The following is a 57,671-nucleotide window of genomic DNA, read 5'->3' as shown; positions in this document are numbered from 1 at the left end:
TCCTAATGTCTCTGCAGCTTTCTTAAATCCACCAACATCGACAATCGTTTTAAACGTAATAAGCTGACGTAGTTCCATACTTCTCTTCCTTTATATCAATTTTATTGAACTAAATGTTCAAATATATCTATTTTACTGAATTATGTAATTAGTATATGCTATTTATAGCATCATTACAAAGGAGAGGAAAAATGATGAAAATCATGACACTTTTAGGTAGTTCAAGGAAAGACGGCAATACAGCTTACCTTACAGATAAAGCTTTAGACGGCATCGAACATAAGCGTGTGTTCTTACTAGATAAACAGCTAAATCCGATCAAACGACATGATAAAGATGGATTTGAAACAGTAGATGATGATTATGAAGCGCTCTTTTTTGAATTCTTGAAGTATGATACGTACTTCTTTGTTACGCCAGTATATTGGTTTGGAATGTCTGGTCAAATGAAAATATTCTTCGATCGCTGGAGTCAATACATGAAGGATAAGCGAATTGATTTTTGGGAAGCATTCCGTGGAAAAAAAGCCTATGTTATTGTCACAGGTGAAAAACCAGACCCCAAAACGGCGGCATTACCTCTTATTCAGCAATTCAATTATATTTTTCAATATATGGATATGGAATTTGTCGACTATGTCATTGGTAAAGGAAATAAGCCAAATGACATTCTATCAGATGGTTACGCTCTTGAAAAAATGAAGATGTGGAACAGTGAAATGAAAACACAATTGAAGCTCACCACTAATATCAATTGATTCCACAAACAGCAGGCTCTCTGCTTGGCCACCTCTATTGCTAAAGAAAAAATATGACAAACATCCATTTGTAAACAATTGCACATTTTTCGTCACAGATGAATAGCATATGGGTGAACATAAGGAGGTCGATGGGATGAACCATTCGCATTATCATATGGAAAGTAACCACGCTGACTATCAGCCAATGCATGAGAACAACTGGAACGTAAACCAACAGGTAGATATGAAGGATTTTTGTAAACAACAGTTATATCAATATATTCAGATTGAAGTAAATGACGGAAGTACCTATATAGGTATTTTACACAGTTTCGATGATAATCAATTATATTTATTAATTCCTACTCCTGATCAAGATACAAATCGAAATGACGCTAATGACCAGCGATTATTTCCCTTCTTCGGGCCATTCGGTCTATTCGGTTTTCCATTCTATGGAATAAGGAGGTTTGGTCCATACCGCCCATATTGGTGGTGGTAGAGATGCTACGACAAACGTATTTTAGGTAAAGCACAAGCCGAACAATTATTTGACTTGTGCTTTACCAGTCTCATGTTAGTAGAGGAACAACACGTAGACTCCTAGGTGAAAAAGCCTTGGTAAGATATCACGTTGTTATACTGCTAATCAGTTGTCGCCAAAAGGAAGTATTTACCGGAACACTAATGATTCCCCACCATCATTTCCCATAGACTAACTTACTTTCTTGTTATTTTTTGTCTGTACAGGCGTGCGTCTCCGTTAAGCATGAACTTTTTTTAAATAGAACAAACGGTAAATGAAACTTCAATCCGTGGGTGGGTTATCCCCATGGATTGGTAGGTGAACCAATCGGACATTTACTGGCAGTTTTAACCATACTTATCCTTATCATTTCACTTTATTTCTGAAAGTGGGATTCTTACTGCCAGTTATATGCGGGATAAAGTGAAACTTCAATCCGTGGGTGGTTTTCCCCACGGATTGGTAGGTGAACCAATCGGACATTTACTGGCAGTTTTAACCATACTTATCCTTATGATTTCACTTTATTTCTGAAAGTGCGTTCTTACTGCCAGTTATATGCGGGATAAAGTAAAACTTCAATCCGTGGGTGGGTTATCCCCACGGATTGGTAGGTGAACCAATCGGACATTTACTGGCAGTTTAAACCATACTTATCCTTATGGTTTCACTTTATTTCTGAAAGTGCGTTCTTACTGCCAGTTATATGCGGGATAAATTTGTTATTATGCTATTATTCAACCGTGTATAAACATATAATAAGGTAATTAACTATCTGGGAGGTATGTCCATGTCTGGTATAGCCAAAACACCTAAACCACCATATTACGCAGCTATTTTCACATCAAAACGAACGGAGAATGATAACGGTTATAATAAAATGGCTGAAAAAATGGTAGAATTAGCCGCTAAGCAAGAAGGTTTTCTAGGAGTTGAGAGCGTTCGCGAGAAAGGACTTGGTATTATACGATTTCCTATTGGAATTCACTAGAGGCAATTCATCATTGGAAGCAACATGCTGTTCACCAAGCTGCTCAAAGGAAAGGCAGGGATGAATGGTATCGTACATATGCTGTACGCATCTGCAAAGTAGAAAGCGAAAGCGTTTTTAACATATAATGAGTTTTATTAGGCTGAGATATAAGTGCTTTTATGCAAAGAAAAAACGAGCTACTAAAAGGATGGTCCGTGCAATCAAGCTACTCCAAAACTTCTTTTCCCGTGGGGTGGCTGGTGAGCCTCCTCATACTTTGCACTCTAGGGCTCACCGATACCTTCCCTCCACAGGATAAGAAAAAGCTTCAGCAGTGATACATCGCACATAGAAAAAGTGCTCTTCTTTTTCAAGGAATCGACATATATGTCTGGAGATAGCGTAGTTTATACTCGTCTTTAGAATGGCCGTTTTAGTTATCTCTCAACACTTTAGTATTATTTCCTTCATTTTATTTATTGGTGGCAAAGCAATTACCCTTATCGTCAAAAAGATTACTATATCTGGAATAACACTACAAGTGTATACCCTAAAACAGCTAAAATAACCGAACCAATGATTCCCGCAGCAAATGATTTCATACCTAATTTGCGGAAGGTTTTTATATCGACATTTAAACCGAGACCTGCCATTGCCATAGCAATAAGTAAGTAAGCGATATTAACAATTACTCCTGCAACCTCCTCGGATACAATCCCAAGGGTATTAAATCCGCTCATTGCAATAAATCCTATAATAAACCAAGGAATGATAGACATGGATAGCCTGCTTTCTGTTTGCCCACTACCTCGCTGAAAGAGATAACCAATGATAATAGCTACTGGCACTAGTAATGCCACCCGTGTTAATTTGACAATAACGGCTAAATCTACGGCATCATTCCCTCCAGCCGCAGCTGCTGCCACCACATGAGCTACTTCATGCAGTGTTGCCCCAGTGAATACACCGTAACCAGCTGGTGATAAATGTAAAGCTGTATATAGAACCGTATAAATTAATGTAAAAATCGTTCCTAATACAGCAACAGTGGCAGCACCTACTGCTGTTTCATCATCCTTCGCTTTTACTTGTGGCGCGATAGCTACAACAGCAGCCGCACCGCAAATAGCTGTTCCACATGCCGTTAAGATTCCAAGTCGTTTGCCTACAACAAACCATTTTGTTAACCCATAAACAATAATTAAAGTTACTACCAGACATATAGCAGCAATTAGAAATACGCCAATTCCCGCGTTATAAATATCGGCTAAGTTTAACCGCATTCCTAATAAGATAATGCCAAAGCGCAATAATTTCTTATTCGAGAATGTCACCCCAGCCTGTAAATTTTCCCGAACACCGATAGTCGCTTTCCATACCATTCCGATAATAATTGCGATAACTAACTGCCCCATAATTGATAAGAATGGTAGCTGAGCAACATACTTTGCAATAATAGCGATAAGTAATGTAATACCTACCCCTTTCACAAAGGCATACTTATCTGCCTGATGGTTACCAATTGCTTTCCCCATTACCGACACTTCCTTTAAGTGGTTTCTACTTAAACTTTACCGAAAGTATTATTATTAGTAAAATACATATATATAATCATAACTATTAGTAATATTAATAATAAGGGGAGAAGTTTAACTTGTACTATGATGCATTGCGCACCTATGTCGCGTTAGTAGAGGAAAGGAATTTTACGAAGACAGCTGAGAAATTACATATATCACAACCTAGTGTCAGCCTGCATATAAAAAATTTAGAGAAAGAGTTCGGTACAGAATTAATCATACGTTCACCTAAATCCATGCAAATTTCGCCCACTGGAGAGGTGCTATACCACCGTGCTAAACAAATTCTAACAATCTACGAACAGACAAAGCAGGATATCATGGAACATCACCAGACTATTAAAGGCAATTTAAAAATTGGCGCCAGCTTCACCATTGGAGAATATATCATTCCCGATTTACTCGTTGAGCTTCAAGATAAATACCCTGAGCTTACTCTCGAAGTAGTCATTGGCAACACAGAAGAAATTGTCCAGCGAGTACGACTATTCCAGGTTGATATCGGTTTAATTGAAGGGCAGACGAATGATAAAGAGCTTTCTGTTTATCCATTTATGCAGGATGAATTATATGTTCTAGCTGCGACCAACCATCCACTAGCAAAGAAAGCTACCATTACGATGAAGGAACTGCATAATCAAGCCTGGGTGACCCGAGAAGAAGGCTCTGGTACAAGGGAATACCTTAATCATGTCATTCGTTCAAATGGGGTAAAAGCGAAATCGATACTTACAATAAGTAGTAATCAAGGGGTTAAAGAAAGTGTTATCAAAGGAATGGGGCTATCGCTGCTTTCGCATAGCGTAATAGAGCGAGATGTTCAACAGAACCAACTTGCTATTCTCCGACTAAACAACACAACCTTCAATCGAACATTCTCCTACGTTTATTCACCAATCATGAAAAGTAAAAAAAACGTGGAAGCATTTATCGAAGCATTAAAACAAAAATGGCCGTATACGTGAACCTTCCATCAGTGAGGTAATTTCGATCATCCCTCACTGATGGTGCATGTTCTACTATCATTACTACCCACTTTGCATAAGCTTCGATTAATCAACCATACAAATCCAGGTAGCAGCCTTTGCTGAAAAGCGATGCTACTCAGCATTTATTTTATTCTCCAATCGATAAATACCTTTTCGATCTCTAAGCATACAGCCATTTCGTTTAAAGATTGCTATCATGTTCGTATTAGCTTCATCTGTACTACCAACATAATACGTAGCATGGAATAGTTTTAACAATGATAGAGTATGAAGATGTAGTTTAGCACCATAGCCTTTTCCCCTCCATTCTGGTACAACACCAAAGTAAAACATCCTCCCTTCATCAGCTGTACCCATCTCAATGTGAGGAATAGCTATACCAAGTTTTTCATTATTAGACGTAAAATAAAAACAGTGATCACGCCAATGAGCTCCCAATTCATGGTGTAAGGATTGCATGATCTGTTCAATCGTCTGCTGTTTGTTTTTATTCGCCGAGCCTGACCGACAAGCTTGATAAAGGCTAGCAAAAACTTGATCACTCATATTACTCTCTGATAGCGAATAAGCTTGTATCTCACCATCTAAAATCGGAATGTCCTCCAACGTTCTTGTATACTCGACAATTGTGGAGATTTTCGTAAAGCCAAGCTGCTTTAATTCTTGCTCGTGCACTTCATCCATCAGTACGGAAATATAACCAATGTTTCCCTCCTGCCATTCTCCTAATAGCTTTTGAAACATTTCCATATAAGCTTCTGTGGATATACCTTCCTGTTTGACTTGATCAACAAGCCAATATTCTTTTTCATTTTTAATTGTATTATACAAATTCATCTGCTTATCTCCCCAATATAATTTTTCACGATCATTGTAATAATGACGTAAATCAATATGCACTACTAGACTAGTTTCATTTACTAAAATTATCTATTAAACTACCACTATTATTCTAGTCCTTATACCTAAAAACAGCCATTTTTTAGGTAATAATTCCTGTTTTTACAATAATTAGAAGGATATTACGAATATTTCACGAAATCAGAAAATAACAACCAAAAAGGGAGAGGATATACATGAAAAGAATTTCTTCTATTGCACTTATTCTTATCTTAACACTTTTGGCAATACCCACTACAGGATTAGCTGAACAGCATCAACACCATGATCAGTCAGCAGCAACATCTACTTATATTGAAACACTACCAAAAGCGAAAGAATTTGCACCAGAACAAGGGCCAGCCAAAATTGAACAATCGACTAAAGTGAACGTATTAGATGAAAACGGTAATGTGAAAAAGGTCAAAACAACGAAGAAAACTACCTCTACAAACAAGTATAAAGAGAGGGGAGAGTTACAACCACAGGCAACAAAGACAGTAACTGTACTTGCAGTAGCCGATGAGGAGTACCGAGCAGCCTATAGCGATTGGCAAGATCGTGTCCAACAAATTATAGAGAATACAGATGATGCATTTATTCGTGATCATGGAATTGACTTTGAAGTACAAGCGGTAGCAAGCTGGACATCACAAGGTGGAAGTAGCGAACAAATTTTGGCGGATTTACAAAGAGACTGGTCTAACGAACCTTATGATTTTGTAACTGGATTTACTAAAGATGCAAACTTTGATGCGGGAGGAATTGCATACGTATATAATTCAGCTCCAGGAACAGCATATAGTGTTAACTTAGATCAAGGAATAACGAACACTTCAAAAGCTGCACAGCATGAGTTTTCCCACAACTATGGACTAGGCCATGACCCGCAGGGCAGTGGAATACGCTGTATTATGAACTATGATTACGCATATTCCGTCGACTATTGGCACCCAGAGCACCATGCACAAATTCAAAATAACAAACAATGGTATGGTCAATAATAACCAAGTTCAAAGAGGGCCGTCCTAGAAGACAGCCCTCTTCTTACTAAATGCTTCCCCTACCTCAATAATGGAGCAGCCTCTTCATGAGCTGAACCCACTTACTTTGTCTTATTTTCTAACGGATTTTAAATCTTTAGTTCCATAATCAAACACTTCAACAAGATCTCCACTAGCTACAACTCTACTTTCTGGTTTACTCGGAATATCGCAAGTGATCAGTGTAATTTCATCTTTTCCATTATCATCGATAATAAAGTAATCTTTTTCATCGACCTTTCTTACACGGTTAATGACATATTTATATACTTTATCTAGATCGGTTACATATATTACATCATGAATAGACAAACGAGCTACATCATGAAATAACAAGCCCTTTTCCTTCATTCGATGCCCTGCCAGTGCATAATTACCTTTTCCCAGATCATCATATTTCTTCATTTCGCCTGCTCCCATTAGAAGATTGTTATTATTAACTGTACTAAAAATGGGAAGTTCTAACTCGGTAGAAGGAATGAACAAATATGCAACTGGGTTCCCTGTATAATTAATATTCTTTAAAACATCATATTCAGACGGTAAGTCAATAATTTCTTCTTCCTTTTGCTTCTTCTCCCTATTATCCTTCAACGTTTCACTATCAGATTTTTTAATTTCTGCAACTACTTTATTAATTTTCTTATTCATTACGTATTCTTTTAGATATGGAGACACAAAAAAAGTTATACCAATTAAAGTAAATAAAATGATTATGAAAACTGTTACCTTTTTCATTTGCTCGATCTACTCCTTAAAAGCAGGCGGAGACAAACGTATCTTAATCTAACAAAGAGCAAACAACTATAAAGTGCAACTTCAACCAGTAGTGGTTTAGTTTATCCCCCACCGATTGTTCGGTCCACAAGGGTATGACCTAAAGGAATTGGAACCAATCGGTCATTTACTGGCAGTCCCCCCCATTTCACTATATTGCTTGAAGTGGGGGGATTACTGACAGTTATATGTGGGATAAATGATGGTTCGTGTAACGAAGCTACTTCGCTTTCCGTTGGGGGGCGGGTTAGCATTCTCGTGCTGACACTATGAGGTCTCGTCGTTGCCTATACTCGTGCAAGACAAGGAAGGCTTCGGCAACGATACATCACATGCAGAAAAAGCGTTCTTCAATTTCAAAGTGTCTACGTACATTCCCCAAATAGCATCATGCATTATTTGCTTTACATTAGACTGTTTTAGTTACTCCCCAACCCTCTTCTTATACAGCTGGAATATCCTAATTTGATTCATTGTTTTCTTTTTTACGTACCAACCTTGCGAGTATAACTGCTGCCGCTAGGAAAAGACTACCTAACATATAATTTATCGTGTTCGTTTTATCTCCTGTTTTTGGTAATTTTTTCGGAGCTTCTTTTGATTGCTGTTCGTTAGTACTTGCTTTCTTAGCATTGTTCTTCATGGTAACGTTTACAGTTTTGCCGTTTTCTTCTATGGCAAACTCGTAAACGGTTTGGTCAATTTCATAACCCTCTGGTGCTTCTACTTCTTGATATGTGTACTTCCCAAAAGGCAAGCCTTCCACCATTGCTAATCCTTGTTTATTCGTTGTTACCGTAGAAATATGATTCCCCTCTACATCTTTAATTTCAAACGTTGCTCCTTCTAGTGGTTCATTAGTCTTTTCATCTACTTTGTTTAGCTCAAAGTTCCCACGGATGATGTCATTTGTTATTTCAGCTGTAACTTCCCCGTTTTCTAAGACCGCAATCTCGTATATATTTTCATCAAGCACATAACCAGCTGGCGCTTCTATCTCTTGGTATGTGTATTTCCCGAAAGTTAAACCTTCTGTTATTGCCAATCCTTGTTTATTCGTTGTCATGGTAGAGACAATATTACCTTTTTCATCCTTTATTTCAAAGGTTGCTCCTTCAAGTGATTCACCTGTCCCGACATCCGTTTTATGAATAACAAGGTCTCCCTTTACAATGTCATAATTGATAGAAACACTTACATTAGCTTCCTTTGTATCCGTTTCCATCCATGTTATTCGTTGTAGCTTTTCTCCATCTACACCCTGTCCACGCTTGTCACTATCTTGGTAGCGTGGTTCATATTTATAGACATTTTCAATATCTGTAGTAGCTTTAAAAGCTAGTTCAATTTTCCCTTTTTCCTCAATATCCTTTGCGTTCAAACGAATCTTAAACGCATTCCCATCTAATATATAATCATCCGTTACAGTATTACCTTCAAGATCAACAAAATATGCGTTGTAAAGGTTTTTCTTTGTAAAAACCACTTTAGCATTTTGATTATTGACTTTTAGCTGTAAAACATCTGATTCGAAATATGTTCCATTCTGTACAAGTTTGTTTGCTTGCCCTTCAAGTTTAATATGTAAATCTTCTTCTGCTGGAACATCAAGTAAATTGTTCTCAATATAATCCACGTGTTTCTCAATAATTTTATATAATTCCTCAGAAATCTCATGATCTATCTCACCACGAGTGTGTTTAATTAAAGAATCGATCGTAATATTTTTACTATTCATATCATGAGAGACAATGTACAGCGCTACTTGAGAAACATAATAACGTTGATCTTCTGTCAGCTTTTTCCCGTTGATTGTATATTCATTCGTAATATCTTGGTCGTTGCCATATGCATAGACCATAGCAGTGTATTCTTCTTTAGTTAAACGTTCAGATGTCTTCTTATACTCGTTTCCTCCATCCTTTTCTAACAATGGAGAATCTAAATCCCAATTCAGGCAATAAACAATAACACCATTTTCATCAACTTTGAAGCGCGTACCCAGAATCGCACCACCAAGTGGATTATTTTCTGTTATTCGATCAACATAGCCAATAGATGGTGGTCTGCCATCATCATATGTAATATTACCTCTGTCTAAACTAAAAAACGTTTTGTATCTCGGAGAATCATTTGCACTAGCAGTATCGATTAAAAAAATAGTGGTATAAAGCAAGCTTAAAATTAATGTGAGAATTACTGTAATTGTAATAAATTTGCTTGATTTTAATACATTCAATTTTTACAATCCCCCTGAGGTGTATTTTTAGCTGCAATCTAAGATAATTACTTAAAATTACCACCTCACTTACCGAAATAAAATTAAACATACTCATTGAAAGTCTGGATTGTCTCATCTATATTTATAGATAAATATAAACAATCAAACCCAACACGACATATAATGTCGTTTATTGCTTACATTTTACCTGACGTTATATGTCGCGTCAATGCGAAAAAGGAGAACACATCTATGAATATTGGAAGTAAATTGAAGAACATCCGAGAAGAAAACAATTTGAAACAAACGGATCTAGCTAAAGTATTAAACGTTAGCACCAGACAAGTTCAACGTTATGAAGCAAACCATAGCATACCTAGTATCCAAAAATTACAATTACTTTCAGAATATTTCAGCGTCAGCATTGACTACTTTACAAAGCAATAACATAAAGTGAAACTTCAATCAGAGGGGATTTTGTTTATCCCCAACTGATTGCTCATACCACAAGGGTATAACCTAATGGCCTTTGAACCCATTGGACATTTACTGAGGAATAGTATTTGGTTTTTATGTTTATTTGTTTTTGTTAGGAAAGATAGCATTTTCTCTATTATGTCGTCTTTTACAATTTTAATAATGGTTTTTTTTGGCTGCCCTAATTTTAGAATTAGAAATAAATAGGTTACCAGTATTGATAACCCATTTATATTAGTATATATCGCAAGCATATATTTTTTGTTTCCCATTTCTTCTAAACAACATCCAGAACTTAAAAACTATTATTCTATGGTTAATTACATCTTCTCCGTAGATAACCATAATCTACGAATCCTTATGCATAAAACCTTCTTCCATAATCCTTCTATTCTATAGGATAATAACGATACATTACTCCAATCACAATCTTCCTTAAACTCGAAAAGTCTGTACGAAGCATACTTCATTATCAATCACTTGCTTCTTTTCTTCAAAGTTGATATTTAGCTTCTGATAAGCCTTTCTCCAAAATGAAACAGCAGGTTTATTCTTAGCTAATTCAGCTACAACGTATTTCCCTCTTTTCTGCTTAAACAGCTCCTTTAATAGCAAAATTGCAATCCCTTGACCTCTAAACTTCCTTAACATAAAAATATCATTAATACTATAATCATAATCTTTTTTTAAAAAAGGCCTTTCTAATAGGAGTAAGAACCCAACAATTTTTTCGCTGTCTTTAAGGAAATATGGTGTTAAGCCATCCGTCTCCCAGATCAAATCAAAAGAATCATATGCAAATGAACCATCTGCCGATATATCTAAATCATTTGTAAAGCTAGAAAGATCATGTAAATAGAGAGAATATAAATTATAAAGAATTTGCTTTTCTTCTTGAGATATTAGGGATAATGACACCAATGTTTTTGCTCCTCTCTTAAGTAATTGTGTTTCTTAGTATTTTCTCACAAAATCATGTTTTTCCTTCTTAAATGTATATTCATACAACCACTCCTCGCTTGAAATTCCGAGAGCCTGTTTTTCATTTTATTAAAGCAATCTCTTTATCTCCTACATATACTGATGAAACGAATGATCATAAATTATAAAGGAGAATTAGACTAGTGGATTATACACACTCTCGATTTTTTCGTATTACTGATCCTTCCTCTCGCGAATTTATCTTTCCACTGCCAAATACTTGGGAAACTAGATTTTATGAATATGAATGGGTAAAACAGTTTGCTCATGAAAAAGATACGGTACTAGATGCAGCATGTGGGATTGCCCATCCATTAAAATTCTATTTAGCAAACGTATGTCGATCCGTCTATGCATGCGATATAGACCAGCGCATTTTATCAAAAGAAGCCATCCTGCATGATGCAGTGTCAACTTATCCGCGGAACGTGGAACAACAGGAGATAGATGCTTTTCTTCAGAATATAGACATCCAATGCTGTTCATTGACCCAGCTTCCCTATGAGGATAAGCTTTTTGATAAGGTCTTCTGCATCTCCGTATTAGAGCACCTAAGCCAAGAAGATAGTATTAAATCCTTTTTAGAACTTAAACGCGTATTAAAGGACGACGGTCAAATGATCTTTACCTTCGATTATCCGACGATCTCCATCGAGACACTTACTAAAATTATCGATATCACCGGGCTAACATTTTATGATTACTATACTTTATCTAAACCTGACGATGCGATTGTTTCTAGAATTTGGCAGGAATTAAATTGCTTTAGAGCCGTATTAAAGAAAGTGTAGCTGTTTTAAATTAGGTTCTCATCATGAACACATGCCATTATTGATTGTTCGTAAATAATGATCTGCTGCCAACTCGATAAAATTGATTCGCGGGCAGATCAAAGGCTTATGCACTAATAAAATATCACCCTATTTTCTCCCTTCTTGCGGATGATTATGTTTAAATTGCTTAGGGGTCATCCCAGTATGTTTTTTAAAAACCTTAATAAAATAGCTTTGGTCTGTAAAATTTAGCCAATTGGCTATGTCAGAAATGGCGTAATTAGTTAATATAATTAGTTTTTTCGCTTCGTCGATTCGCTGCTTCTGGATATACGCACGAATCGACATCCCTACTTCCTTTTTAAATATTGACGATAGGTAATTTGAACTTAAATGACAAAGCCTAGACAAATTCACTAGCGAGATATCATTATAAAGATTGTTATAAATATAGTGCAGACAAGCTGTTATTGGTGCAGAATATTTTTGTTTATGTAATTGGTGTACGCGTTTCGTAAAATCGTATATAACTTCTTTTACTAAGTTCAATATTTCTTGCAAGCTTCTTAATTCTTCAAGCTGTTGGATATAGAAGTCACTTAAGGTAAAAGCTGTTTCCTCATTTAGTCCTCCCTTTATGGCAGCCCTGCAAATAAGTGCGATTGCTGTTATCATTAAATTTTTCTCACTTTGTAATCGGCTTCGCTTAGACAAAATACCCAACGCCGCTTCTCCGACAATCGAGTAATCGGTGATGTCAGCTAGCTTGTCAATCCGACCATTAGTTATATGTTTCAATAATACGCGCTCGTAGTAAAGGTTAGAAGGAAAAATAAAATCCCTTCTACCTTTCGAAAGCTCAAGATCTGCATTTTCTATTTGCATATCTTTTGGTTCCAATATGCTATTTCGTTGTTTAACCAATGTTTTTTCTAATCGCTTTTGATAAATCATATAATAAACTTCTTTGCTAATCGCTAATAATTGCTCCCTCGGTATAACAGCAACAGTTCTGTAATAATCAATCAGGTTTCTTTTATTTTCGTACCCTTTAAAAAGATCCATTATCTGTGTTATTTGTTTTTCGGACATTTCTGTTTCTATGGTAGGACCAACAATAATTTTCCCCAAAGAAACATTCTCCTGATGAACCTTGATCATAAAAAAATGTAAGAAGGAATTGGAAAAAAACAGAGGGAAATCCGCTAGGTTACCTGAACCGCAGAAAATACTTAATTGTTCTTTTATTGGACGATAAAATGGATTTTTTTGTAGTTCTGCTTTCGCAAATTCGTATTCAAGATCCCCGTTTGCATTGACATAATACACTGGTATTCGGTGGGCTTCCGAGATAAGCTGACACGTATATTTCACATGTTCTTTTAAAGATTTCATAATTACTTCCTCATTTCATATGTAAGCGCTTATATTTTTAGTCTTTATAAGAGAAAAATACTATTTTTCTTACGTAAATACAATCTTTGATGATATACATCGTCTAAAATAATAGTTGAAGATCTATTAAAGGGGGAAATAAGGATGGAATTAGCACACAAAGTTGCTGTAATTACTGGTGCTGGCAGTGGTATTGGTAGAGCAAGTAGTCTAAAGCTAGCTAATCACGGTGCAAAGGTTGTACTAGTTGACTTTAACCAAGAAACAGGGAATGAAACCTTAAAACGTGTACAAGAACAAGGTGGAGAAGGTATTTTCGTCCAAGCAGATGTTTCCAAAAACGAAGATGTACAGAATTATGTTAATCAGGCTATGGAAGTATACGGACGTATTGATATATTTTTTAATAATGCAGGGATTATCCAAAAGTTTGCTCCTTTTACAAAGGTAGAAGAAGCAGAGTATGATCGCATTATGTCGGTTAATGTAAAAGGTGTATTTCTCGGATTACAATATGTATTAAAGGTAATGGAAAAACAGGGAAGTGGCTCGATCATTAATACTGCTTCTACAGCTGGAGTTCGTCCAGAGCACAGTGTGGCTGTTTATTCTGCTAGCAAGCATGCCGTCATTGGTCTAACGAAAGGCGCTGCATTAGAATATGCTAATAAAGGAATTCGAATCAATGGTATTTGCCCAGGTGGTGTACAAACAGCGCTAACAGCTAGTGTTGCAGATCAGTTCGAAAAAGATGGTTACGTTCCTAAGGAAATATCAAATATGAGAATGGGGCGTTATGCTGAACCAAATGAGCTTGCCGAAATGGTTACCTTCTTAGCATCTGATAAAGCAAGCTATATGACTGGCTCCATTGTTGTTGTCGATGGTGGATTAACATTATAAGCCTATCTTTAAGGCCTACGACTCTCTCCTTTACGCAAACAGCTTGTACACTAAATCGCTAAAGGAGAGTGTTTTTTTATGGTAAATAGACACTAAAAATTTCTTAAATAAACAACTTGCAGCAACTATAACTATTTAAACAGATTCATGTAGTCTACTTCTATATGTTTTTTGTTTAAGTATAACTCCAGTAAAGAACAACCCTACCAGTAGCAATATGAACTTAATACTAATTAATGGAATAATAAAAATAATGCTATAGGAAAGAGATAGCCACAAGAACAAAATGCTTACTATTTTCACTTTTAATGGTATACCTTTACCTGAACGATAATTTTGGATATAAGGTCCAAAAAGCCTGTTCGCCAATAGCCAATGATACAATTTCAGTGAACCTTTAGCGTAGCATGCTGCAGATAGTAAAAGGAATGGGGTTGTTGGAAGAATTGGAACAACAATGCCTAACACCCCTAATCCGAGTGAAAAAGTTCCACATATAGTAAGCAATAATTTTGTCATGTTTACACCAACTTATAATTATTCGTAGATATGAACTAGTTATCCTAGTAACTTAACATTCAACATCCATCAGAGGGGGAGTCTCTACCAATGGCTAGTTAAACTAATCGAGCTCTTATGGGCAATTAATCCCTCCACATTCAGGTAGTTAACGATGCGATTTCTTTTAAACTGTTAAGTCAGCTTAAAAGATGAAGGGAATAAAATCCTTTTCTGAAAGTAACCTACCATAAAATTCTTAAGGAGGCTCACGTCCGCTTAACTCATGCCTCATTTTTTACTTTTACACTCATTATTCTTGTTTTATTCGGACCATTAGTAACATGAAAAAGGAGATGATAACTATCGAGATCACCCATAGCCATGCCAATTCGATATTCCCTGAATCAAGCGCTATATAAATTGCCATAGGAATGGTCTGTGTTACTCCTGGAATATTACCAGCAAACATTAACGTCGCGCCAAATTCGCCTAAGGCACGCGCAAAGCTTAATATACTCCCTGATACCAGAGAGCGGAAAGCCAACGGAATGGAAATCAGAAAGAAAATCTTCCATTCATTTGCTCCGTCTACCCTTGCTGCTTCCTCAATACTAAGATCGATCCCTTGAAAGCCCGTTTTGGCAGACTGATACACAAGTGGGAAGGCAACAACTGCAGAAGCTATAACAGCAGCCCACCATGTAAATATAAGGGGTTGCTTAAACAGCCATTCAGTAGCCTGTCCAACTATGCTATTCTTTCCAAATAGGATGATTAGCAAAAATCCGACGACCGTGGGAGGTAGAACCATTGGAAGCATAATGATGGTTTCTAATAATGCTTTTCCTTTAAACGTCTTTCTGGCCAAAAATCGTCCTACTATTGTTCCGATTAAAATAACTACAACACCAGATATGGCCGTCACCTTTATAGACAACCATATTGGACTCAAAAATTTTTGCATAACTACCTCATTTTGTAGTAAATCCATATTCCTCAAATACCTTCAATGCCTTGTTGGTTTGTAAATAATTATAAAAATCTTTTGCTGCTTTGTTATCTTTTGAAGTCTTGATGATTCCAATTGGATAAGTAATAGGGGAATGTGTCTCTGAATTGGCTTTTGAGACAATATTCACTTTATTAGAAACGATAGCATCTGTGTTATATACCATTCCAGCATCAACATTACCCGTTTCAACATAAGACAATACTTGCCGAACGTCTTTTGCATAAACTATTTTTGATTCTATATCTTTCCATATATTCATCTCTTTTAAAGATTCCTTGGCATAATTCCCAGCTGGCACGGATTCAGGTATACCAATGGAAATTTTACCTACTTCTTTCTTTACAAGATCTTGAAAGCTTGTAATAGTAGACCTTTTAATTTTGGGAACAACCAATACAAGTTCATTCCCAAGAAGATCTACGCCATCTTCTTTTGCAATTTTTCCTTCATCGATTAATCGATCAAATTTATCTACTGCTGCTGAGAAAAAAATATCCACCGGTGCTCCTTGAGAGATCTGACGTTGCAGAGAACCAGACCCTCCAAAATTAATTTTTAAATCTACCTCTGGATGCGCTTCTTGATAGGTAAGTTGAATAACTTCCATTCCATCCCTCAAACTTGCTGCTGCTGAGACAGTTAACTCAACATTTCCCTTCTTATCTGAAGATGGACCTGTACTCTGTTTATTGGAACACGCCGTAATAATCATAAGAATAAGAATAAGCGTAATGCCTAACGTAATCCTTTTCATGCTTCCACCTCTATTCTATAGATAATAATCTATAATCTTTCATACTACTTAGCAATGACTTTCATCACATTATTTAAAAATCACTCATAATAAAGTGAAACTTCAATCAGTAGGGGGCTTAAGACTTTGATCATTTTTACCTGTTGCTTCTATAATCACATCAATATATAGTGACTTCAATCACAAACAAACGCTATATATTGTGTTAGGATGATAGAAGATTAACAAGATACATAAGTCTAAAGGAGAGGTTTATGCATGTTCCAAAATACGATTGATATTATCGACAAATTTACATTGCAACAAGAAAACAAGCAAACAGATTATCTTAGGCACGAAAACAGTAATTATGTTTATTCCTTACCACTTTTAAGGCATAATTTAACCAATCATGCGGAGGAAGAATTTCTTTTTAATCATATTCTCCCATTAAAAATAAAAGAGTTATATGATGAGGGAATTGTCTATGTACACGATAAACAGCTTGCACCATATTGTGTATCCATTAGCTGTAAGGATATTGCTACAAAAGGTATACCATCGCTGGCTAAAAATATGATCTCATCCAAACCAACTAAGCGGATGTCAACTTTATTACGACATTTTAGTAATGTTGTTACACTAGTATCACAGCAAGTCTCAGGTGCAGTTATGTTAGCACAACTATCAACCATTGCAGCTTCTTATTTGTTTGATGAGGAGCGCCGTAGTATTACGTATAAAGATGAAGAACTCGTAGGGCTATTTCAAAGTCTTATCTGGGAACTAAATATGCCACTTAGATCTGGGGCACAAAGTAGCTTTTCTAATATTACATTAGAGTTTGGGAAACCTTCTGAAGAAATAAAAGAACAATATATCATTATCGGTGGTGAAGGACGAAATATCCAGTATAAGGATATACCAGCAACTTACTTTGATCGTATCAACCAAGCAATTATTAATGTAATGAAAAATGGAACAGGTAGTGATGGAATTCCTTTTACTTTCCCATTATTGACAGTCCAAATTGATGATCATTTTGATTACCAAAACCCATTATTTATCGAACTACTGGATAAAATGTATCATTGGGGTGGTGTATATTTTGAGAACTTTAAAACAAAGCCATTTAAGGATCCATATTACAAAGCATTAAATCCACTCATTCAAGCAAAGGATCCAGAAGTGAGTAGGAGTCTCTGTTGTAGGCTGCAAATCAACTTAGAGACACTATCGAAAGCCGGTGGTGGTGTTTTCGGATCATCAACAGGCTCCACAGGTGCTGTACAGGTGCTCAATTTAAACATGAACAGGGTGCTTTTGGAATTCGGACATGATATGAATCTCGTCAAAGTGAAGATACGTGAGTATATGGAAGTTATGCAGGAAGCCCACATGGAAAAGAGAAAGTGGATTGAACAAAACAAAGAATTATATCCGACTTTTTTCGCCTTTAATAAAAACTTGAAAAACTATTTTAATGTATTCGCCCTTACTGGTATGAATGAAGGTCTCATTAATTTAGGCTATAAGGATGGAATTAAAGATAAAAATGGTAAAATGATTGCTCACGAAATTATGCAATACATGACAGAGATTGTAAATGAATTTATTGTGAGAGATAACGTGGCATGTGGAATTGAGTATGCCCCTGCCGAAAATGCTGCCATTAAACTTGCACGCCATGACCTTAAATGGGCAAAAGCAAATAATCATGAAATCTATGTACAAGGTGAAGGAGATAATCCTTACTTGACTAGCGGCTGTATGACTCCATTTTCTGAAGATGATTTCGCAGAACAATTAGAAAACAGTGCTGAATTCCAAGGCTATGCTACATCCGGCAGTGTATTACATCATTTTCTTGAAGTAAAAGTAAAACCAGAAGCCTTAGCCAAATACTTGGATAAAATTTTTGAAAAACCGATTAATTATATTACATTGACACCAACGATTACGTCTTGTATGAGTTGCGGTCAGAAAATCATTGCTGAAGATGCTAAGAACATTCATCGTTGTCCCGTCTGTGAATCAAAAGACATTGCAACTTTCAGCAGAGTTATTGGTTATTTGAAAATGATCTCCAGAAACAACGTCCATGTAGATGATAAGGGATATTATGAAGGGAGATATAACTTCTGGTCAAAAGCGAGAAGATACGATTGGGCGATGAGAAAACGATTAAAAGAAGCTGCGTTGAAGGAGGCTGTCCACCGTTAATTAGCGGTGATAACATCACAATGAAATTATACAATAACTTTATTCGCACATTTACTGACTTGCCTAATCATACCACATTATTGATTCATTCATTGTCAGGCTGTCCCCTTCATTGTTTGGGCTGTCATAATTATGAGGAAATCATCGCTAACACACCAAAAGAATATAAGACCACAAATGATTTATATGACTATTTGAAGAAAAGTGGCTTTTTATTCGATGCTATAATGTTCAGTGGAGGCGAATTTCTGATTAACCCATTAGATGAAGTGCGTGACCTATTGCAACAAGTGAGAGCACTTTTTGGTGGAAGAATAATTGTAACAACTAGCGGAATTTATTACCAAAAGGTTCGTGCATTATACGCGGAAAACCTTGTTGATGGCATCCATATCGATATGAAGCTGCCATATCATGTATTAGATATAGAAGAAGATGCACAAATATATAAAGATGTTATGGGAATCACACCAAGCAAAAAACTTGTTGATCAATTAATCGCAAGTGTTGACGCAGTAATTGAACATAACTCAATCTTAGACCAAGTTCGAACAGTGCAATATCCATTGCTAGATGAGGCATTTTTTACAGAGATAAAGCATTTTGTAGAGGAAAGAAAAGCATCTCATAGAAGCATTGTGCCTTATTTCCTAAATGAATTTGTTTACCCACGGAGCTAATACGAAACACATGGATCGGATACATAACTAAAATAGATAGCAAAAGCGGAACGATAAAATAGTAAAAAGAGCGCTTATCTTTTTCTATGTGCGATGTATCCGAATCACACCTTACAGGAAAAGGACGAGGAAGACCCAGGAAAGCGTCTTTGCTTCCGAGAAATCTGAACCGGACGCAGCTCAACATGCGCCTATTTATCCACATCGGCAAATTTTTTAATTTCCTAGACTACCAAAAACCGAGAACGACAAAAGATATGTCATTCTCGGTTTTTGTGTCGTTTATATTCGCTTAAACAAGATATTATTCTCCAAATGAACATGCTGGAATGTATCATCTTCCAATTCAGCTAATCTAGCATAGGTAATTTGATACGTACCGCATGCATTGACAGGAGGTTGATATCCATCGGTAATGGCCCGCATTTCCTTCAAGTCTTCTCCAACAACGTCATGCTCTTTTTCTAATTTATGAATTGTCTCATAAATTTGCTGTAACAGCTTTTCATTCGGGTTTAATTCGTATTCCTTCAATAAAGGAAAAAGTTCATTCTCTTCTTTTAAAGTATGCTCCTCCATTTCTACTTTGAAATGATTGTATAATCGATGCAATTCTATTAAATGTGGTTGATCTGCTCCATGTCGACGAAAAACCTTTGTAACAAATTCCCCTAATACAGGGAGTTCCTCTAACAAATAGGCATGATGTGTATGAACGATGTGATCTACTAGTTCTGATATAGAGAACGTACCCCAATCGACAGTAGAATCATTTGCCTGCCATCCTTGATAATTGGTATTTAATTCCTTTAAAATCGCATCTCCATCAAGATTGTTTTGAGCAAATGCTTCCTTAAGAGGGCGATCTCCGTTACAGCAAAAGTCAATCTGATGCTCCTTAAACAAGTCACTGGCCTTCGGGAACATCTTTACAATATGAGCTGGTGTGTGATCTTTCGTAAATGTATTCATTATGATTACCTCCAATACCTGACTTATCTCCAATGTAAGCTATTTCCTTTCTAGAGTCAGTGATAGAAATCACTTTTACAAAAAAGCAAAATTATCACTTATTAACTATGATGATCTCTATATTTCGACTGATTGAATTCTGTCAGATCATTAAACATGCCTACATAATATTTAACATCACCAACATTATTCTTAACGGCACTTATATTGAGCCACTCCTTGTATATTTCTCCATTTTTTCGTTTGTTCCAAATTTCTCCTTCCCAGAATCCCTTTTGATGGATATGGACCCACATTTTCTTATAAAAGGCAGCATCCTGTTTTCCAGAATGTAGTATACTTGGTTTTTTGCCAATTACATTTTCTTTTGTAAAACCGGTAACACGAGTAAAAGCAGGATTCACGTTTTGGATAACACCATCCTTATTGGTTATAATAATTGCTTCTGCAGTACTTTCAATAATTTTCCGTTCAATATTCATCTGATCTTGGTAATATAAAAACAGGACGATCACTAAACATATGAATGCAAATTGAGATAAAGCCATAAAACCGATAGAATAATGGTCTGTTATTGTATAAACAGCTGTTAGTATGATTGGCGGAAAAAAGCCACCTAATCCCCCCATTGCAGAGACGATGCCATTTACAATACCTGCTTGTTTAGAGAAGTATAAAGGAACAAGTTTAAAGACGGTTCCATTCCCAATACCCACGCTCATAGCAACAGCAATAGACCCTATGGTGTACCAGCCAATTCCTGGGGAAAAGGACAATAAAATCCCCGAAAATGCGATACCGATAAAGGTAATCATTAACATAATATACGCATTGAATTTGTCTGCCAGCCAGCCGCCTAAAGGGCGAAAGAGCGTGGCTAACACAATGAAGCCAGCCGTCCTCAAACCCGCATCTACTGTATCTAAATGATAATTATTCACTAAAAAGTTTGGAAGAAATACCGTAAAAGCGACAAAGGCACCGAATGTTACAAAATAAAACAGACTTAAAAACCAAAGTGTAGCATTACGATACACACCCTTTATTTGCTCAGACATCGAATTTTTGACCTTTGTTTCCTGTCTATCACCAAACAAAAAATTCAATCCAATAAAAAGGATTATTAAAAGGATATATAATCGAATAGTGCTTTGCCAGCCCAGAGACTGAGCGATAACAGGCGCTGCAAAAGTTGTAATGGCCGTACCTGCATTCCCAACCGCATAAATACCATTAATAAAACCATGTTTTTCTTTTGGATAATACTTAGGTAGCGATGTGACCCCAATAGAAAATGTAGCACCACTAACCCCGAGAAGTAATCCACCTATTAATAAATCTGTAAAGGAGCTTGCAATACTCAAATAATAGACAGGGAATAATAGGATGATAAAGCTAACTATGAATACCCATCGGGCGCCAAATCGATTGGCATAAAATCCAATAGGAATACGTAATATAGACCCAAGAATCACAGGAATTGCAGTTACTAGTGAAGCCTGACCTGATGTTAAAACAATATCTTCCCGAATACTAGGCATTAAAGATGAGATTAAAACCCAGATCATAAATCCAACAATTAGGCTAGATGTTTGCATCGATAACTGTATACCAGGCTTTTTCATAGGAATAATTTCCCCTTTCTCCAAGTTGATCTAGACATCTTTACGATATCGATTTACTTGATGATTAGCTGTGAAAAACATCACAGATTTATCCTGTAGTAATTCACAGAGAAAGCAGTGACATACCATAAGTATCGAGTGATGTTTTTCACAGCTTCGCATAATGCGCTATGATTAACTTAAATTACAGATACAAAAAGCACTTTATTATTGGTTTCACTCTTAGTACCTAAAGTGGAGACTTACTGCCAGTTATATGCGGGATAAAGTGAAACTTCAATCCGTCGGGGGTAACCAGTTCATGAATATAACAAAAGAAAAAATAAGAAAAACGGAGCAAAATTCGCTCAGTCCTTATCACTACATGCTCAGATTTACGCTTCCTCTAGTAGCTATTATGGAATCACTCCGGCTGCCCACTTCCCTTTCCGTGGGGTTTGGCCTTCAGCTAACTTTTTTAGCAAAACCCGCTCAAAAAAGTGGATCTTCAGGTCAAACATTTCCCACAGAAGTTGAAGTGGCCGGCCTTCGCTATTATCAGGCTCTACAACGCTAGCATGAAGTAACACAGCTGCTTTTATACTCACGGATAACGATTTTTGTAAAAAAAGTCAACCTATTACTTATGACTAGAATTGTTGCACCTTCTCATAGCGGAGACGAATTACGTAGACTCCTGCGGGATTAGCGCGAGCCGAAAATCCACTTTGCAACGTGTTCTTCTTTGCAAAGTTAGTTGAGGCTGTGCCCGCGGAAAGCGAAGTAATTCGTTGGAGCATTGCCAATATACATCAAACATTTCAAAATAACTACTTGGCTTAACGCAGTCATTGCACTGATTTTATACTTTCTTAACTTAGTACAAAAACAATTCAATTAGGCTATCAATTTAGTAAGGGGGTAAATTCCTTTTGCTTTTCATGAAATATGAACTCTAACGCATTGTCTTTTTTAAAGGTGGCAGGAGCCTCATTCATGGAACGAATTCTATGACACAAGCACAAAATTTCTATAAGAAACTAGTAGTTTAGGAGGTTACAATAATGGTTGAACGTCGAAAATCAATTAAAGTGAACGAAGCATTAAAACGTGTAATCAAATATGCTCCCCAGGGAAGTATCCATTACATCCCTATCCATCAAAGCTACGGACATTTCCTTGGAGACGATTTGGTAGCTGATCATCCCATCCCTCCTTTTGATCGCTCGCCCTATGATGGGTTTGCAGTTCGTTCTAAGGATACAGAAGCTGCTGCTAGTACCAATCCTCAAAACTATGAAGTTATTGCAGAAATTGGTGCAGGGAGCGTATTTACTGGGAAGGTTGGCAAAATGCAAGCCGTACGAATCATGACAGGTGCGCAAGTCCCCAATGGTTGCGATGCCGTTATTATGTTTGAATCTGTAAAAGAGTATGAAGCTTGTGGAAAACGATACATCCAAATTAAACGAAGGCTACAACAAGGAGAGAATATTTCCTTTACCGGTGAGGATGTAAAATCTGGAGAGGTTCTAGCTAAAAAAGGCACCTATATCAGTCCAGGAATAGTTGCCTTATTAGCCACCTTCGGTTATAAGCATGTTCCCACAAGCAAAAAACCGACTGTCGGAATTATTGCAACTGGTAGTGAACTATTAGAGTTAGATGAAGAAATACAGCCAGGTAAAATTAGAAATAGTAATGCTTATATGGTTCAATCACAAGTAATACGAGCAGGAGGGGAACCCTATTATTTTGGTCAGTTCAGTGATCATTTCACAGCCTGCTTTGAGCAAGTGAAACAGGCATTGGATCAGGTCGATATTTTAATAACTACCGGTGGTGTTTCAGTCGGAGATTACGATTATATGCAGGATATCTATAAAGAACTGGGAGCAGAAATTCTATTTAATAAAGTGGGAATGCGTCCTGGCAGTGTCACAACTGTTGCAAAAAAAACAGGCAAGCTGTTATTTGGTTTATCAGGGAATCCATCTGCCTGTTTTGTAGGTTTTGAACTTTTTACAAGGCCGGCAATTCGAAAATTCCTCCATGCTTTTCATCCACTTTTAAAAAAGGAAACGGCAATATTGGGTGCTGATTTCTCCAAACCAAATCCGTTTGACAGATTTGTCAGGGGCCGTCTAACTTTTCATCAAGGAAAGTTAGTCGCGACCCCAATTGGGTTGGATAAATCCAACGTTGTCTCCTCGCTTGGGGCTGCCAATGTATTTATCGAATTTCCTGCTGGTACAAGGGGATACAAACAGGGTAGTGAAATTTCGGTAATTTTATTAGATGATATGTAAGTATTATTTTAATATTGTAGAATAACCAATTCAGGTCGATGCCTTAGTTAAAAGGAAAGCTGATGCAATAACAACATTTATTGGTACTGTCCGAGAATGGGCAGAGGGAACGTACCCTTTATTTGGAATATCAAGTTTACGGTTAGACAAATAACAATTACAGATTTTAAAGAAAAACTAAAGAACATGCATCCTCTCGGATTAGATCAAACAATGTAGCGATTAACGAAGGATATGCTAGAAACGAAGGCGTAGTAAAATCTGGGATACGGTTGCTTTCATCCCATCTGTAAGCAGTGGTTGAGGAGGATTCATATGAAAATTATTCAAGTTGTCGGATATAAAAACAGCGGAAAAACAACCCTTGTATCCAGAATGATTAAAACGTTCTCCAAACAAGGATTCCGAGTAGCCTCCTTAAAACATCACGGCCATGGTGGTTATCCATTGGGAATGGAGAACAAAGATAGTGAAAAACACGTAAAGGCAGGCGCAATTATCTCAGGAGTGGAAGGAGATGGTATGCTTCAATTATCTTATCAAAATCCTGTATATGTAGATCAAATAGTGAAAATCTATCAAATGATGGGGATAGAGCTGTTGATCATAGAAGGATACAAGCAAGCGAACTATAGCAAAATTGTCTTCATTAGGAGTGAACAAGACCTTCACCTCTTGGATCAAATGACAAACATTCAGGCAGTCATAACATCACTACCATTACAGCAACGCTCCGATCCGTATCCAATATTTAATCATATCGAGGCGTTCATGAGGTGGCTTCTTAATAACTTTGATTAAAGAATAGCACAGTGTGATCGCCAATACAGGCAATAGGCATGCCATTCTTCATCAGCCTGTACTAGCGTAATACTGTGCTATATAATTTCCCAGAAGCGACTCGGTGTTGTCCTCACTTACCATAAACGTTCCTATACGTACGCTTAAAAACACTCATCTATTTAGTTAATGTTGCATATTTCAATCGGACAATCCTCACAGCCAATTTCATCTCTTAGGAACTGAATATCCTTTATGAGAATTTTTCCGCTACTATTAATGGATATGATGTCCATTTTCCTAAGTCTACTAAGCATCCGATTGACGCTTTCCCTACTTGCTGCGCAAAACAAAGCCATCTCTTGATTAGTAAAAGCCATGTCAATAAGAATACCATTAGAACAAGTTACACCATAGCTGTTTGATAAACGAATAAGCGTAGAGTATAATGCACCTTTTTTGCCATTCAAGAGCAGATCTCTAATTTTAGATTGGAATTTCCGCATATGGTTTCCCGACCACTTCATAAATTCAAGTGTTAAGGCAGCATTAGAGAGGAGTTCTTTTTCCAATTTATCCTTATTAATGATTACGACCTCACCAGACTCCACAACCTTCGCGCTGAGAAAGTATCTGGCATTCTCACTAAATAATGTAAGCTCACCTACAATATCGTCATGATTACATATACGAAGAGATAATTCCTTGCCGTCTGCAGTAAGCTTATTAATTTGAATCAGACCAGACTTAATCAGGTAAATTTCATGAGCTTCCATTCCTTCATGAAAAAGATGGGAGTCCTTATACATTTTTTTCTTTGAACCAATTTCTTCTAGTAGGGCATACAGCTCATGGGATATACGCTCTCTACCATGAGGTGATTTTTCAAGCAAACTGGTTTGCATATATATCAGCCCCTTTCAATAGTATCAAAGGTTTTACATATATCATTTTATCATGAACATTTATGATGTAGAGACGTAATAATTTACAATATATTGAATGAACTCCGTTATCGTTTTATGTGATCATGCAAAAGACGGAAAGTGTGGGACTAGCCAGATGGCATTGCCAAGAAGTATATGACCAACTTCGTGGAACAACGGGTTTATTTGATTTTATGATGAATGCAATTAGCTAGTAGGAGGCTTTGGTTAATCCCCCACTGATTGCTAGTACCACAAGGATATGATCTAAGGCCTTTAAATCCATCGGACATTTACTGGCAATTTACCCTATTGCTTGAAATGAGGTCTTACTGCTAGTTTATATGCGGGTTACATAAACGCCTTACCCTTCCTTTATCCATATGTTCATCGAATAAACGTTGGATATACTCTGATAACACCCAAAAAATTTTATTTTGCTCATGATAGCAAATCCATTTTTTCACTAGAGCTGATTCGTTGCTCATGCTCCAATAGCCATTCCTTCCGCCATAAACCACCAGCATAGCCTGTTAGCTTCCCATTTGCTCCAATAATTCGATGACATGGGATGGCAATACTAATTTTATTTTTACCATTGGCACTTCCAACTGCGCGAACAGCCTTTTCTCTACCGATAGTCCGTGCAATATCACGATAACTAGCCGTTTTTGCATATGGAATGGTCGTCAATGCCTGCCATACCTCTCTTTGAAACGCTGTTCCGCTCACTTCATAAGGAAACGTGAATTCCAATCGTTTTCCAGCAAAGTACTCCTCTAGCTGCTTATAGCAAATTTCAATAGCCTGTGGCGTATTCGAAGTTCGAGCATATTCAACAATTTCACGATCAGCAAATAACACAGAATAAACAGTGTCTTTTGTTCCAGCAATCTCTATTACACCAATCGGTGATGGAAAATCAACTTTATACAGGTTCATCATATAAAGACCTCCAAAGATAGAAGGTAGCATAAGCCTGCCAGCCTTCCCAATTCGTTGCTATTACTTCAATTTCCTTTATTGATGGCTTTTTATCTAAGCCTAGCTGAATTTTTAGAGCATTGTGCAAGCCGACATCGGCGATTGGTAATGCATTGGCTCTCCGAAAACATTTCATCAACACATAGTCGGCTGTCCAGTTCCCAATACCTCTAATAGCTACTAGCGCCTGCTTTATCGTATCGTAATCCTTTCCCTGTAAGTCATCCTTGGTTACATAACTATCACGTATTAACCTAGCAACTCCGATAACATATTCTGCCTTTCTAGTAGAAAATTGCAGGGCTCTTAGCTCTTTGACAGTTAGTATAGCAATCTTTTCTGGCTGTGGAAACAGCCAGAACGTTTTTCCCTTAAATGTCATATATTCCCCATACTTCTCTGTAAATCGCCTTTTTAATTTGTAAGCAAAGGTTAAATTAATTTGCTGACCAATAATTGCCCAGATTAATGCTTCAAAGAGATCGGGAATACCAATCATGCGTAAGCCCCGATACGTTAATGTAAGTCGGCTGAGCAACTGATCCTGTTCTGCAGCTTGATAAAACAATTCTACGTTCCTATCTAAATCAAACCATTCACAAATAAAGCGCACTACCTCTCGCTTTTCTTCGGTAGAAGGAACCTCTATTGGAAAATGGACGGCTAATACCTGATCATTATAAACAATGCGACATAGTATTATAGAATCGTTTATTTTTAACAGCTTATATACACCTTCCTCATGAATAACATGTACAATCTCTTGATCTGACCTGTTAAGGAATAGCAAACATTCATGAAAATTAAAATGTTCCGGAGGGGTTATTTCTATATATGTTTGGCAATCGCACCATTTCATTCTTATTGTTCCCCTCCTTGCTGAATTAGGCCATCTCGATATTCACTAGGTGAACAATGCTGATGTTTACGAAAGACTTTATAAAAATTAGATGGGCTATGAAACCCTACTCGATAACAAATTTCCAAATTCTTCAAATCAGTATTTTTTAATAAATACGCCGCCTTATCCATCCGAATTTTTTCTAAATACGTGCGAGGTGTTTCCGATGTTTCCTCTTTGAACACTCGTTCTAAATAATAGGAGCTCATACCAATGTGATCAGCAATATCCTGCAAGACAATTCGTTGCCTATAATGCTGTAGCAAATACGAGATAACGCTCTGCACAAGTGCCACATGCGGGGAGTGCTCTACCTCTGGCTGACATCTTTTACATGGCCTATATCCCGCCGCTTCTACTTGATCCATTCGATCATAAAATTCTACATTACATTTTTTGGGCTTACGCGATCTACAAGATGGGCGACAATAAATCTTTGTGGTCTTGACAGCTGTGTAAAATTGTCCATCATATATTCGATCACAAGCGACGATCCGCTCCCACATTTCTTCAAAGGAAAGATCGATCATGGAAAGCTCACTCCCTTCACGTTTCTACCTTATTCCTAGTTTAACAAAAAATTCACTTGCTTATCGTCCTCAATCTTGCGGTTACCGTCTTTCGCAAATCTATTGAAACAAATCGAACATCATATTCGTAATAAAAGACAAGCAATTTTATTATTTCGATGATAGAAGGTGACAAACATATGTATGCAAACATGAAAGAACCTGATCAACACATTTCCAAAGACGCCATTCGCGTCTGGCGGATCTCTAATTGCATTATCCATATAAGCTTTATACTGATGGCAATAATCCTACTTATACTTGATAATCATTTTGACTGGTATAATTGGGTCACTTATGTCCTATGGATTGTTCTTACTTTAGATATTATCACTGCGATCTGGTCCATCTTTTTCGAGCCTGTATTGCTACAAAAATATTGGCGATACGGGGTAGACGAAGCGTATGTAAAATTACGGCACGGTAAATGGCACATTCATAATCAAGTGATTCCGATGACCAAAGTACAGTATGTCGGATTGGAACAAGGTCCATTATTACGAAAATACAATTTGTATACGATTTCTATCGGGACGATGGCGTCCACCCACCAGATTCCTGCACTATCCGAACAAGAGGCAATATCGCTAAGAAATCAAATTGCAACACTAGCGCGGATAAAGGAAGTGGAATACTAATGGATTTAAGCAAGCGAATGCATCCACTGATGATACCCGTTTCCTATATTAAATCTCTAAAGAATACATTCTTCATATTCTTTATTTTATTTATTATTAACTTATCTAATGATGCTATGTGGGTGAAAATAGGCAGAATTCTATTTATCGTTTATTTGGTTTACGCATTATTTTCTATCATTCTAAAATGGTGGAAAACAACCTATACGCTAAAAAAGGATGCTGTTGAAATAGAGGAAGGCGTATTTACCAAAAAACACCACACTATTCCATACCAACGTATCCAAAATGTCCAATCACATACGCCATTTTATTTACGCATGTTTCAATTAACGTCCTTAACGTTAGAAACTGGGGCTGAAAGTAATGATGCTTCATTTACATTTACCGCTCTAGCAATAAAAGAAGCACAACGTATGGAAGATACGTTGGATCAATTTAAACAACAAGATGCAGAAAAAGATTGTGTGAGAACAGAGTCCTCTGAGGACTTGGTTAATCATGAAAAAAGAACGATCCATTTTAATCCAAGCAAGAATGATATTTTGAAGGCCTCCGTGTTGTCCTTTAGTTATTTATTGCTTATTCCTTTACTCATTTCCGTCTTTCAGAATATCAATGAGGTTTACGATCTGACAGACTTCGCTGAGGGGACCTTCGACTTCCTCATCCATTCTTGGCTATTGTTAACAATCGTTATTATGTTGGTTATTCTTGCTGCGGTAGTCTTTGGATTAGTACGAACCTACCTTCAGTATGGAAAATATGAAATAGCTTCTGATGAAAACCGTATTTATATTAGAAAGGGCATACTCAATGAACAGCATTTTTCGATACGAAAACAAAACGTGCAAGCTGTCCATATCGAACAATCCTTATTTAAACGAATACTACATCTAGCAGAAGTTAAGCTCATTAGCGCAGGTGGAGTTGATTTTTCCGGGGATGAGGTTAATTCCTTGTATCCATTCTTGCCAACTAAACGAGCGATTACACTAATCGAAGAGCTGCTTCCTGATTTTGAAATGAAAACAGAAATGGAACGTTTACCGAAGAAGTCACTTATCGTACGATTATGTCGCATTCCGTGGCTTTGGTTAATTGTTACAGCAATACTAATGATTTGGAAGCCTGAGTGGTGGATTATTTCGCCGATTCTCTTTGTATTAACATATACTTCTCGTATATTAGATTTCTATTTTACACGCTTTTTGATTCATGACGAATTTCTACAGATTCGTTCCGGTGGCTTTTCGTTAACTACTGTCATAACAACTCGTGAAAAAATTATCGAATTTGACTTATCTCAATCACTACTAAAAAAACGTTTAGGACTTGCCACCATTACAACAACAAACCGAGGGAAACCGATCCATGTGGAGACATTAGATGATCTATCCTATGATCAGGCAAAGGGAGCGTTTATTTGGTATACCGGACGTAAACCAGCATTAGATATGGAAGGTGACAGCTATGGAGAACAATATGGAGAACAATAATGTTTTTATTTCCGATAACTTTTTATCATTCGGCTACACTACTATGAAGAATAAGCATAATGAGAAGATAGGCTATCTTGATTTAAAGACTGCTTTCTCCTCTGGAGCTGCCGTATATGATGACAAGCAGGTCAAACAAGCCTCAGGAAAGCTTGCGTCCTTTTCTAATCAATGGACGGTATATGATCACAATGCGAAGTGCTTGGTGTAGTGAGCTACTCCCACCACTTACCACCCTTACCGTTGGGCTACGCCCTTCACACGCTTGAAGATGGAGACTTCTTTCGGAATTGTATTAAAAACAAGCTGGTTCTCATTCTCAAAAAAATATAGCTACAAAACTACTGGCAGGGGGACTTATACGATAACTTCTCCTACCTTCTCAAAAGCATTCACTGTTGTCGATACGAAGGGTAATGAAATTGCTATGTTTAAGCGAATGAATCATTTCTTTTCTTCCCCTGCTTATGAACTAGTTAAACACACGAATCATATAAGCATGGCAGAACTCGTCATTGTAGTCATGGGAGTGAATGCAATTGAAAAAAGGAAACAGTCAAGCTCCACAAACAGTGCGGGTGGAAGTATATAATGTATTTCCATCCATAAGAAGCTACCATGGAAAAGTTATAACCATCCATCCTATTGGTTAATAAAGTGAAGATTCAATCCGTAAGGGTTTTGTTGACCCCAACGGATTGTTTGTACCACAAGGGTATGACCTAAAGGCCTTTAAACAAATCGGACATTTACTGTCGATTCCCCACTTATCCATATTAGCTTCACTTGCATGAAGTGTGGTTCTTCTTGCCAGTTATATGTGGGATAAATCCTTGTACAACAGACTTATCTAAACGGGCGGGTGTTATATCACCATTCGTTCAGGAGGGTATGTGCTACGACTATTTTACAACCTCAAAAAAATCAGTATAACTAGTAAGGTAGAAATCAGCTGAAATATATTGATTTTGGAAGCTGCATGTTTTTATTCCTAGTTTCTTTGCTGGGATCAGATCAATTTCGCGATCACCTACAGCTAAATCAAGCAGATATTTCTCATGTAAATAAACATATGAGGAAGTATCCGGCTTACGAGGAAAACCATCATCGATCGTCACCACATCCGTGAAATATGACGCTAAACCATGGTAGTTTAATACACGTAGCAAATTTTTACGATCCTTATGCGTCATAATGACATTGGTATCAGCAAATTGCAAGACATGTTCTAACCCCTCAAAAGGATTTACTTCTTCGGGCGAGATATGATCTATGAGACGTCTCACCTCTTCTTCTTGTTCTCTTGTCATCCTAAAATAGGTAATAGCATGACCAAACGAAATCTTTAATTGTTGATAAATTTCGTGTTCATCCGCTTTGTCCTGTAAAACCTCCTTAAAACATTCCGTATAACGAGGGTATGTATCTATTAATGTACCATCAAAATCCCATAATATATTCAATTAAATCATTCCTTTGCTTCTTAATCGGCTGCTAAACGATGGCGACATTAATACCCTTTTTCCAGGTTAACAACATTCATATTTGGTAATTCTCCCTTAGCATAGCGCTGTAAGTTGGGCAAAAAAATATCATCGATGACGCGCTTAGCATAATGCTCAGTAGAACCAGCTGTATGTGGTGTTATAATGACGTTTTCCATATCCCAAAGTGGGCTTTCTGATGGTAATGGCTCCGTTGTAAATACATCCAGCCCCGCTCCAGCAATTTGCTTTTGTTGCAGAGCATGGACAAGATCCTGCTCATTAATAATTGGACCACGTCCAATATTAATTAATATGGCGGTTTCCTTCATTTGTTGGAATTGCTGAGCTGCAAACATCTGCTTCGTCTCCTCGGTTAACGGTAAGGTTATTACGACAAAATCACATTGCGGAAGTACTTCAGCTAATTGATCAGCTCGATACATCTGTTCCACATCATCTGTCGGCTTTCCGGAATGTCGTACACCAAGTACACGCATCCCAAATGCCTTCGCAATTTTAGCTGTTTCTAAACCGATTGCTCCAACGCCGATGATTCCAATGGTCTTGCCATGGATCTCTTGGTTGAGGTGAGCATGATGCCATAGCTTTGCTTGCTGCTGACGAACATACGTATGAATTTTACGAGTAAGTCCAAGCATTAAAGCAAATATAGTCTCTGAAATTGGATAAGCATGCACACCATTCGCACTTGTTACTACAATATTCCTTTCTTTTAAAGTAGCAAGCGGAAGACTGTTCACCCCTGCACTCCATGTTTGTACCCATTGCAAATTCGTATTTTGCTCCAGTATGGTTGGGGCAATCGCTTTCTTCCAATGCAGAATCACTTCCGCCTCTGATAATTGCTCCAATACGTTCTCAGGATGTTTATCTGCCACTACCCTCCATTCTGGTATTATTTCTTTTATTGTGTTTATCTGTGTTTCGTCCAAATCAAGATTTATCACTAAGGTTCGCTTCTTCATCATTTCCTCCTATATGAAGTGGCTAGCCGGCCCCTCTAGTTTAAAGAAATAGTTACTTTAGTTCCGTTCTCTTACATAACCAGACTCTAATTCAGGCTCTTGTTGTATCGTAGACTTAGGAAAAATAAATGTCCACGGCATACTACATCTAGGCTCAAGCGTTAACCTTGCATCTGAAAAGGTATGGGTAGCAATTGCATAACCTTTTTCATCGTAGGTCAAACGCACACCATCCAATGTCAGAATATCGTCCGTTAGATTTTGAATGATTACTGTAATAAGAAGGTCATCACGGTGATTACGCGCTTGCCAAAATGGAATAAACCGTTCCGGATGATCTGCTTGATTTGCTTTTTCAAATGCTTTCACGAGGTCCTGTCTATCCTGTGAATCAATTGTCTTGTCCCACGCCTTTTCAAAGACTAAACGTTGCATGTTAACCACCTCATCCTTTCTTCCCTTAGTATACCATTTACATGAAAATTACTCTTCCACTGGCTACTGTGTAATGCACTTTTCCATTATTTTTTAACTACAAAAACAAATACCTTGCATTACAAGGTAAATAATCGTATACTTGCATTACCTTGTAATGCAAGGCAAAGAAAGAGGTGTTACTCCATTGTCTACAACTCAAATGATGAAAGGTATTCTCGATGGTTGTCTGCTAGCAATTATTAAGGATACAGAGGTATATGGATATGAGCTAGCTGAAAAGCTTGAAGACTACGGCTTCCATTCATTTAGCGAAGGAACGATCTATCCATTACTTATGCGCATGCAAAAAGAAGAGCTAGTAACTTCAACCTTAAAAAAATCAACTGCTGGACCAAGAAGAAAATATTACTCACTGACAGAAAAAGGTGAAAGCGAATTACAACATTTTATGGAGCGGTGGCAAACGTTGCAAGCAAACGTAAACCGTGTACTGAGCGATGAGACAAAATAAAGCCTATTTACATAAAGGGGATGTTGAAATGAATACAAATCGTATTGTACTTTCGAAAAAGAGTAAACGATTCTTAGAAGATTTACGCATCTATTTATTCTCAAGTGGAAAAAATGCAGATGAAATTGAGGATATCGTAGAGGAATTACAAGTGCACCTCATCGAGGCAGAGCGAGATGGCAAGTCAATTGATAACATTGTTGGGCAATCGCCTAAGGCATATATGGATCAAATCTCTGATGAAATGCTAACAGACTATCAGGAATGGTTTACGTATATTGTTATTATTGTTTTTGGCTCCTTTGGTTTTATTATCATGAATAACCTGTTTCAGGGGAGCGTGTCCTATTCTCTATTAGAAATCATTGGTTACTTAAGTATTGCTACTGTTTTTATCATTTGTGTATTTCAAGCATTTAAATATATTGCTGCACATAATCTTTCCAAAATAGTCGAATATGTCATTTTTTACGTACTTGGCCTATTGCCAATTAGTTTGTACATAGGTTTAATCTTTTTAAACGAAGTAATAGAAACACCCGTTATCCATCTAGAAATGCTTGGTATGATAATTACTGCAATCCTTACACTCGCCTTACTACTAGCTATTTCATATTGGGCAAAAACGTGGGCCATGTTGATTATTCTAGCATTACTAATCTTACCAGATACCGTTTTGCATTCCTTTCATATTTCTGAAACGCTTCACCTCCTTTTAGGAACATCCATCAGCTTCGTTGGTATTGCCATTTACCTTGTTATTCATAGCAAATTAAGCCGCGCTCATTCATAATGGGTACGGCTTCATTTCACACATACCCAGCACGCACATTCTATTAATACGCTCTCTATTTAGTCCAAAACCGCCGTTATTATTAGCCACCGTCACCATCTTTCATACTATTCAATCCTATTTCAACATAGTAAGTATGATAGAGTCCATGTTATAATCTATAATGGAAATTAAGCGATTATTATCAAATAAAGTGAAACTTCAATGCGTGGGGGGTTTTGTTTATCCCTCACCGATTGTTTGTACCACAGAAGTATGATCTAAAGGCCTTGGAACCAATCGGACATTTACGGGCAGTTGATCCATACTTATCCATTTTGGTTTCACTTTATTGCATAACCGGGGCTTACTACCAGTTATATGTGGGATAAATAGACAGATAGACAGCTAATGAATTGAAACAGCCAATAGAGATGGAGGATGGACATGTCAGACTTAGGGAGCTTTGTTGCACATTACGGTTATATAGGGATCTTTATTGTTCTTATCTTAGGTATTATTGGGTTACCAATACCTGATGAGTTTTTACTCACTTACGTTGGTTACAGCGTATTTGCAGGACGTATGTCACTATCCTTATCACTTCTTGTAGCAATATTAGGGTCTGTCATAGGTATCTCGATTAGTTATTTTCTTGGGCAAAAACTAGGGCTACCGTTTATTAAACGATTTGGTCCTAAAGTACATATAACGGAAAAAAATATTACATGGGTGCAACATAGCTTTAGAAAATTTGGTGGATTTTTTCTTTTAACCGGCTATTTCATCCCTGGGGTTAGACATATTACCGCCTATATGGCAGGTATAACAAGCTACCGCTATTTATATTTTTCTATTTTTGCTTATATTGGTGCAATGATATGGGTATCGACATTTATTTTTTTAGGAATGATTTTAGGTAATAACTGGGAAGTTATCAAGCACGTCTTTCTTCATAGCACCAAAATATTCTGGATCATGCTTTTTATCATTATTCTTTATATTTATGGGAAAAGATGGGCGAAAAAAAGGGAGAAAGCTAGTTAGCAATAACCCCAAGACTTTCTCCATATTTTATTTCACGCCATGCTGATACATCTTCTGCAAACTGAAAGTTGTCGTTTTCTATTAATAATATGACGGTGGACCCAAATGAGAAATAAGCTAACTCTTCTCCCGGTTCTACTTGTTCATGTTGATTGGTAAGATGGATACTATTTACATTTAGAGCGCCAACCTTAACAACTGCAATATTTTTCTTGTTACTTTCTATTTCTGTAATGATGCGGTAATTTGTAGATAATGGGCGATTTCCATATTTTATACCAATCCTATTTACTGGATAGGATTTACCTCCAAGTGTCCAGTTCCCTTTAATATGCCCTTTGATTGGACTATGAATTCTGTGATAATGCTGCGGAGATAAATATAGAATGATATACTTTCCGTCCTTATATTGATTAGCTTTTTCTTTACTTCCTAGCATTTCTTCTAATAAAATCTGCCTATCTTTCACCTCATATGTTTCTGTCTCGCTTATTGAGCCAAACGCACGAATAACACCATCAACTGGGCTGACAAGAGCCCCTTCATGATTGTCGATTGGTCGACTTCCCGGCTTCAGTACTCTAGTAAAAAAATGATGAAGACTCTGGTATTCTGAAAGTGGAAGCTTGATCTCTGCTAGATTAATCCGATACACTTTTACAAACAAAGGAATTAGCATTCGACTAGATTTTGATGTTGTCACAGCTATTAGTAACTTAGATATATATCGATTTCCGGTTAGTTCTACAAGTAGCTTAAGTAGTGCCTTTAACAATGTGTGTCCCTCCAATACCATAAAGTGAAAACTTCTATCCGTAGGGTTTTCTTTATCCACCACGAATTGGCAGTTGAACTAATCGGACATTTACTGGCAGTCTCCCCCCTTCCCCATGCTTGACCGGGGGCTTACTACCAGTTATATGCGGGATAAAGTGAAACTTCAATCCGTGGGTTCTTCTTTTCTCCCACGGATTGGTAGTACCACAAGGGTATGACCTAAAGGCCCTTAAACCAATCGGACATTTACTGGCAGTTGATCCTCACTTACCCTTATTGTTTCACTTTATTGCTTGAAGTGCGGATCTTACTGCCAGTTATATGCGGGATAAAGCAACTTTGTAAATCTCTTTCGACAAAATATAGTATAATTTTCTTTAACAGCAAAGTAAATGGGGAACGCGTTGTATTCTGTTTTTAAATGAATTAATTTCAATTATTCGTGCACGAGCAATGACGCTCATTCCATACATACAAACGATAGGCGGTTTCCTACGGGATAGCGCGTTCAGACAAGCCCCCGTAGAAGCAACGTGGAAACTCGCGAAGCCACACACAGAAAGTAATTGACTTGTAGTGGCCATCAACTATATTTTCACTAGTTACATACAGATTTTTAGATTCTACAAGACTAGTTACATGACGAAATTCACCCAACTATATTGATAGACTTATTAGGAGGACATCATGAATATAAGGAAACAGATACCAAATATCTTTACACTAGGAAATCTTTATTGCGGCTTTCTATCCATTGGTTATGCCGCTTCAGGTCAATATAAAAATGCTGCTGTTCTCGTTCTTATCGGCATGATGCTAGACAGCATGGATGGCCGGATCGCTAGAATGCTTCATGCTGAAAGTTCATTAGGTAAAGAATTAGACTCTTTAGCCGATATAGTAACTTTTGGTGTAGCTCCATGCTTTTTAGTATACTATACGGTATTTTTTAATAATGGCATGCTAGGATTTGCAGTTTCCGGATTATTTCCCTTATTCGGCGCATACCGATTAGCACGATTTAATATTACATCTGAGCAACAATCCATGAATCATTTCACTGGTGTACCAATCACCGCTGCTGGCGGCATATTAGCACTATTAACCTTGTTTAATAATGAAGTTCCTAGTATTGTAACAACGGTTGTCTTTACTGCTTTATGTTTTTTAATGATTAGTACGATTAAAATTCCAAGCTTTAAAAAAATTCCTTTACCTCGCTACGGAACTATTGTGACTGTCTTTTTAGGTGCATTATTAATTATAGTGAATATCGAGTCACATGGCCGATTTCCATATTTACTTTATGTAGCAACACCTATCTATTTAATTTATGTAGCTTATCGATTTGTCAAAGTAAGAGAAACAAGATAATACATGTAAAGATACTATGTATCTAGGACGCTACTATAAAGCTGTTATGGATTTAGGAAATGGGTTGTAAAGAATAATCAGACTAATTTAGGCAAAAGGGGAATGTCACCGGTCAACCTTCATCACTCATATGTTAGTAACGGTACATGAGTCTAGAGGGGAGGAAGAAAGATGTATTATCCAAATGATCACTATAAGAGTAAACGTCCCCATCCAGCCTATCCTTTTACACAAGCTCCATATTATAGCTATAGCGACATATACACCGCACCCCCATATAACCAAGATCGGCAGCAGCCAGTTAGAGGGCAGGCTACATGGACGGATGGAGGACAAATTACACAATGTGGTATTCCATGGTCAGATAATCTGTATATGACGGCGGCGGTAGGGGAAAACTCTCCTTACCAATGCGGACAAACGCTAAAAATAAGAAATCTATCCATACCTGGTCAACGAGAAATTCTAGTAACGGTCGTTGACCAGGTTCCAAACTATCCTCCAAATAGGATTAATCTTCATCGCAAAGCATTCGAAACATTAGGAGCAAATGTAAATATGGGTGTCATTCATATTGACATTATACCCTCTCCTGAATTAGATGAAGAAAAATGGGGGAAATATCTGTTGGAAATAACTCAAACTGCTTACCCTAATTACCAAATAACAGAGTATAGTAAGGTAAGAAAAACAGAGGTTTCCGCAACACGAACAGAGGAAGTATATGAATATGTGTTACAAGCACCGCAGGATAAAATCACCGTTAGAGGGACCGTCGTTTATAATCCAAAAACAGATAAAGTGATATCGTTTGATATAAAAGAAATTTGATGAAATATGAACAGATACAGCTTCGGTATGATACCGAAGTTGTTTTTTAGGAAGAAAAAGGAAAAAACTAATGGAAGCATTGATGGATCTGGAATATTTCATATATGGTTACTCTTCATTTGCTCTTCTTTTCTGATAATTAAAGGTTGTACAAGCTTCATTTTGGAATAGAATAGTATTATAAGCTATTAAGAACTTCTCGATAGCTATACAACAAGCTTTTCATTAAATAATACCACCCCAAAATTGTAAACCGCATAACCGCATTTTTTAAATAGGGAGGGGAGCCACTTATGAACACCTTTTTTAGCTATATACTTCTTGGACTATCTTTATCTGCTCCAGTAGGTCCTATTAACGCTGCTCAATTAAATAAAGGAATACATCATGGCTTTCTTCATGCTTGGCTCGTGGGCTTGGGAGCAATGCTTGGTGACCTCCTATTTATGGTGCTTATCTATTTTGGTGTTGCCCAGTTTTTGACTACACCCTTGATGAAAACCTTTCTCTGGTTATTTGGCTTCTTCATTTTAATCTATACGGGTATTGAAAGTATTTTAAGTGCTAGAAAAGCTTTACGAGAAGATAAAGCGCTGGCTGCATCAACAAAAGGAAAATCATTTAGGACAGGCTTTTTTATGGCAATCTCTAATCCGCTAAATATCGTTTTTTGGTTGGGGATTTACGGAGCAGTATTAGCGAAGACTAGTGACCAATATAGCAATCAGCAGCTTCTCCTATTTAGTAGCGGCATATTTCTAGGAATCCTCATATGGGACGTGTTTATGGCTGGGCTAGCAAGTACGTTTCGTAAGTTTTTTCAATCAAAGACCCTTAATTACATATCGGTGTTTGCCGGCATCATTCTAATTGGGTTTGGTTTATATTTCGGGTATCAAGCATATATTCTTTTAGCGAATTAGCATAGGCATGCACCCAATTTCTCCTTCGATAATACAGTATGGTAGAAGGAGGAAAAACAAATGGGATTACTTTATGATAAGCAGCAGCTAGATGAACAGCTGGAAATACTTCCGAAATGGCAACAGGAAGCCTTTCAATCCTTCTCTTCCATGATTGCTGATACAAACACCTATCCATGTGTCCCTGCACGTCAAGGGTTTCTAGCTAATCATTTACGATTTCTTTTTGCAGGTGATCCAAACAAAGAAAGTACTGTAAAGCAGCTTGCTGATGCTTTAAGAGAGTATAGCGATTGTTCACGAAATGCAGGAAACTATACATCGTTAGCCGTATTTTTTCAAACCTCTAAGGAAATTAGAAATCGTTACGCGGAAGCGGATTATCGAGAGCTGTTCTGGTCCATTTTAAACCATGTAACAGCATTTGATGAAGCAGCATGGCCCAAGGATATTCCGACAGATCCCGCTCATCATAAATGGGAATTTTGCTTTCATGGCGAGCCGTACTTTGCCTTTTGTGCTACACCAGCTCACCATCAAAGGAAAAGCCGTCACTTCCCCTTTTTCCTCATGGCTTTTCAGCCTAGATGGGTATTTGCAGAAATGAACGAGTCCACTGCTTTTGGACGTAAAATGAAAAGCATTATCCGCAAGCGACTCACAGACTATGACGGCATTCCTGGGCATCCTGATCTCAAATGGTATGGCCAAGAGGATAACCATGAATGGAAGCAGTACTTTCTAAATGATGATGACACGAGCCCGAACAATTGTCCATTTCAACGTATGAAAAGCAAGCTTACAACGTTTTTTTAAATAAAGTGAACCTTCCATCCGTGGGGGGTTTTATTTTTCCCACGGATGGTTAGGTGAACCTAGAATGATTATGTTGATTCTCTTATGATTAGTTTAGTGGGAAGCTTCATAACTTCACGCTTCAGTTCAACACCCTCTTCAATATGTTTTAGTAATTCTAAAACAACCTGTTGACCTAGTTCTATTATTGGTATTTCGATAGTTGTAATTGTTGGAGTTGTAACCTCACAAATCAGCTGATTATCATAGCCAATAACAGCTAAGTCATCAGGGACTTTGTATCCGGATAAAATTGCTTTTTTAATAACACCTGCAGCAACCTGATCATTCCCTGTATACAAAGCTGTAGGTTTTTCTTTTACATTTATCAGCTCTTCAAAAATTCGTAAGCCATCTTCAATATTAAATGCCTTACCAAAAAACCATTCATCTATATACGGAAGATCATAATCGGATAAAGCTTTTAAATAGCCTGCTTTTCTTTCTTTTTGCGCTTGACTATAAGACAGATCATAGCAAAACCCAATTTTTCTATGTCCCTTTTTGATTAAATATTTAACTGCTTTATAGGAGGCATCAAATTCATCATACCCTATAATTGGGATTGGAGCTGAATCGTGATACTCATTACACAATAAAATTGGACCCTCTTTTAAATAAGGTTCAATAAGTCCCCATTTATTTTCTAAAGAACACAAAATTACCCCATCAATCTCTTTCTTTTTTAGTAAATCCAAGACTTTTAATTCTATTTTTTTGTTATAAAAAGTTTGAAAGATAAGAACTTTATAATTTTTCTCTAATGCATTAAAGGAGACAGCACCTTTGATTAATTGGGCAAAGAAGGGATGATCTATTCTCGGAATAGATATTGCAATAATATAGTTCTTTTTGGCCCGAAAATTACGAGCAAGACCGCTTGGCGTATAATCAAGCTGATTTATTACATGTAATATCTGTTCACGCTTTTCCTTGGAAACATAAGGCTGATTATTCAGTACTCGTGATACCGTGGTTCTAGATACATTACACAATCTAGCTATTTCATTTATTGTAGCCATTATTTCCCTCCTTAAAAAAAGTTGTTGACATGATATCGATTCCATATATTAGGATAAATACGACTTAATCATATTATATAGGGAGGGAGCAGTTGTTGAAAACTATTGTCCAAGTTACTGGTAAAAGCGACACAAATTTGTGGTTATTAAAGAATCTAAGTAGTAAATTACAAGGAGATTATTTTGAGATTCAAGATAGCATCGTAAATCAGAAGTTACATGCAACATTTTGTAGTGAAAAAGATTTTGATTTGGAAAAGGATATTTTGAATCATAAATCAGAACCACTAGATAAGGTTCCATTCATGCCTGTAAATCGTCTGATATCTGAAGATGAGGTAAATGATATTCTAGAAACTTTATCAAACGTATTACCGACTGGACAATATACAAGTGGTCCATATTTAACAGAATTTGAAGACGTCTTATCATCTTACTTACAAAAAAAGTATGTGATAGCAACAAGTAGTGGTACAGATGCGTTAATGATTAGCTTATTAGCATCCGGTCTAAAGCAAGGAGACGAAGTTATAATGCCAGCTAATAGCTTCGCCGCCACCGAGAATGCCGTGCTTGCAACTGGAGGTGTACCAGTATATGTAGATATACATCCGCACACTTATTGCATCGATAGCAATAGAATTGAATCAGCTATTACGGGTAAAACGAAGTTTATCTTGCCAGTACATATTTATGGCAAACATGCAGATATGCTTTCTATTAGAAATATAGCTGATCAGTTTAACTTAAAGGTCGTTGAAGATGCATGTCAAGCAATAGGTATAGCTAATCTAGGTGAAAAGGCAGACATTACCACATTAAGTTTTAATCCCTATAAAAACATCGGAGTATGTGGAAAAGGTGGAGCAATTGCCACAGACAATAAAGAACTTGCTGAGAAATGTATCCAATATAGCTATCATGGATTTGCAGCAGGTAAAAAAAATGTGAAAGCAATAGATTACGGTTTAAATTCAAAAATGGATAATTTACAAGCAGCTATCGGATTACAGAGAATCAAGTATTTATCATTAAATAATTTTAAGCGACTTTTGTTGGCAAATAGATATATTACTAAATTGAGTACCTTACAGAATGAGGGACTAATAGAAATTCCTGAATTAAATGGAGATAACGTTTGGCACTTGTTTCCGATCAAAATTAAAAACGATCGTAGGGATCACGTTATGAAAGCAATGAAAGAGAAATTCAATGTTGAAACTGACTTATTCTATCCAGTATTGGCACACAAACAAGATACGGATTTAGTTAAAGTAAATTATCAGGAAGTGCATTTACCTAAGACAGAATTAGCACATAGGGAGATAGTGCATTTACCACTATATCCTGACTTAGCCGTAGAAGAGCAAAACTTGGTATTGGAAGGTTTATACCATGTTATCAAGTAGTAAAGGGGGATTTAGACTATTACCGACTGTTGATTCTCCTAAATACATTGTTTTCAGTGATTTTGATGAGACATATTACCCTCATGAAATGACTAATGAAAGACAAAAGGCATTGTATGAACTTGAAGATTACTTAGAGGAGAAAAGCCAGCAAGGATTACTATTAATTGGATGGGTTACAGGAAGCAGCTTGGAATCTGTATTGCATAAAATGGAAAAAGGGAATTTCAGGTCATTTCCTCATTTTATCGCTAGTGATCTAGGAACAGAAATCACCTATTTTCTTGACCATAATTTTCTTCTACAAGATCTGGATTGGCAGTCAACCATCGACCAAACAAACTTTAACAAAAAAAATATTGATGAGATCATATCTCTATTAAACAAGGAAGACATTGAATTAAGTCCACAAACCCAATTAGGAAGTTCTCGTTATAAAAAAAATTTTTACTATCGATCTTCCATGGATACAAAGATGGATAAGAGGAATTTATCAAAGATTAAAGAAGTTGTTAAGAAATTTGGTCTTAACGTAAATATCAACCGTTGCAACCCGCTTGCTGGGGATCCGGAAGACAGTTACGATATAGATTTCATCCCAACAGGTACTGGGAAGGATGAAATTGTGAGGTTTATGTTAGAAAAATATAAAGTACATCCAGAATATGCTATTGCATTTGGTGATAGTGGAAACGACTTAAAAATGCTAAAAGCGGTAAAACATGGTTACTTAGTAGAAAATGCAGTTAAAGAGGCTAAGGATAATCACACGCATATATCTACTGGTCCATATTCTCAAGGTATCATGAATACTTTAAAATCAATTATTCAATAAGGTAGTGTAAAAAGTTTTATGAAAACAACATGACAGACGCAAACGGCAGCGTCTTGACGTTAATCGATTTCTATTTTTGGAAATGATTTACGAACGGGTTCATTACATGAAGGTACTATTAGTTACATCCTTTTATTGGATTGCGGGTCACCTCATAAATAACCTCGTTTATTAGCAGTACGTTTTTATAAGGAAACTTTTGACAGTACGTTAAATAATTAGGAGGAATAATGATGAAAAGAATCGGGATAGTTGGGGCTGGAGGTATAGCTAAAGCACATGCAATAGCATTATCTACTATTAAAGATGTTGAACTAGTTGGTGTACATGACATAAATAATCATCATTCTGAACAATTTGTAAGAAGCTTCGGTGGAAAATCATATCCTGATTACGCTGAGCTGATGCAAGATGTAGATGGTATTATCGTTGCATCTCCGAACTTTTGTCATAAGGAACATACATTACAGGCATTGTATGAAAATAAGCATGTATTATGCGAAAAGCCCATGGCAATATCTATTGAAGAAGCGAACCTAATGAGAAAAACGGCAGAACAAAACAGCGCCTTAGCTGTTATGGGTTTTAACTACCGCTATTTAGAAATAGTTAATATCCTTAAAAGCCTAATTATCAGTAACGAACTCGGGCACGTACTAGCAATAAAAATTCATTTTAAAAAGAACAGTGCATTAAGGAGAAAAAAGTATACTTGGAGGGACGACGCTAATAGTAAAAAAACAAGTGGAACGCTAGGAGATCTGGGAATTCACCTTATTGATTTAATTTGGTACTTATTTAAAAGTAACTTCAAAGAAGAAACCGTAAATGTCAAAATAGAAACAAATGTTAAAACAAAAGAAGATAAACATGTACACGTAGATGATTATGCTGAAGTCTTCGGACAGCTGGAAAACCAAGTTTTTGTTAACTTAATTACTTCGAAAATATCTGATATAGAAGAATGCGGTTTTGGAATAGAGGTTATTGGTCATAAAAAGGAATTTAAATATCATACCAAAAATCCTCTTGTATATGAATTAAAAGCTGGTATAGACAAGGAAGAATATTCCGTACCGCCTACTTTACTATACAACCCTCCAACTGAGTTTTATGGGTGGGCTGATTCATTTAGAAATGAGTTAATTGCATGGATTAACAAAGCAAACCAGAAACCTTTAGTCGATATACCAACTTTTGCAGATGGATATCGTTCTCAAGAAATATTAGAGATGTTCTTCCAGAAGGAAAAAACAAACAAATATCAGGAGCTTGTAACGAGTTAAAGAACAAAAGCACAAGCGAAACGTAGGACTGGAGCGAATCAACGAAGGTAAAGGAATCACAGTGAGCTTGCGAGCCGATGTTGATTTAGATTAGGGGTTTCGTGAATTCGCATCGTTTCTGGGCGCTGGAACTGGACGCAGCTCAATACGCGCCTATGTATCCACACAGGCAAATTTTATAATTTCCTGAACCAATAAAAAACAGGGATTTAAAAGTCCCTGTTTTTTCAATAGGAGTGATACCGTGAGAGGGATATTCATCTTCGGATGTATGTTTTACTTCGTAGTTGGTGTAATTCATATAAGTATAGGAAGCCTCACACCATACTTATTAGATTATTTCAACATTGCAGCAAATGACCTATCTGTTATTATATTTTTTCAGTTTTTCGGTTTTGTAAATGGGGTAATACTATCTCCAATGATCGTAAAAAGATATAACCATCTTCAGGTCATTACGTTTGGTTTAATCGTTTTAATCCTTGTATTGAGCGGATTCTTTATCATAAAGGATTGGTACTATATTGGTATCATGATGTTTTTATTAGGGTATGGTGCTGGAACTCTAGAAACGACAATAGGCTCTTTAATCATAGCAACTCACAAAGATAATGTAGAAAAAATGAGTAAATTAGAAGTATTTTTCGGGTTAGGTGCATTTACTTTCCCTATTTTGGTACATATTTTTATAGACATAGAAAACTGGTTCTTACCTTTCTACGTTCTTTTTTCCCTACTACTAGTGATGCTAGTCGGATGGTCTATCTTATTGTCAAAAAATCAATTTGAAATAAACGACATGAAACATCAATTTCATATAGCACCGGATAATAATAAAGTTATTCAACACTTTATTCATCATCCGAGAAAATTTAAATTTTTATTTTTAATTGCATGTTTTGCTTTTTTATATGCAGGAATTGAAACGAACCTGGCGAATTTTTTACCCGTAATCATGATAAATCTAGGCTTTGAGAATTATAGCTTAATTAGTGTATCTGTTTTCTGGAGTGGGATTGTATTAGGGAGATTAGTTATCGGGAATTTGAGTAAAAAGATTACTTATTCAAACTATCTAATTGTAAGCTGTTTGTTATTGATCGTTTTCTTGAATCTTTTTCCTTATATTGCATACCCGTTACTACAGTTAGTAAATATTTTCCTAATCGCATTCAGTATTGCGGGGATATTCCCTATCGTTTTGACATTGAGCTCTATTATCATTGGGAAATATGTTGATGAGGTTACGAGTATATTTATAGCCGCTGCTAGTTTTGGTGGAGCGATAATATCTCTTTTGATTGGCTGGAGTATAGAAAATGGCCATACTTTGCTTATCTTTACGATTATGGCTGCTATTTTGATATGGATATCAACAAAGATAAAATATGAAGATACAGTGAAAGTCAATTCAACGCAAAAGCTCTCTTAATGTATTATTTGTCTGATGATATTAATACGAGCAGCCACGATAATTTATATCTTTTGCTTTATTTCATATTCTGTTACAGATTCTACCAGAAATTTCGCGAAAGAGATTGATAATCTGTTAGGGACACATAACTCCTTAAGCTCCATTCTAAAGACGAACAATCAACTACGCTATCTCCGGAAACGTAGAGACGTGCAGAAGGAAAGGCTGTGATGAAACCCTAAAGCTCGCACCATGAGAAGGCTCACCAGCCGACCGATGAAAGCAGAGTATAGTTTCCGGAGACACTTTCATATGTGAACCATTCTTGCTAGTTGATCGTTTTTTTGATGCAAACACTTTAGTCCTCATGGTTCAATATTGCCTTCGTTTATGAATGATACTAGCAGCAATGGCAATGAGTAACAGAAAAATCAAGCTCACGATAAACCCTACCCTACTTGCCTTCTCCATCACGGTGCCCAAAACTGTGACAGTAATGAGTAGCATACCTATTGTTGTTTTGATCCAATCCATCACTGATGGCTGCATTAGCTTCGTATACGTCGCTAAAATAAATACCCAATTATAAATCAGCATTAAGCCAGCAGCAGTCGTCACATATTCAAAGATTTTCTCTGGCAATAAAATTGCAATAATCGTTGAAATAAAAAGACCTGCTGCGGTAAATAAAAAAGCTGGTATCGGAATTTTCCACTTCCCCTTTTTAGCGATCCGTGCTGGTGCATCGTGATCCTCTGCAAGGGATGTTAAAATCGTTACTACTGCATAAAGAGCTGCTACCATTGTTGAAAAACCAGCAATGATTAAGATCCCATTTAATATGTCTGTTACGTAAGGGACATGAAAAGTGGAAAGCGCTGTTATAAACGGGCTTTCATCTGGGTTTATTTCATGCCAGGAAACTAGCGACAAAGCAAGTGCAAGCGACATTACATAAATAAATGTAAGTCCTATTATCATAATTCTGCCTGCTTTCGGCGCAGACTTTGGCTCTTTTAAATCAACAACTAATAGACCCATAACCTCTATTCCTCCAAAAGCGTAAAACGCATAAAGCATAGCATTCCACATTCCCAAGGTACCCTCGGAAAAAGAAATTACCATCTTTTTCAAGAAGCGTTGCTTCACCGATCAATCCCCGGATAATAAGCGTAATGGCGACAATAATAAACATGAGAATAGCTGCTGTCTTCACAACGCCAAATACGTTCTCAAACTTCTCAAAGCCTTTCATACCAGTTAAAATAACAAGCAACCCTAGTACCGAATAAATCGCAGCCAGCAACCATAAGGGTATGCTAGGAAACCAGAATTGCGTAAAGATGCCTAATGCAATGAGCTGACTGCCCATAATCAACATTTCAGATATGCAATACACCCAGCCATTACTGAATCCGGCCCATCTCCCAAAGGCTCGTCTGGCATAAACGCGAAACGAACCCTTATCTGGATGCTCCACAGACATCTTTGCTAATGCATCATACACGATGTACGTTCCTATTGCCGCCAAAATAAATGGAATTAAAACAGCTGGGCCGCTTTTTTGGATCGCAATACTGGAGCCAAGAAAAAAGCCCGTTCCTATGGTGCAGCCTACGCCAAGCAGAGACAGCTGCCACCACTTCATATTCCCCCTACTTCTACGCATCAACAGCGTCACCCCCCATAAGATTATTACATTGAGCTTTTCCGTTGAAGGGGGAGCGTCATGCAACGTATGCCTCCACCAGCCTTTTCTAACTCAGTAACTTCAATTTCGATGATGTTCTTCCTTTGTAATTTCGGATGACTTCTTAACCTTTGTTTATGTGCTTGCTTACTAATAAGAATGGTTTCTGGATTAAGATTAAGAAAATTAATATCAGGAATCGTATTATATTCTTCAAGCCAGTAAACCTCAAAACCATGACGATTTAGGAATTGCTCTGGCATCTCATATCTTGATGCTCGCTCTGTCCAAACATGAATAGGAAAATGGCGAACGAAGCTTTTGGACACGACCACATCCTTACTAGCTACATTGCAATTCATATCTAAATGTAGTGTATCTGTACGTCTTGGTAAGCTAATAATTCCTATTTCAGAAAAACCCGCAGCAAATATACTCTGCTTTATCTGCTCCACACTTTCTATACTTGTCCGCATGCCAACATTAATCCAAACGGCATCTCGATTAAGCAAAAGCACATCCCCATACTCTAGTGCTTTTATGTAGTTATTTTCATGCATTCTAAAGGAATTTGGAAACCATTTGTCCATTAATACATGTGCTTGTACATATTCTGGACGTCTCATCGACGTACCTGCTTCTCCAGGTAGAATGGTATTCCCAAATACACAGGCTAAATCTCTCACAAAAAAACGATTGATGAGTTGGTCACTTAGCTGTTGATCCTCTTTAGTTAAATACGCTGAATAATCAATAACCTGAACGCCGGCATTTTGTAAAGCTGCTTTCAATTCAAGAAAATTTTCATGTGCTTTTTTATAATTAACAGGCGCACTCCACTGTACTTCCTCAGCTGTCTTTATATCTGGAATACTTACCATTGATGGTGCACATACTAGCACCGTTTCCAACACATCATGCTCCGACCAACAATTAGGCTCAAATGCTAACATGGCATATCCTACCTTCTATTATGTATTCATCTTATCGTTTCCAACTCGAAAAAAATTTATGTGGAGGATATACCGAAAAGAAAAAATGACATTTATACATGAAAATTCCTAAATCGGAGAATCTAAGCATGGACAAAATTAACATAGGAGGTATTAGGATGGAAAATATGAATAATATGAATCAACAAGGAAATCAACAGCAGCCCAGCAACATGCCACAAAATCAGCCGATGCAAAACCATGGAGGACATGAATTATTTGATGCGCATGAGGTAATTGCTGGCATCATTAGCATGCTCGATCAATATCAAATGTACGATCAGCACATTCAAGATCCGGAGTTAAAGGAAATCCTACAACGCCAATCGACATTTGTTACACAAGCATACAATACAATTGTACAAGCGTTCCAGACAGGACAAGATCCACAAGTCCCGACACAACAATACGAAATGGAGCAGAACAACAATACCGTCTATGGCATCAAGCCAGGGCAGCCTAAAAAACCAAACGCCTCAATTAATGAGCTTTCTGATCAAGGGCTTTCCGCTTACATGCTAGGACAAACAAAATCCCTAACTTCTCTACTAGCGATGACTGCGGTGGAAATGACCAACCCGGTCTTACGCCGTGTAATCGCCGATACCGTTCCGAACTTTATTGAGCTAAGTTATGAAATATTCCTTTATCAAAACAAGCATGGGTACTACCAAGTACCTCAGCTAAGCCAACAGGATATGAACCAAATGCTAAACAGCTACACAACCGTTCCTCAACAAGGAACTAACTTGCAATAAGAATAGGTGGAACAAAGGCAAAACATTAGCAAAAACGAACTCTTTATTGCCCAACACCACAACGAGCTACTTCTTTAAAAGAGGAGTAGCTTTTTCTATTGCAATATATCATCATCAAACTAACCTGTTGCCTGTGAGCTTAAATGATAGCACATGAATATCGGTTCGGTTGATCGTAATTTCATCTCTTTCTTCCATGAATCCTCAAAACCCTTATCCCATTACTAATTTTTAATACGGCAAATCAGTTCCTCTATTGCTTTTTTAATAATCAAATGATATAATAAGATTTAATTATTTTTGTTCGGTGTAAAGGATAGCATAAGTAATCACTTTTCGTCTTGAGATTCGCTTTGGGCAAGGATAGTAATATAATGTGCGAGAACGCACTAGGAGGCAACATAATGGAACAAGGTATTGTTAAATGGTTTAACGCAGAAAAAGGGTTTGGTTTTATCGAGCGCGAAGGTAATGACGATGTATTCGTACACTTCTCTGCAATCCAAAGTGAAGGGTTTAAATCTTTAGACGAAGGTCAAAAAGTTACTTTTGATGTTGAGCAAGGTGCTCGCGGACCGCAAGCTGCTAGCGTTCAAAAAGCTTAGGTGGAACAAAGAGGCTGAGACAAACGAATAAAGAAACAATTAAAACGAACGATAATTAGTTGAAATTAATTATCGTTCGTTTTTTGATTAGAATCATTCATTTAGCACTTGAAATAAGCGAGACTTCGGCGGGAACAGCACGAGTCCGAAGCTCCACGTGGTAACGTGTTTTTCTTTACCAAGTTAGCTGAGTCCGTGCCCGCTGAAAGCGCGTATAGTTTCACGGTGAGCGATGATACTCCTATGGACAACATGATTATTCGTATTTTAAACAAAGAAGTTGTGTTTTGTCCCAGTCTTTTTTTGTAGTCTAGGAATTTATAAAATTTTCCCGTGCGGATACATAGACGCGTGTTGAGCCACGTCCAGCGCCAGCACCCACAAACTAGTCTACTTCACGAATCGCCCTCTAAGTCATCATCGGTTCCAAGCTCACCTTGATTCCTTTTATCACCGCACTCCAGTCATTACATTTCTAATCGGGCGCTTGCGCTTTTGTTCTCGAATAAGTTCCTATATAGTTGATTTCCTAGAACATCAGTATCTCACGAATATCTTCCTCAGTAATGGATGAGGCTAATTTATTCTGGGGATCAATCATTTCTTCAATCAGATGCTTTTTCTTCGCTTGTAGTTCATTCATTTTTTCCTCAATGGTACCCTTTGAAACTAGCTTAATCACTTGCACGACATTCTCTTGTCCCATGCGATGAGCGCGGTCAGCAGCTTGCTGTTCTACTGCTGGATTCCACCACATATCATATAATATCACTGTATCAGCACCTGTTAAATTAAGACCCGTTCCCCCTGCTTTCATAGAGATAAGAAAGAAATCACGTTCTCCCATATTAAACCGACGACATCGGTCCACTCGTTCTTTTGACGGCGTCTCTCCATCTAGATAAAAATAAGGAATCCCTTGATGTACTAAATCTTTCCCTATCAGATCTAGCATTTTCGTAAACTGAGAAAAGATCAATACCCTTCTACCGGCAAGACTTGACTCTTTGATCAGCTGTTTAAGCTGCTCTAATTTTGCTGAGGAACCTTTATAGCCTTCAACAAATAATCCTGGATGGCAGCAAATCTGACGGAGCCTTGTTAATCCGGCAAGTATTTTGATACGATTTTTCCGTAATGTATCTCTATCTAAGTGCTTTAAGGTATCCTGCCGCAGCTTCGCTAAGTAAGCTGCATAAAGCCTTTTTTGATCAGGCAACAACTCTATAGATTCTATCGCCTCCATTTTTTCCGGCAGCTCTGCTAACACATCTTTTTTTATTCTACGAAGTAAAAATGGGCGCATTCGTCGGATAATCTGTTTCCTCGTTAGATTGTGAAAGTCCTTCAATCCCTGAAAAAGCACAGGAAAGACGACGTGAAAAATGGACCATAATTCCTCTAGGTTATTTTCCATTGGTGTTCCCGTTAGAGCAAAACGATAATCGGCCTGAAGTTTCTTTACCGCCCTAGCTGTCTGCGTCACTGGATTCTTAAACGCTTGTGCTTCATCAAAAAATATAGTGTGAAAGAGCTGCTTCTCAAACCAATGTATATCTCTGCGTAAAAGCGGATACGAGGTAATCACAACATCCATTTCCATAATCCGTTTACGTTTTTCCACGCGCGTCTTTTGATTGCCATCGATAATAGCTGCTTGGATCTCCGGGGTAAACATATTCAATTCATGAAGCCAATTATAGGTTAACGAAGATGGACAAATGATTAATACGGGAAGACCACGTTTTCGAATTGTGTTAAGCTCTGACTGTATAAACGTCATACTTTGCATCGTTTTCCCTAGCCCCATATCATCTGCCAAAACCCCACCAAATCCATAGCTGGACAGTGTTTTCATCCAACGAAATCCATACTTTTGATATTCACGTAACACCGACTGTAAACGTGCTGGGATCGGATATTGATTTAGATCAGGATTCTCTATCCTCTTCAAAAACTGCCGGAACGATTCCTCTAAGGTAAAGACTATATCGGAAGCAGCATCCAATAGTTCAAATCCTTTGGTTACTGGTACATGTAGTCCTGCTTCTAGATCATCATCCTGATTTGGAACTGCCTGTAAAAATCGCTGTATTTCTTCAAATTCACTTGTTTCTAACGTGAGTAGAGAACCATCTCGTAACCGATAATACTTTCTTTTTTCTTCAAGCGTCGCTAACAAATCGCGAATATCTTGTTCCGGAAAACCTTCAATTTCAAACTTAAATTCCAGCCAATTCATCCTATCCTTATGTGCCTTCACTTTAATTCTTGGCGGAACAGGGCTCTTTATAACCCGAGCTCGAACCGCTGACGTCGCATAGACGTTGACCAGCTTCTGTAGCTTCGGGAGTTTATGATATAAAAATTCATATTCGAGTGCTTCATTATGCAGGTAGTATCCTTCTTCTGTAACAGCAAATTGACTGTCCTCCATCCATTGGAGGATAGCCTCCTCCTTCTCCCTATCCCTAATAATCATCGTACCCGTTGGAATAGGACGATTCTCTAACGGATTAATCACGATATTTTCATAATGAAACTCGATACTTGCCAATAGTCTATTTTTTACACGATCCAAATACAGCTTGCCACGAAGTGGTGTTTGGGTTAGAACAGATGATAATTTAGCAGACAAATGTAAGGAACCTAATTTTCGTAGTCTAGGAACGACGTTTTCCATAAATACTGCAACCTGTTCAGTAGTGATCAATATATGCTTTGCTTTTGTTGCATGTAGCATTTGCTTAAGCTCTCCCAAATACGTCATATCCTCCCGATCCAAAGGCATGAAACTGCGATCAAACAGAACCATTTGATATATAGTTAGGATTTCTACACGATTAAGCCCGTCTATTTCTAGCAGAAAACCATCGCCAGTATTCGTTTCTTTCACAGAAAATTGGATTGGCAGGGCCTCCCTTTCTATACGCAGACCTACGAATGCTTTTCTATTCATATGAAGTGTTACATCTGATAATCCGGTAAGTAATGGCAGCAATTGTTGCCAAGCAGTCGTAGGAATCGGTAAGAGATCCTCCCTTTGCATGTGTGCGGTACTTACATAGACATTCTCATCCATCATCACCTGAATCAACTGCTGCAGCACTGCATCTTTATCATTGGTAAAACAATGAAGCTCTGGATCATAAGAAGGTAGAAAATAGGGATTTCCTTCTCCCACAGCCGACAGAAAATCGCGAACATGTTGTATTCGCTCCGCACCTAACTGTATGCCAATACCAATCATGCTCTGCCCTTTGCTATTTGAGATTATTTCACAATTAAAGCCAAGAGAAAGCACCTGTCTATCTTCAAAATGCCGTTGTCTACCACTAGGCCTAGCAGTACGCTGATCAAACATATTGATAAATCCTTCTGCTAGCTGTTGGTTCGAAAGATTCGCCTGCTTCTCCTGCTGTCGATCAGCTATCGCCAGCAAGACAGCGGCAATATGCTGACAATTCTTTGAAAATGAGGCTAACGACGGACAGCTACAGCTTGTATGTACTTCATTTTTATCTGTTCTTTCGATGGATACCTGAAAGTCTTCGTTACCAGTAACTGTTGCCTCACAGTAATTGTCCGTATAGGTGTTTAAGGTCACTTTATTTGCTCGAAAAAAAGAGACTCCTTTTTTCAAGGAGGATGTTCCGCACATTTCTTCTATTTTTTTATGAGTTAGTTTGATATCCACTAGTATCGCCTGCTTCTCTCTAACGTCCATTACTAAGTAAGATTGTATCATATGCAAAGGTTGTTACCTAACGTTCTAATAGTGATAACAGATGAGATATTAACTTACAGCATATTGGTAAAAAAAGGAGTCAGTTGTGAAAGCTACAGGTTGACGGATTGTTCAAGCCGATGACTAAAATTTGACTACATAAAAAAGAGGGTACTCAATATGAAGGAGAATATGGAGAACCAATATTGCATAAGCAAATTTTAGATATAAATTTAAAGGGATAATACTTTAGTGCCATATGTTTTCTGAGTAAAGAAAGTAATATACAATAATTTAAAAATCTATTAATAATAGGCGGATTTAAAATGAAAGTAGTTAGAAATCCTGAAAGCGTTCATAAACCGTTAGCACCATATAACCATCAAATAGAGACAACAGGAAATATGAGGTGGCTGACTTTATCCGTCAACTTGGTATGGACGTTAAGGGGAATGTACCAGAAGATTCCTCAGAACAGTTAAAATTGGCTTTTCAAAATATAAAACTTAATTTACAAGAGGCAAATATGGATGTAAAGGATCTCACTAAACTTGTGTTTTATATTGTTGGAGAAATGGATGCAGGCAAAAGAAGAGAGATGATTGGTGAATTCCTAGGGGAGTATTTACCTTGAACAACAATGGTGTTTGTAGTAGCTTTAGCCGCTCCTCCATTTAAAGTGGATGTTGATGCATGGGCATGTAAAGAAGAATGAAATAAAAGTATAATTAGGCCCAAAAAGGAAAACCTTTTTGGGGAATCGTCAGGATTGTGAATTTACAACAAGACACTTTTCCCATGTTTAACAACATTAAGAAAGTACTAATCCGTCTTAACTATCAAGCTATTATTTAATTTGCGACGTATTAATTATCATTTCATATATTCAATGTTTTCAGTAATATTATCAAGGACTTCGTCAGGTTGCTTTGAATAATAAACCCAATACTTGACTTCTTTTGAAAAATCCTCCGTAATTTCTATTGTGAACTTAGTCATTCTTGCTGATTTGCCAAAGATTTTAACATCTTTCACATCGGCGTCCTCTGGTTGAACGATAGTAACAATCGGTGCATCCCCTGCGCTAAGGGAACTTGCTTGAATAGCATCCCAGCTCTTTATCCAAACAAGCTTGTCTTTTTCATTTTTTAAAATCGCTGGACTTAATCCATTTGTAGGATTATACAAAAATACATAAATGTAGTCTTGTTTAAGATCATAATCGACAATATCTTCGGGATTATAGCTATTTGCTTTTATTACTTTTTGAATTTGCTCCTCGAAAGAGAGCGTTTCAGAAGCATTTTCATCTACACCCTCAGATACAACGCTTTCATTTTTGGTATGATCATTACTTTCTTCATTGGAGCAACCAAAAAGGAATAGGATTACAGTAACGGATAACAGTAGCTTCTGCAAACAAACCTCTCCTTTTCTTTTAAGCTTCGTTTACTTATTTAAATTTATTTTCGTATAAAGTGAAACTTCAATCTGCAGGAGTTTTGTTAGCTCCCACGGATTGTTCGTACCTCAAGGGTATGACCGACATTTACGCAGTTGATCCCACACTTATCAACATTAGTTTTATAGTTAATATGATCATACCATACAATAAGTATAACGTTCATGACAATTATCAAATTCTCTTATAGTGTCACCTCTATCTCACCTTCCATCCCCGCTTCTTTATGTCCGGGGATCGTGCAAATATAACGATATGTACCTGGTATAAGCGGGGTAAATGTAGTAACTTGATTCTCACCCGCATCACTATGCAGCTGAATCGAATAATTCGATTCCTGATGATGAGCAGAGGATGTACCCTGTGCTTTCAATCCGATAATTACTAAATGATGCTCCATCGTCCCACGGTTAGCTAAGACAAGATTTATTGTTTCTCCAACTGCTACCGTCGCTCGGTTTGGCAAAAACGTATATTCATCAGCCTCTATCTGTAGATGCTTTGCCTGAAGCTGGCTATGGCTATTGTTATAATCATTGGCTGAATAAGGCATAACCGGACCTAATTGCTGATACGCCATTAAAAATAGGGGAATTATCACAATAAGTGTTAAGGGATGGAGGAACCAGCCACTTGCTTTTGTAGTAGATTCTTGCTTCATTAAATAATAAAGAATGAGCACGGTACCTACAAACAATGCAACTATGATTCGAATCATTGCCTCCTGGTTTTCTGTAGCAATCATATCCCCTAGCATAGCTCCCATCATCCCTCCCATGATACCCGCTAAAGCCCCATCAATTACTGCCAACATGCTTATTGGCATACCAGCCAAATAACCAGTAGCCATTCCTACTAGCATTCCAATCACTGTCGAATCAAACAAATTCCCAGATAGAAAGGCTCCTATGATTACACCAATAGCTAATCCAGCACTCATTCCAAGGGCCATTGCCACCATCATCCCAGACATCACAGCAATCTTATTTCGATAATATATTGTATTCCAGATAATGAAGGCTGAAAGTAAAGCAATAACTAGTATGATTACAAACATTGAAATTGTCATTTTCCATTCTCCTCGCAAACTTGTCCTATTGCTTCATTATATGAATCGTTAAGCTATTCATTCACTATAAAGTTCAACTAATCGGACATTTACTGGCAGTCGATCCCCGCTTACCAATTTTGATTTCATTTTATTGTTTGAGGCGGGGGCTTACTGCCAGTTATATGCGGGATAAATAAATCAATCGTAGTTGTCACAGAAAATTTTGATTTCATGCATCGTTTCTTCGCACATTTTTTTAGACTTTATAAAGTGAAGCTTCAATCAGTGGAAGTTTTATTGATCCCAAACTTATCCATATTGATTTCACTTTATTTCTTGAGAAGTGGGGGACTTACTGTCAGTTAGATGCAGGATAAACCTCCTATTATCGTCTAACTATGGAAGGTGTACCTTTACATTTTTCTTTCGCGAAACAAATTAGAGAGGTTAGGTTACCATTTACTTTTTCGCTACAGCTTCCTCATCATTGTTTCTCTAACTGAGTAATAAATTATCTATGTTTAACAGATTCATCCAGAATGAACTTATTGAATGAGCTAAACGTAAAACTGCACAAATAATTAATATACTTTCAAGGTTCATAAGCGCTTGTAACTGCTAAAAAATTAACAATTGTAGCTATTACAAAAGATATTTATCGATTTGAAGCACTCGATAAAAAACTGTGTCAAAAAAGGATGGACGAGATCTAGCGAAGAACACGACCGATATATTCAAGAATAAGCAGACTCAGGATCAACTGTGACCGTCAAGTAAAATGACACAATTTCTGCTTATTAATTTGAAACACTTTACTGCCCAAATATGGTT

General features: G+C 37.2%; 53 protein-coding genes and 4 pseudogenes (1 of these 57 running past the window's edge). 30 read left to right on the top strand and 27 right to left on the bottom strand.

Translation table 11 applies throughout. From position 1 onward, the window contains the following. On the bottom strand, window positions 1-78 hold the 5' end (the start) of the coding sequence (locus tag ABDZ84_RS08015; protein WP_343780916.1) for a LysR family transcriptional regulator. 780 nt of this gene lie to the left of the window's left edge; 78 of the gene's 858 nt are visible here — the first part of the coding sequence; its start codon is at window positions 76-78; the stop codon falls past the left edge of the window. A 113-nt stretch (window positions 79-191) separates the two neighbouring features. On the opposite strand from ABDZ84_RS08015, the gene ABDZ84_RS08010 reads away from it, so the two are divergent. The 3 genes and pseudogenes from ABDZ84_RS08010 to ABDZ84_RS08000 all read left to right on the top strand — a co-directional run bounded on the left by ABDZ84_RS08010 (window position 192) and on the right by ABDZ84_RS08000 (window position 2,385). Next, window positions 192-758: a flavodoxin family protein gene (locus ABDZ84_RS08010; RefSeq protein ID WP_343780913.1), complete on the top strand. Its 567-nt coding sequence runs from the start codon at window positions 192-194 to the stop codon at window positions 756-758. Window positions 759-894: 136 nt separating this feature from the next. Continuing rightward, window positions 895-1,242, top strand: a complete 348-nt coding sequence (locus tag ABDZ84_RS08005; protein WP_026681987.1) for a hypothetical protein — start codon at window positions 895-897, stop codon at window positions 1,240-1,242. 814 nt (window positions 1,243-2,056) lie between these two features. Then, window positions 2,057-2,385: pseudogene (locus tag ABDZ84_RS08000) on the top strand (antibiotic biosynthesis monooxygenase family protein). A 372-nt stretch (window positions 2,386-2,757) separates the two neighbouring features. On the opposite strand, the gene ABDZ84_RS07995 reads toward ABDZ84_RS08000, so the two are convergent. After that, window positions 2,758-3,774, bottom strand: coding sequence for a YeiH family protein (locus ABDZ84_RS07995; protein ID WP_343780908.1), 1,017 nt, complete (start codon window positions 3,772-3,774; stop codon window positions 2,758-2,760). 119 nt (window positions 3,775-3,893) lie between these two features. On the opposite strand from ABDZ84_RS07995, the gene ABDZ84_RS07990 reads away from it, so the two are divergent. Further along, entirely contained in the window at window positions 3,894-4,784 is an 891-nt protein-coding gene (locus tag ABDZ84_RS07990; RefSeq protein WP_026682323.1) for a LysR family transcriptional regulator, read from the top strand. A gap of 135 nt (window positions 4,785-4,919) precedes the next feature. Here ABDZ84_RS07990 and ABDZ84_RS07985 read toward each other — a convergent pair whose 3' ends face one another. After that, complete coding sequence (locus ABDZ84_RS07985) at window positions 4,920-5,645, bottom strand: GNAT family N-acetyltransferase (RefSeq protein WP_121604107.1); 726 nt, start codon at window positions 5,643-5,645, stop codon at window positions 4,920-4,922. 239 nt (window positions 5,646-5,884) lie between these two features. Between ABDZ84_RS07985 and ABDZ84_RS07980 the strand changes: the two genes are divergently transcribed. Next, complete coding sequence (locus tag ABDZ84_RS07980) at window positions 5,885-6,691, top strand: zinc-dependent metalloprotease (protein WP_121604108.1); 807 nt, start codon at window positions 5,885-5,887, stop codon at window positions 6,689-6,691. A gap of 111 nt (window positions 6,692-6,802) precedes the next feature. Here the strand turns inward: ABDZ84_RS07980 and ABDZ84_RS07975 are convergent, their stop codons facing one another. Beyond that, window positions 6,803-7,468 carry a class A sortase gene (locus ABDZ84_RS07975; RefSeq protein ID WP_166529991.1) on the bottom strand — a complete coding sequence of 222 codons (666 nt, stop codon included), beginning with the start codon at window positions 7,466-7,468 and terminating at the stop codon, window positions 6,803-6,805. A 499-nt stretch (window positions 7,469-7,967) separates the two neighbouring features. Further along, the gene (locus ABDZ84_RS07970) at window positions 7,968-9,746 is read right to left on the bottom strand and encodes an LPXTG cell wall anchor domain-containing protein (protein WP_166529990.1); all 1,779 of its coding nucleotides are present in this window, start codon (window positions 9,744-9,746) and stop codon (window positions 7,968-7,970) included. Between the two features lie 234 nt (window positions 9,747-9,980). Here ABDZ84_RS07970 and ABDZ84_RS07965 point away from each other — a divergent pair, with 234 nt between their 5' ends. Continuing rightward, on the top strand, window positions 9,981-10,175 hold the full coding sequence (locus tag ABDZ84_RS07965; protein ID WP_026682326.1) for a helix-turn-helix domain-containing protein: 195 nt from the start codon (window positions 9,981-9,983) through the stop codon (window positions 10,173-10,175). A 465-nt stretch (window positions 10,176-10,640) separates the two neighbouring features. Here the strand turns inward: ABDZ84_RS07965 and ABDZ84_RS07960 are convergent, their stop codons facing one another. After that, on the bottom strand, window positions 10,641-11,126 hold the full coding sequence (locus ABDZ84_RS07960; RefSeq protein ID WP_026682327.1) for a GNAT family N-acetyltransferase: 486 nt from the start codon (window positions 11,124-11,126) through the stop codon (window positions 10,641-10,643). 203 nt (window positions 11,127-11,329) lie between these two features. On the opposite strand from ABDZ84_RS07960, the gene ABDZ84_RS07955 reads away from it, so the two are divergent. Then, on the top strand, window positions 11,330-11,977 hold the full coding sequence (locus tag ABDZ84_RS07955; RefSeq protein WP_166529989.1) for a class I SAM-dependent methyltransferase: 648 nt from the start codon (window positions 11,330-11,332) through the stop codon (window positions 11,975-11,977). 129 nt (window positions 11,978-12,106) lie between these two features. Here ABDZ84_RS07955 and ABDZ84_RS07950 read toward each other — a convergent pair whose 3' ends face one another. Continuing rightward, complete coding sequence (locus tag ABDZ84_RS07950) at window positions 12,107-13,354, bottom strand: AraC family transcriptional regulator (protein WP_343780897.1); 1,248 nt, start codon at window positions 13,352-13,354, stop codon at window positions 12,107-12,109. A 144-nt stretch (window positions 13,355-13,498) separates the two neighbouring features. Here ABDZ84_RS07950 and ABDZ84_RS07945 point away from each other — a divergent pair, with 144 nt between their 5' ends. Further along, window positions 13,499-14,257, top strand: coding sequence for an SDR family NAD(P)-dependent oxidoreductase (locus ABDZ84_RS07945; RefSeq protein ID WP_343780894.1), 759 nt, complete (start codon window positions 13,499-13,501; stop codon window positions 14,255-14,257). A gap of 135 nt (window positions 14,258-14,392) precedes the next feature. On the opposite strand, the gene ABDZ84_RS07940 is transcribed toward ABDZ84_RS07945, so the two are convergent. From ABDZ84_RS07940 to modA, 3 genes are all read right to left on the bottom strand, one after another. Then, the gene (locus ABDZ84_RS07940) at window positions 14,393-14,776 is read right to left on the bottom strand and encodes a YbaN family protein (RefSeq protein ID WP_026682331.1); all 384 of its coding nucleotides are present in this window, start codon (window positions 14,774-14,776) and stop codon (window positions 14,393-14,395) included. A gap of 292 nt (window positions 14,777-15,068) precedes the next feature. Beyond that, on the bottom strand, window positions 15,069-15,749 hold the full coding sequence (gene modB, locus ABDZ84_RS07935; protein ID WP_026682332.1) for a molybdate ABC transporter permease subunit: 681 nt from the start codon (window positions 15,747-15,749) through the stop codon (window positions 15,069-15,071). Next, on the bottom strand, window positions 15,730-16,524 hold the full coding sequence (modA, locus tag ABDZ84_RS07930) for a molybdate ABC transporter substrate-binding protein (protein WP_343780889.1): 795 nt from the start codon (window positions 16,522-16,524) through the stop codon (window positions 15,730-15,732). The genes modB and modA overlap by 20 nt, the downstream gene beginning before the upstream one ends. 258 nt (window positions 16,525-16,782) lie before the next feature. Between modA and nrdD the strand changes: the two genes are divergently transcribed. Together nrdD and ABDZ84_RS07920 are read left to right on the top strand one after the other, a co-directional pair. Next, window positions 16,783-18,726, top strand: a complete 1,944-nt coding sequence (gene nrdD / locus ABDZ84_RS07925; RefSeq protein ID WP_343780886.1) for an anaerobic ribonucleoside-triphosphate reductase — start codon at window positions 16,783-16,785, stop codon at window positions 18,724-18,726. A 20-nt stretch (window positions 18,727-18,746) separates the two neighbouring features. Then, complete coding sequence (locus tag ABDZ84_RS07920) at window positions 18,747-19,406, top strand: 4Fe-4S cluster-binding domain-containing protein (protein WP_026682335.1); 660 nt, start codon at window positions 18,747-18,749, stop codon at window positions 19,404-19,406. A gap of 282 nt (window positions 19,407-19,688) precedes the next feature. Here the strand turns inward: ABDZ84_RS07920 and ric are convergent, their stop codons facing one another. The 3 genes from ric to ABDZ84_RS07905 all read right to left on the bottom strand — a co-directional run bounded on the left by ric (window position 19,689) and on the right by ABDZ84_RS07905 (window position 22,590). Continuing rightward, on the bottom strand, window positions 19,689-20,378 hold the full coding sequence (gene ric, locus ABDZ84_RS07915) for an iron-sulfur cluster repair di-iron protein (protein ID WP_343780875.1): 690 nt from the start codon (window positions 20,376-20,378) through the stop codon (window positions 19,689-19,691). Between the two features lie 101 nt (window positions 20,379-20,479). Then, window positions 20,480-22,003, bottom strand: coding sequence for a nitrate/nitrite transporter (locus ABDZ84_RS07910; protein ID WP_026682337.1), 1,524 nt, complete (start codon window positions 22,001-22,003; stop codon window positions 20,480-20,482). A 395-nt stretch (window positions 22,004-22,398) separates the two neighbouring features. After that, window positions 22,399-22,590 carry a hypothetical protein gene (locus tag ABDZ84_RS07905; RefSeq protein ID WP_121604546.1) on the bottom strand — a complete coding sequence of 64 codons (192 nt, stop codon included), beginning with the start codon at window positions 22,588-22,590 and terminating at the stop codon, window positions 22,399-22,401. A 456-nt stretch (window positions 22,591-23,046) separates the two neighbouring features. Here ABDZ84_RS07905 and ABDZ84_RS07900 point away from each other — a divergent pair, with 456 nt between their 5' ends. From ABDZ84_RS07900 to mobB, 3 genes and pseudogenes are all read left to right on the top strand, one after another. Then, window positions 23,047-24,291, top strand: coding sequence for a molybdopterin molybdotransferase MoeA (locus tag ABDZ84_RS07900; RefSeq protein WP_034679444.1), 1,245 nt, complete (start codon window positions 23,047-23,049; stop codon window positions 24,289-24,291). Window positions 24,292-24,319: 28 nt separating this feature from the next. Continuing rightward, window positions 24,320-24,431: pseudogene (locus ABDZ84_RS07895) on the top strand (molybdenum cofactor biosynthesis protein MoaE); the annotation flags it as partial. A 175-nt stretch (window positions 24,432-24,606) separates the two neighbouring features. Next, window positions 24,607-25,092, top strand: a complete 486-nt coding sequence (mobB, locus tag ABDZ84_RS07890; protein ID WP_034679445.1) for a molybdopterin-guanine dinucleotide biosynthesis protein B — start codon at window positions 24,607-24,609, stop codon at window positions 25,090-25,092. Window positions 25,093-25,253: 161 nt separating this feature from the next. Here mobB and ABDZ84_RS07885 read toward each other — a convergent pair whose 3' ends face one another. The 4 genes from ABDZ84_RS07885 to ABDZ84_RS07870 all read right to left on the bottom strand — a co-directional run bounded on the left by ABDZ84_RS07885 (window position 25,254) and on the right by ABDZ84_RS07870 (window position 28,412). Further along, a complete protein-coding gene (locus tag ABDZ84_RS07885; RefSeq protein ID WP_051388403.1) occupies window positions 25,254-25,976 on the bottom strand; it encodes a Crp/Fnr family transcriptional regulator in 723 nt (240 codons plus the stop codon). A 462-nt stretch (window positions 25,977-26,438) separates the two neighbouring features. Next, entirely contained in the window at window positions 26,439-26,942 is a 504-nt protein-coding gene (locus ABDZ84_RS07880) for a methylated-DNA--[protein]-cysteine S-methyltransferase (RefSeq protein WP_343780868.1), read from the bottom strand. Next, window positions 26,926-27,840 carry a DNA-3-methyladenine glycosylase family protein gene (locus ABDZ84_RS07875; protein WP_026682340.1) on the bottom strand — a complete coding sequence of 305 codons (915 nt, stop codon included), beginning with the start codon at window positions 27,838-27,840 and terminating at the stop codon, window positions 26,926-26,928. The genes ABDZ84_RS07880 and ABDZ84_RS07875 overlap by 17 nt, the downstream gene beginning before the upstream one ends. A gap of 2 nt (window positions 27,841-27,842) precedes the next feature. Next, window positions 27,843-28,412: a bifunctional transcriptional activator/DNA repair enzyme AdaA gene (locus tag ABDZ84_RS07870; RefSeq protein ID WP_034679446.1), complete on the bottom strand. Its 570-nt coding sequence runs from the start codon at window positions 28,410-28,412 to the stop codon at window positions 27,843-27,845. 179 nt (window positions 28,413-28,591) lie between these two features. On the opposite strand from ABDZ84_RS07870, the gene ABDZ84_RS07865 reads away from it, so the two are divergent. From ABDZ84_RS07865 to ABDZ84_RS07855, 3 genes are read left to right on the top strand one after another with little or no spacing between them, the layout of a single operon-like run. Further along, window positions 28,592-29,089 carry a PH domain-containing protein gene (locus tag ABDZ84_RS07865; protein ID WP_026682342.1) on the top strand — a complete coding sequence of 166 codons (498 nt, stop codon included), beginning with the start codon at window positions 28,592-28,594 and terminating at the stop codon, window positions 29,087-29,089. Next, window positions 29,089-30,588 carry a PH domain-containing protein gene (locus ABDZ84_RS07860; RefSeq protein ID WP_343780858.1) on the top strand — a complete coding sequence of 500 codons (1,500 nt, stop codon included), beginning with the start codon at window positions 29,089-29,091 and terminating at the stop codon, window positions 30,586-30,588. The genes ABDZ84_RS07865 and ABDZ84_RS07860 overlap by 1 nt, the downstream gene beginning before the upstream one ends. Further along, window positions 30,575-30,799: a hypothetical protein gene (locus ABDZ84_RS07855; RefSeq protein WP_166529982.1), complete on the top strand. Its 225-nt coding sequence runs from the start codon at window positions 30,575-30,577 to the stop codon at window positions 30,797-30,799. Before ABDZ84_RS07860 ends, ABDZ84_RS07855 begins: the two co-directional genes overlap by 14 nt. A gap of 691 nt (window positions 30,800-31,490) precedes the next feature. Here the strand turns inward: ABDZ84_RS07855 and ABDZ84_RS07850 are convergent. From ABDZ84_RS07850 to ABDZ84_RS07840, 3 genes are read right to left on the bottom strand one after another with little or no spacing between them, the layout of a single operon-like run. Continuing rightward, complete coding sequence (locus ABDZ84_RS07850; protein WP_026682345.1) at window positions 31,491-32,051, bottom strand: HAD-IA family hydrolase; 561 nt, start codon at window positions 32,049-32,051, stop codon at window positions 31,491-31,493. Between the two features lie 47 nt (window positions 32,052-32,098). Continuing rightward, window positions 32,099-33,061 (bottom strand): D-2-hydroxyacid dehydrogenase, encoded by a 963-nt coding sequence (locus ABDZ84_RS07845; protein ID WP_321132461.1) that lies wholly within the window; start codon window positions 33,059-33,061, stop codon window positions 32,099-32,101. Window positions 33,062-33,118: 57 nt separating this feature from the next. Continuing rightward, window positions 33,119-33,496 (bottom strand): SLAP domain-containing protein, encoded by a 378-nt coding sequence (locus ABDZ84_RS07840; RefSeq protein WP_051388404.1) that lies wholly within the window; start codon window positions 33,494-33,496, stop codon window positions 33,119-33,121. Between the two features lie 157 nt (window positions 33,497-33,653). On the opposite strand from ABDZ84_RS07840, the gene ABDZ84_RS07835 reads away from it, so the two are divergent. The 3 genes from ABDZ84_RS07835 (at window position 33,654) to ABDZ84_RS07825 (ending at window position 35,829) form a co-directional block, all read left to right on the top strand. After that, complete coding sequence (locus ABDZ84_RS07835; RefSeq protein ID WP_051388409.1) at window positions 33,654-34,010, top strand: PadR family transcriptional regulator; 357 nt, start codon at window positions 33,654-33,656, stop codon at window positions 34,008-34,010. A gap of 28 nt (window positions 34,011-34,038) precedes the next feature. After that, window positions 34,039-34,803: an HAAS domain-containing protein gene (locus ABDZ84_RS07830; protein WP_051388405.1), complete on the top strand. Its 765-nt coding sequence runs from the start codon at window positions 34,039-34,041 to the stop codon at window positions 34,801-34,803. A gap of 426 nt (window positions 34,804-35,229) precedes the next feature. Continuing rightward, the gene (locus ABDZ84_RS07825; RefSeq protein WP_308036003.1) at window positions 35,230-35,829 is read left to right on the top strand and encodes a DedA family protein; all 600 of its coding nucleotides are present in this window, start codon (window positions 35,230-35,232) and stop codon (window positions 35,827-35,829) included. On the opposite strand, the gene ABDZ84_RS07820 is transcribed toward ABDZ84_RS07825, so the two are convergent. Beyond that, the gene (locus ABDZ84_RS07820; protein ID WP_205389713.1) at window positions 35,822-36,604 is read right to left on the bottom strand and encodes a phosphatidylserine decarboxylase; all 783 of its coding nucleotides are present in this window, start codon (window positions 36,602-36,604) and stop codon (window positions 35,822-35,824) included. The genes ABDZ84_RS07825 and ABDZ84_RS07820 overlap by 8 nt on opposite strands. A 689-nt stretch (window positions 36,605-37,293) precedes the next feature. On the opposite strand from ABDZ84_RS07820, the gene pssA reads away from it, so the two are divergent. From pssA to ABDZ84_RS07800, 4 genes are all read left to right on the top strand, one after another. Further along, a complete protein-coding gene (pssA, locus tag ABDZ84_RS07815; RefSeq protein ID WP_026682349.1) occupies window positions 37,294-37,980 on the top strand; it encodes a CDP-diacylglycerol--serine O-phosphatidyltransferase in 687 nt (228 codons plus the stop codon). Between the two features lie 171 nt (window positions 37,981-38,151). After that, window positions 38,152-38,811: a DUF3889 domain-containing protein gene (locus tag ABDZ84_RS07810; protein WP_205389285.1), complete on the top strand. Its 660-nt coding sequence runs from the start codon at window positions 38,152-38,154 to the stop codon at window positions 38,809-38,811. A gap of 293 nt (window positions 38,812-39,104) precedes the next feature. Beyond that, window positions 39,105-39,734, top strand: a complete 630-nt coding sequence (locus ABDZ84_RS07805; RefSeq protein ID WP_026682351.1) for a LysE family translocator — start codon at window positions 39,105-39,107, stop codon at window positions 39,732-39,734. A 60-nt stretch (window positions 39,735-39,794) separates the two neighbouring features. Further along, a complete protein-coding gene (locus ABDZ84_RS07800) occupies window positions 39,795-40,550 on the top strand; it encodes a YqcI/YcgG family protein (RefSeq protein ID WP_026682352.1) in 756 nt (251 codons plus the stop codon). A gap of 68 nt (window positions 40,551-40,618) precedes the next feature. Here ABDZ84_RS07800 and ABDZ84_RS07795 read toward each other — a convergent pair whose 3' ends face one another. Then, window positions 40,619-41,611 carry a LacI family DNA-binding transcriptional regulator gene (locus ABDZ84_RS07795; RefSeq protein ID WP_321132456.1) on the bottom strand — a complete coding sequence of 331 codons (993 nt, stop codon included), beginning with the start codon at window positions 41,609-41,611 and terminating at the stop codon, window positions 40,619-40,621. A gap of 95 nt (window positions 41,612-41,706) precedes the next feature. Between ABDZ84_RS07795 and ABDZ84_RS07790 the strand changes: the two genes are divergently transcribed. The 4 genes from ABDZ84_RS07790 to ABDZ84_RS07775 all read left to right on the top strand — a co-directional run bounded on the left by ABDZ84_RS07790 (window position 41,707) and on the right by ABDZ84_RS07775 (window position 46,573). Next, complete coding sequence (locus tag ABDZ84_RS07790) at window positions 41,707-43,020, top strand: DegT/DnrJ/EryC1/StrS family aminotransferase (protein WP_166529976.1); 1,314 nt, start codon at window positions 41,707-41,709, stop codon at window positions 43,018-43,020. Beyond that, window positions 43,007-43,855, top strand: coding sequence for an HAD-IIB family hydrolase (locus tag ABDZ84_RS07785; protein WP_343780842.1), 849 nt, complete (start codon window positions 43,007-43,009; stop codon window positions 43,853-43,855). The genes ABDZ84_RS07790 and ABDZ84_RS07785 overlap by 14 nt, the downstream gene beginning before the upstream one ends. Before the next feature lie 233 nt (window positions 43,856-44,088). Next, window positions 44,089-45,141, top strand: a complete 1,053-nt coding sequence (locus tag ABDZ84_RS07780) for a Gfo/Idh/MocA family protein (protein WP_343780839.1) — start codon at window positions 44,089-44,091, stop codon at window positions 45,139-45,141. A 271-nt stretch (window positions 45,142-45,412) separates the two neighbouring features. Next, a complete protein-coding gene (locus ABDZ84_RS07775) occupies window positions 45,413-46,573 on the top strand; it encodes an MFS transporter (protein WP_051388410.1) in 1,161 nt (386 codons plus the stop codon). Window positions 46,574-46,927: 354 nt separating this feature from the next. Here ABDZ84_RS07775 and ABDZ84_RS07770 read toward each other — a convergent pair. Together ABDZ84_RS07770 and ABDZ84_RS07765 are read right to left on the bottom strand one after the other, a co-directional pair. Then, a pseudogene (locus tag ABDZ84_RS07770) lies at window positions 46,928-48,224 on the bottom strand (amino acid permease). A 26-nt stretch (window positions 48,225-48,250) separates the two neighbouring features. Continuing rightward, window positions 48,251-49,198, bottom strand: a complete 948-nt coding sequence (locus ABDZ84_RS07765; RefSeq protein ID WP_026682358.1) for an arginine deiminase family protein — start codon at window positions 49,196-49,198, stop codon at window positions 48,251-48,253. 167 nt (window positions 49,199-49,365) lie between these two features. Between ABDZ84_RS07765 and ABDZ84_RS07760 the strand changes: the two genes are divergently transcribed. Further along, the gene (locus tag ABDZ84_RS07760; RefSeq protein WP_080668732.1) at window positions 49,366-49,995 is read left to right on the top strand and encodes a spore coat protein; all 630 of its coding nucleotides are present in this window, start codon (window positions 49,366-49,368) and stop codon (window positions 49,993-49,995) included. A 404-nt stretch (window positions 49,996-50,399) separates the two neighbouring features. Then, on the top strand, window positions 50,400-50,600 hold the full coding sequence (locus ABDZ84_RS07755) for a cold-shock protein (RefSeq protein WP_026682360.1): 201 nt from the start codon (window positions 50,400-50,402) through the stop codon (window positions 50,598-50,600). A gap of 529 nt (window positions 50,601-51,129) precedes the next feature. Here the strand turns inward: ABDZ84_RS07755 and ABDZ84_RS07750 are convergent. After that, complete coding sequence (locus ABDZ84_RS07750; RefSeq protein ID WP_343780829.1) at window positions 51,130-54,297, bottom strand: DEAD/DEAH box helicase; 3,168 nt, start codon at window positions 54,295-54,297, stop codon at window positions 51,130-51,132. A 356-nt stretch (window positions 54,298-54,653) separates the two neighbouring features. Between ABDZ84_RS07750 and ABDZ84_RS07745 the strand changes: the two are divergent. Continuing rightward, a pseudogene (locus ABDZ84_RS07745) lies at window positions 54,654-55,042 on the top strand (Rid family hydrolase). Between the two features lie 158 nt (window positions 55,043-55,200). Here the strand turns inward: ABDZ84_RS07745 and ABDZ84_RS07740 are convergent. Together ABDZ84_RS07740 and ABDZ84_RS07735 are read right to left on the bottom strand one after the other, a co-directional pair. After that, window positions 55,201-55,746: a hypothetical protein gene (locus ABDZ84_RS07740; protein ID WP_343780827.1), complete on the bottom strand. Its 546-nt coding sequence runs from the start codon at window positions 55,744-55,746 to the stop codon at window positions 55,201-55,203. Window positions 55,747-55,973: 227 nt separating this feature from the next. After that, on the bottom strand, window positions 55,974-56,858 hold the full coding sequence (locus tag ABDZ84_RS07735; protein WP_343780824.1) for a plastocyanin/azurin family copper-binding protein: 885 nt from the start codon (window positions 56,856-56,858) through the stop codon (window positions 55,974-55,976). Window positions 56,859-57,671 lie beyond the last annotated feature (813 nt).

It is taken from the genome of Virgibacillus salarius (assembly GCF_039521925.1).
In the GTDB taxonomy this organism is placed as follows: domain Bacteria; phylum Bacillota; class Bacilli; order Bacillales; family Amphibacillaceae; genus Virgibacillus; species Virgibacillus salarius.
This window is presented reverse-complemented; position numbering and strand designations above follow the sequence as displayed.

Excerpts from the sequence above, each read along its gene's own strand:
- ABDZ84_RS07775 (WP_051388410.1), top strand. The coding sequence starts at position 45,413 with ATGTTTTACTTCGTAGTTGGTGTAATTCATATAAGTATAGGAAGCCTC.
- ABDZ84_RS07800 (WP_026682352.1), top strand. The coding sequence starts at position 39,795 with ATGGGATTACTTTATGATAAGCAGCAGCTAGATGAACAGCTGGAAATA.
- modB (WP_026682332.1), bottom strand. The coding sequence starts at position 15,749 with ATGGATTTACTACAAAATGAGGTAGTTATGCAAAAATTTTTGAGTCCA.
- ABDZ84_RS07840 (WP_051388404.1), bottom strand. The coding sequence starts at position 33,496 with ATGCAACGTTTAGTCTTTGAAAAGGCGTGGGACAAGACAATTGATTCA.
- ABDZ84_RS07885 (WP_051388403.1), bottom strand. The coding sequence starts at position 25,976 with ATGCAAACCAGTTTGCTTGAAAAATCACCTCATGGTAGAGAGCGTATA.
- ABDZ84_RS07980 (WP_121604108.1), top strand. The coding sequence starts at position 5,885 with ATGAAAAGAATTTCTTCTATTGCACTTATTCTTATCTTAACACTTTTG.
- ABDZ84_RS07845 (WP_321132461.1), bottom strand. The coding sequence starts at position 33,061 with ATGAAGAAGCGAACCTTAGTGATAAATCTTGATTTGGACGAAACACAG.
- ABDZ84_RS07755 (WP_026682360.1), top strand. The coding sequence starts at position 50,400 with ATGGAACAAGGTATTGTTAAATGGTTTAACGCAGAAAAAGGGTTTGGT.
- ABDZ84_RS07780 (WP_343780839.1), top strand. The coding sequence starts at position 44,089 with ATGAAAAGAATCGGGATAGTTGGGGCTGGAGGTATAGCTAAAGCACAT.
- ABDZ84_RS07870 (WP_034679446.1), bottom strand. The coding sequence starts at position 28,412 with ATGATCGATCTTTCCTTTGAAGAAATGTGGGAGCGGATCGTCGCTTGT.
- ABDZ84_RS07985 (WP_121604107.1), bottom strand. The coding sequence starts at position 5,645 with ATGAATTTGTATAATACAATTAAAAATGAAAAAGAATATTGGCTTGTT.
- ABDZ84_RS07920 (WP_026682335.1), top strand. The coding sequence starts at position 18,747 with ATGAAATTATACAATAACTTTATTCGCACATTTACTGACTTGCCTAAT.
- ABDZ84_RS07810 (WP_205389285.1), top strand. The coding sequence starts at position 38,152 with ATGTATTATCCAAATGATCACTATAAGAGTAAACGTCCCCATCCAGCC.
- modA (WP_343780889.1), bottom strand. The coding sequence starts at position 16,524 with ATGAAAAGGATTACGTTAGGCATTACGCTTATTCTTATTCTTATGATT.
- ABDZ84_RS08005 (WP_026681987.1), top strand. The coding sequence starts at position 895 with ATGAACCATTCGCATTATCATATGGAAAGTAACCACGCTGACTATCAG.
- ABDZ84_RS07975 (WP_166529991.1), bottom strand. The coding sequence starts at position 7,468 with ATGAAAAAGGTAACAGTTTTCATAATCATTTTATTTACTTTAATTGGT.
- ABDZ84_RS07875 (WP_026682340.1), bottom strand. The coding sequence starts at position 27,840 with ATGAAATGGTGCGATTGCCAAACATATATAGAAATAACCCCTCCGGAA.
- ABDZ84_RS07765 (WP_026682358.1), bottom strand. The coding sequence starts at position 49,198 with ATGTTAGCATTTGAGCCTAATTGTTGGTCGGAGCATGATGTGTTGGAA.
- ABDZ84_RS07880 (WP_343780868.1), bottom strand. The coding sequence starts at position 26,942 with ATGATGAACCTGTATAAAGTTGATTTTCCATCACCGATTGGTGTAATA.
- ABDZ84_RS07950 (WP_343780897.1), bottom strand. The coding sequence starts at position 13,354 with ATGAAATCTTTAAAAGAACATGTGAAATATACGTGTCAGCTTATCTCG.
- ABDZ84_RS07995 (WP_343780908.1), bottom strand. The coding sequence starts at position 3,774 with ATGGGGAAAGCAATTGGTAACCATCAGGCAGATAAGTATGCCTTTGTG.
- nrdD (WP_343780886.1), top strand. The coding sequence starts at position 16,783 with ATGTTCCAAAATACGATTGATATTATCGACAAATTTACATTGCAACAA.
- ABDZ84_RS07795 (WP_321132456.1), bottom strand. The coding sequence starts at position 41,611 with ATGGCTACAATAAATGAAATAGCTAGATTGTGTAATGTATCTAGAACC.
- ABDZ84_RS07945 (WP_343780894.1), top strand. The coding sequence starts at position 13,499 with ATGGAATTAGCACACAAAGTTGCTGTAATTACTGGTGCTGGCAGTGGT.
- ABDZ84_RS07865 (WP_026682342.1), top strand. The coding sequence starts at position 28,592 with ATGTATGCAAACATGAAAGAACCTGATCAACACATTTCCAAAGACGCC.
- ABDZ84_RS07760 (WP_080668732.1), top strand. The coding sequence starts at position 49,366 with ATGAATAATATGAATCAACAAGGAAATCAACAGCAGCCCAGCAACATG.
- ABDZ84_RS07835 (WP_051388409.1), top strand. The coding sequence starts at position 33,654 with ATGCAAGGCAAAGAAAGAGGTGTTACTCCATTGTCTACAACTCAAATG.
- ABDZ84_RS07965 (WP_026682326.1), top strand. The coding sequence starts at position 9,981 with ATGAATATTGGAAGTAAATTGAAGAACATCCGAGAAGAAAACAATTTG.
- ric (WP_343780875.1), bottom strand. The coding sequence starts at position 20,378 with ATGAATACATTTACGAAAGATCACACACCAGCTCATATTGTAAAGATG.
- mobB (WP_034679445.1), top strand. The coding sequence starts at position 24,607 with ATGAAAATTATTCAAGTTGTCGGATATAAAAACAGCGGAAAAACAACC.
- ABDZ84_RS07900 (WP_034679444.1), top strand. The coding sequence starts at position 23,047 with ATGGTTGAACGTCGAAAATCAATTAAAGTGAACGAAGCATTAAAACGT.
- ABDZ84_RS07855 (WP_166529982.1), top strand. The coding sequence starts at position 30,575 with ATGGAGAACAATAATGTTTTTATTTCCGATAACTTTTTATCATTCGGC.
- ABDZ84_RS07735 (WP_343780824.1), bottom strand. The coding sequence starts at position 56,858 with ATGACAATTTCAATGTTTGTAATCATACTAGTTATTGCTTTACTTTCA.
- ABDZ84_RS07785 (WP_343780842.1), top strand. The coding sequence starts at position 43,007 with ATGTTATCAAGTAGTAAAGGGGGATTTAGACTATTACCGACTGTTGAT.
- ABDZ84_RS07910 (WP_026682337.1), bottom strand. The coding sequence starts at position 22,003 with ATGAAAAAGCCTGGTATACAGTTATCGATGCAAACATCTAGCCTAATT.
- ABDZ84_RS07805 (WP_026682351.1), top strand. The coding sequence starts at position 39,105 with ATGAACACCTTTTTTAGCTATATACTTCTTGGACTATCTTTATCTGCT.
- ABDZ84_RS07825 (WP_308036003.1), top strand. The coding sequence starts at position 35,230 with ATGTCAGACTTAGGGAGCTTTGTTGCACATTACGGTTATATAGGGATC.
- ABDZ84_RS07940 (WP_026682331.1), bottom strand. The coding sequence starts at position 14,776 with ATGACAAAATTATTGCTTACTATATGTGGAACTTTTTCACTCGGATTA.
- ABDZ84_RS07860 (WP_343780858.1), top strand. The coding sequence starts at position 29,089 with ATGGATTTAAGCAAGCGAATGCATCCACTGATGATACCCGTTTCCTAT.
- ABDZ84_RS07830 (WP_051388405.1), top strand. The coding sequence starts at position 34,039 with ATGAATACAAATCGTATTGTACTTTCGAAAAAGAGTAAACGATTCTTA.
- pssA (WP_026682349.1), top strand. The coding sequence starts at position 37,294 with ATGAATATAAGGAAACAGATACCAAATATCTTTACACTAGGAAATCTT.
- ABDZ84_RS08010 (WP_343780913.1), top strand. The coding sequence starts at position 192 with ATGATGAAAATCATGACACTTTTAGGTAGTTCAAGGAAAGACGGCAAT.